Origin of the sequence: Arthrobacter sp. 260, from assembly GCF_013116745.1 — a bacterium.
Taxonomy (GTDB): domain Bacteria; phylum Actinomycetota; class Actinomycetes; order Actinomycetales; family Micrococcaceae; genus Arthrobacter_D.
In genome coordinates, this window is sequence record NZ_JABFOE010000022.1 from 1 (window position 1) to 46059 (window position 46059).

The 46059-nt window shown below is 64.7% G+C and carries 48 protein-coding genes and 3 tRNA genes; 24 read left to right on the forward strand and 27 right to left on the reverse strand.

Going from position 1 to position 46059, the window contains the following annotated elements; genetic code table 11:
* Positions 1–207: 207 nt before the first annotated feature.
* The 6 genes from HMI57_RS17595 to HMI57_RS17620 all read left to right on the forward strand — a co-directional run bounded on the left by HMI57_RS17595 (position 208) and on the right by HMI57_RS17620 (position 5896).
* Positions 208–1185 carry an ABC transporter ATP-binding protein gene (locus HMI57_RS17595; protein WP_171587296.1) on the forward strand — a complete coding sequence of 326 codons (978 nt, stop codon included), beginning with the start codon at positions 208–210 and terminating at the stop codon, positions 1183–1185.
* Complete coding sequence (locus tag HMI57_RS17600) at positions 1182–2039, forward strand: ABC transporter permease (protein WP_171587297.1); 858 nt, start codon at positions 1182–1184, stop codon at positions 2037–2039. The genes HMI57_RS17595 and HMI57_RS17600 overlap by 4 nt, the downstream gene beginning before the upstream one ends.
* 58 nt (positions 2040–2097) lie before the next feature.
* Positions 2098–3372, forward strand: a complete 1275-nt coding sequence (locus tag HMI57_RS17605; RefSeq protein ID WP_171587298.1) for a sensor histidine kinase — start codon at positions 2098–2100, stop codon at positions 3370–3372.
* Positions 3369–4046, forward strand: coding sequence for a response regulator transcription factor (locus HMI57_RS17610; protein ID WP_171587299.1), 678 nt, complete (start codon positions 3369–3371; stop codon positions 4044–4046). The genes HMI57_RS17605 and HMI57_RS17610 overlap by 4 nt, the downstream gene beginning before the upstream one ends.
* Before the next feature lie 100 nt (positions 4047–4146).
* On the forward strand, positions 4147–5172 hold the full coding sequence (locus tag HMI57_RS17615) for a 6-phosphofructokinase (protein WP_171587300.1): 1026 nt from the start codon (positions 4147–4149) through the stop codon (positions 5170–5172).
* A 10-nt stretch (positions 5173–5182) separates the two neighbouring features.
* On the forward strand, positions 5183–5896 hold the full coding sequence (locus tag HMI57_RS17620) for a GNAT family N-acetyltransferase (protein ID WP_171587301.1): 714 nt from the start codon (positions 5183–5185) through the stop codon (positions 5894–5896).
* A gap of 17 nt (positions 5897–5913) precedes the next feature.
* Here HMI57_RS17620 and HMI57_RS17625 read toward each other — a convergent pair whose 3' ends face one another.
* From HMI57_RS17625 to HMI57_RS17640, 4 genes are all read right to left on the reverse strand, one after another.
* Complete coding sequence (locus tag HMI57_RS17625; protein ID WP_171587302.1) at positions 5914–6354, reverse strand: ankyrin repeat domain-containing protein; 441 nt, start codon at positions 6352–6354, stop codon at positions 5914–5916.
* A 2-nt stretch (positions 6355–6356) separates the two neighbouring features.
* Positions 6357–7454 carry a folate-binding protein YgfZ gene (locus HMI57_RS17630; RefSeq protein WP_171587303.1) on the reverse strand — a complete coding sequence of 366 codons (1098 nt, stop codon included), beginning with the start codon at positions 7452–7454 and terminating at the stop codon, positions 6357–6359.
* A gap of 62 nt (positions 7455–7516) precedes the next feature.
* Positions 7517–8116, reverse strand: a complete 600-nt coding sequence (locus HMI57_RS17635; RefSeq protein ID WP_171587304.1) for an FABP family protein — start codon at positions 8114–8116, stop codon at positions 7517–7519.
* A gap of 189 nt (positions 8117–8305) precedes the next feature.
* Positions 8306–9049, reverse strand: a complete 744-nt coding sequence (locus HMI57_RS17640; protein ID WP_346655269.1) for a hypothetical protein — start codon at positions 9047–9049, stop codon at positions 8306–8308.
* Positions 9050–9230: 181 nt separating this feature from the next.
* Here HMI57_RS17640 and HMI57_RS17645 point away from each other — a divergent pair, with 181 nt between their 5' ends.
* The 7 genes from HMI57_RS17645 (at position 9231) to asd (ending at position 17277) form a co-directional block, all read left to right on the forward strand.
* A complete protein-coding gene (locus HMI57_RS17645; RefSeq protein WP_171587305.1) occupies positions 9231–9932 on the forward strand; it encodes a response regulator transcription factor in 702 nt (233 codons plus the stop codon).
* Between the two features lie 234 nt (positions 9933–10166).
* Entirely contained in the window at positions 10167–11216 is a 1050-nt protein-coding gene (mshD, locus tag HMI57_RS17650) for a mycothiol synthase (RefSeq protein ID WP_171587306.1), read from the forward strand.
* A 74-nt stretch (positions 11217–11290) separates the two neighbouring features.
* Positions 11291–13513 carry an RNA degradosome polyphosphate kinase gene (locus HMI57_RS17655; RefSeq protein WP_171587307.1) on the forward strand — a complete coding sequence of 741 codons (2223 nt, stop codon included), beginning with the start codon at positions 11291–11293 and terminating at the stop codon, positions 13511–13513.
* Positions 13513–14478 carry an NUDIX hydrolase gene (locus HMI57_RS17660; RefSeq protein WP_171587308.1) on the forward strand — a complete coding sequence of 322 codons (966 nt, stop codon included), beginning with the start codon at positions 13513–13515 and terminating at the stop codon, positions 14476–14478. The genes HMI57_RS17655 and HMI57_RS17660 overlap by 1 nt, the downstream gene beginning before the upstream one ends.
* 169 nt (positions 14479–14647) lie before the next feature.
* Positions 14648–15496, forward strand: coding sequence for a thymidylate synthase (locus HMI57_RS17665; protein ID WP_171587309.1), 849 nt, complete (start codon positions 14648–14650; stop codon positions 15494–15496).
* Positions 15493–16056, forward strand: a complete 564-nt coding sequence (locus HMI57_RS17670; protein WP_171587310.1) for a dihydrofolate reductase — start codon at positions 15493–15495, stop codon at positions 16054–16056. The genes HMI57_RS17665 and HMI57_RS17670 overlap by 4 nt, the downstream gene beginning before the upstream one ends.
* Positions 16057–16122: 66 nt before the next feature.
* Positions 16123–17277 carry an aspartate-semialdehyde dehydrogenase gene (asd, locus tag HMI57_RS17675; RefSeq protein WP_171587311.1) on the forward strand — a complete coding sequence of 385 codons (1155 nt, stop codon included), beginning with the start codon at positions 16123–16125 and terminating at the stop codon, positions 17275–17277.
* Positions 17278–17280: 3 nt separating this feature from the next.
* Here asd and HMI57_RS17680 read toward each other — a convergent pair whose 3' ends face one another.
* The 14 genes from HMI57_RS17680 to HMI57_RS17745 form a co-directional block, all read right to left on the reverse strand.
* Positions 17281–18354, reverse strand: a complete 1074-nt coding sequence (locus HMI57_RS17680) for a UDP-N-acetylmuramate dehydrogenase (protein WP_171587312.1) — start codon at positions 18352–18354, stop codon at positions 17281–17283.
* Complete coding sequence (locus HMI57_RS17685) at positions 18351–18788, reverse strand: MaoC family dehydratase (protein WP_171587313.1); 438 nt, start codon at positions 18786–18788, stop codon at positions 18351–18353. The genes HMI57_RS17680 and HMI57_RS17685 overlap by 4 nt, the downstream gene beginning before the upstream one ends.
* Positions 18788–19237, reverse strand: a complete 450-nt coding sequence (locus tag HMI57_RS17690) for a MaoC family dehydratase N-terminal domain-containing protein (RefSeq protein WP_171587314.1) — start codon at positions 19235–19237, stop codon at positions 18788–18790. Before HMI57_RS17690 ends, HMI57_RS17685 begins: the two co-directional genes overlap by 1 nt.
* A 54-nt stretch (positions 19238–19291) precedes the next feature.
* Positions 19292–19531 carry a hypothetical protein gene (locus HMI57_RS17695; protein WP_171587315.1) on the reverse strand — a complete coding sequence of 80 codons (240 nt, stop codon included), beginning with the start codon at positions 19529–19531 and terminating at the stop codon, positions 19292–19294.
* Positions 19532–19583: 52 nt separating this feature from the next.
* Positions 19584–20525: a DUF2797 domain-containing protein gene (locus tag HMI57_RS17700; protein ID WP_171587316.1), complete on the reverse strand. Its 942-nt coding sequence runs from the start codon at positions 20523–20525 to the stop codon at positions 19584–19586.
* Positions 20526–20626: 101 nt separating this feature from the next.
* Complete coding sequence (locus HMI57_RS17705; RefSeq protein WP_171587317.1) at positions 20627–21193, reverse strand: type 1 glutamine amidotransferase domain-containing protein; 567 nt, start codon at positions 21191–21193, stop codon at positions 20627–20629.
* Positions 21194–21338: 145 nt separating this feature from the next.
* A complete protein-coding gene (locus tag HMI57_RS17710) occupies positions 21339–21674 on the reverse strand; it encodes a VOC family protein (RefSeq protein WP_228721205.1) in 336 nt (111 codons plus the stop codon).
* 257 nt (positions 21675–21931) lie between these two features.
* Positions 21932–22005 (reverse strand) — tRNA-Met (locus HMI57_RS17715).
* A 58-nt stretch (positions 22006–22063) separates the two neighbouring features.
* Positions 22064–22135, reverse strand: a tRNA-Thr gene (locus tag HMI57_RS17720).
* A 129-nt stretch (positions 22136–22264) separates the two neighbouring features.
* A complete protein-coding gene (locus HMI57_RS17725; RefSeq protein WP_171587340.1) occupies positions 22265–24190 on the reverse strand; it encodes a DEAD/DEAH box helicase in 1926 nt (641 codons plus the stop codon).
* 402 nt (positions 24191–24592) lie between these two features.
* Positions 24593–25237: an MOSC domain-containing protein gene (locus tag HMI57_RS17730; RefSeq protein WP_171587318.1), complete on the reverse strand. Its 645-nt coding sequence runs from the start codon at positions 25235–25237 to the stop codon at positions 24593–24595.
* A gap of 21 nt (positions 25238–25258) precedes the next feature.
* The gene (locus HMI57_RS17735) at positions 25259–25930 is read right to left on the reverse strand and encodes a response regulator (RefSeq protein WP_171587341.1); all 672 of its coding nucleotides are present in this window, start codon (positions 25928–25930) and stop codon (positions 25259–25261) included.
* Positions 25931–25967: 37 nt separating this feature from the next.
* Positions 25968–27491: a DUF4118 domain-containing protein gene (locus HMI57_RS17740; protein ID WP_171587319.1), complete on the reverse strand. Its 1524-nt coding sequence runs from the start codon at positions 27489–27491 to the stop codon at positions 25968–25970.
* A 41-nt stretch (positions 27492–27532) separates the two neighbouring features.
* Entirely contained in the window at positions 27533–28285 is a 753-nt protein-coding gene (locus HMI57_RS17745) for an SDR family oxidoreductase (RefSeq protein ID WP_171587320.1), read from the reverse strand.
* Positions 28286–28419: 134 nt separating this feature from the next.
* Here HMI57_RS17745 and HMI57_RS17750 point away from each other — a divergent pair, with 134 nt between their 5' ends.
* Together HMI57_RS17750 and HMI57_RS17755 are read left to right on the forward strand one after the other, a co-directional pair.
* Positions 28420–29595 (forward strand): amidohydrolase, encoded by a 1176-nt coding sequence (locus tag HMI57_RS17750; RefSeq protein ID WP_171587321.1) that lies wholly within the window; start codon positions 28420–28422, stop codon positions 29593–29595.
* Between the two features lies 1 nt (position 29596).
* Positions 29597–30046, forward strand: a complete 450-nt coding sequence (locus HMI57_RS17755) for a hypothetical protein (protein WP_171587322.1) — start codon at positions 29597–29599, stop codon at positions 30044–30046.
* A gap of 54 nt (positions 30047–30100) precedes the next feature.
* On the opposite strand, the gene HMI57_RS17760 is transcribed toward HMI57_RS17755, so the two are convergent.
* Positions 30101–31258: a cystathionine gamma-synthase gene (locus HMI57_RS17760; protein WP_171587323.1), complete on the reverse strand. Its 1158-nt coding sequence runs from the start codon at positions 31256–31258 to the stop codon at positions 30101–30103.
* Between the two features lie 20 nt (positions 31259–31278).
* A complete protein-coding gene (locus HMI57_RS17765; RefSeq protein ID WP_171587324.1) occupies positions 31279–32655 on the reverse strand; it encodes a cystathionine beta-synthase in 1377 nt (458 codons plus the stop codon).
* Between the two features lie 97 nt (positions 32656–32752).
* Between HMI57_RS17765 and HMI57_RS17770 the strand changes: the two genes are divergently transcribed.
* The 3 genes from HMI57_RS17770 (at position 32753) to HMI57_RS17780 (ending at position 35339) form a co-directional block, all read left to right on the forward strand.
* Entirely contained in the window at positions 32753–33913 is a 1161-nt protein-coding gene (locus HMI57_RS17770; protein WP_171587325.1) for an SLC13 family permease, read from the forward strand.
* Positions 33914–34057: 144 nt separating this feature from the next.
* Positions 34058–35047: a 3-methyladenine DNA glycosylase gene (locus HMI57_RS17775; protein WP_171587326.1), complete on the forward strand. Its 990-nt coding sequence runs from the start codon at positions 34058–34060 to the stop codon at positions 35045–35047.
* A gap of 10 nt (positions 35048–35057) precedes the next feature.
* Positions 35058–35339 (forward strand): antibiotic biosynthesis monooxygenase, encoded by a 282-nt coding sequence (locus HMI57_RS17780; protein WP_171587327.1) that lies wholly within the window; start codon positions 35058–35060, stop codon positions 35337–35339.
* A gap of 84 nt (positions 35340–35423) precedes the next feature.
* On the opposite strand, the gene trxA is transcribed toward HMI57_RS17780, so the two are convergent.
* From trxA to HMI57_RS17795, 3 genes are all read right to left on the reverse strand, one after another.
* Positions 35424–35858 carry a thioredoxin gene (gene trxA, locus HMI57_RS17785; protein WP_171587328.1) on the reverse strand — a complete coding sequence of 145 codons (435 nt, stop codon included), beginning with the start codon at positions 35856–35858 and terminating at the stop codon, positions 35424–35426.
* A gap of 103 nt (positions 35859–35961) precedes the next feature.
* Positions 35962–36891, reverse strand: coding sequence for an alpha/beta hydrolase (locus tag HMI57_RS17790; protein ID WP_171587329.1), 930 nt, complete (start codon positions 36889–36891; stop codon positions 35962–35964).
* A 34-nt stretch (positions 36892–36925) separates the two neighbouring features.
* Positions 36926–37267, reverse strand: a complete 342-nt coding sequence (locus HMI57_RS17795) for a helix-turn-helix domain-containing protein (RefSeq protein WP_171587330.1) — start codon at positions 37265–37267, stop codon at positions 36926–36928.
* 81 nt (positions 37268–37348) lie between these two features.
* On the opposite strand from HMI57_RS17795, the gene HMI57_RS17800 reads away from it, so the two are divergent.
* A complete protein-coding gene (locus tag HMI57_RS17800; RefSeq protein ID WP_171587331.1) occupies positions 37349–38008 on the forward strand; it encodes an NAD(P)H-dependent oxidoreductase in 660 nt (219 codons plus the stop codon).
* 82 nt (positions 38009–38090) lie between these two features.
* Here the strand turns inward: HMI57_RS17800 and HMI57_RS17805 are convergent, their stop codons facing one another.
* The 4 genes from HMI57_RS17805 to HMI57_RS17820 all read right to left on the reverse strand — a co-directional run bounded on the left by HMI57_RS17805 (position 38091) and on the right by HMI57_RS17820 (position 41794).
* The gene (locus HMI57_RS17805; protein ID WP_171587332.1) at positions 38091–39341 is read right to left on the reverse strand and encodes a hypothetical protein; all 1251 of its coding nucleotides are present in this window, start codon (positions 39339–39341) and stop codon (positions 38091–38093) included.
* 909 nt (positions 39342–40250) lie between these two features.
* On the reverse strand, positions 40251–40964 hold the full coding sequence (locus tag HMI57_RS17810) for a DUF6270 domain-containing protein (RefSeq protein WP_171587333.1): 714 nt from the start codon (positions 40962–40964) through the stop codon (positions 40251–40253).
* 353 nt (positions 40965–41317) lie between these two features.
* Positions 41318–41399: transfer RNA gene (locus tag HMI57_RS17815), tRNA-Tyr, on the reverse strand.
* A gap of 104 nt (positions 41400–41503) precedes the next feature.
* Positions 41504–41794, reverse strand: coding sequence for a hypothetical protein (locus HMI57_RS17820; RefSeq protein ID WP_171587334.1), 291 nt, complete (start codon positions 41792–41794; stop codon positions 41504–41506).
* Positions 41795–41958: 164 nt separating this feature from the next.
* On the opposite strand from HMI57_RS17820, the gene HMI57_RS17825 reads away from it, so the two are divergent.
* The 5 genes from HMI57_RS17825 (at position 41959) to HMI57_RS17845 (ending at position 45555) form a co-directional block, all read left to right on the forward strand.
* Complete coding sequence (locus HMI57_RS17825) at positions 41959–42447, forward strand: YajQ family cyclic di-GMP-binding protein (protein ID WP_019484312.1); 489 nt, start codon at positions 41959–41961, stop codon at positions 42445–42447.
* Between the two features lie 206 nt (positions 42448–42653).
* Complete coding sequence (locus tag HMI57_RS17830; protein ID WP_171587335.1) at positions 42654–43079, forward strand: nuclear transport factor 2 family protein; 426 nt, start codon at positions 42654–42656, stop codon at positions 43077–43079.
* A gap of 4 nt (positions 43080–43083) precedes the next feature.
* Positions 43084–44520 carry a cytosine permease gene (locus tag HMI57_RS17835; protein WP_171587336.1) on the forward strand — a complete coding sequence of 479 codons (1437 nt, stop codon included), beginning with the start codon at positions 43084–43086 and terminating at the stop codon, positions 44518–44520.
* Positions 44507–45175, forward strand: a complete 669-nt coding sequence (locus tag HMI57_RS17840) for a cyclase family protein (RefSeq protein WP_171587337.1) — start codon at positions 44507–44509, stop codon at positions 45173–45175. The genes HMI57_RS17835 and HMI57_RS17840 overlap by 14 nt, the downstream gene beginning before the upstream one ends.
* Before the next feature lie 152 nt (positions 45176–45327).
* The gene (locus HMI57_RS17845) at positions 45328–45555 is read left to right on the forward strand and encodes a hypothetical protein (protein WP_171587338.1); all 228 of its coding nucleotides are present in this window, start codon (positions 45328–45330) and stop codon (positions 45553–45555) included.
* The last annotated feature ends 504 nt before the right edge of the window (positions 45556–46059 follow it).

Below are 46059 nucleotides of genomic sequence, written 5' to 3' on the forward strand. Positions count from 1 at the left end.
TACTCACCGCAATGGTCACATTCCACCGAATCCACAATTAACAGACACAACCTAGCCCACACCGGCAGTTCCACCGCCCGCCTCCGCCGAGTCATTCTTCGGTGGGGGCGGCACTGGTTAAACGGGCAGTGTCCTGCTGAAGGAGGACAAGCCAACTCAGTCTGCCGGACCTTCTCCGGGGCGACCGGCGAGTGGCACGCTGTAGTCATGAGACACCTTGCTGAGACCCACCGCACAGCAGTACCCGGTTCCACCGACGATCCGGCGCAGTCGGACGCCGTCGTCGTCGACTCCCTGACGAAGTCCTACCGGCAGCCGAAGAAGGGCGACCTCCTCGCCGTCGACCACCTGTCCCTGACCATCCGCACCGGTGAAACCTACGCACTGCTGGGTCCCAACGGCGCCGGGAAAAGCACCACCATCGAGATTCTGGAGGGGCACCGGAAACCGAGTTCGGGCACCGTCACCGTCCTGGGACAGAACCCGTACAAGGCGCCAGCCCACTTCCGGTCCCGCATCGGCATCGTGCTGCAGGAGGCCACCGACATGGGCACCCTCAAGGTATCCGAGGCCCTCAAGGACGCTGCAGCCTTCTATCCCAACCCGCGCAGCGTCGAGGAGGTCATGAGTGCCGTGGGGGTGGAGGAGAAGGCAGGATCGCTCATCAAATCGCTATCGGGCGGGCAGCGGCGGCGGGTCGACGTTGCGCTGGGAATGATCGGCAACCCGGAACTCCTCTTCCTGGACGAGCCCACCACGGGCTTCGACCCGGCCGCCCGACGCCGGTTCTGGGACCTGATCCGCGGCCTCGGGAAAGACGGCACCACCATTGTGCTCACCACCCACTATCTGGACGAGGCACAGCACCTGTCGGACCGTCTCGGCATCATCGCATCCGGGAAACTCATTGCCTCCGGCACCGCCGATACCGTCGGCGGGCCCGATCTGAGGATTCCCCGCGTGCGATGGACCGACGACACCGGTCGGCACGAGGAAGCCACAACCTCCCCCGGCGCGCTCGTCCACAGGCTCACCGACGGCGGCACCCATGAGCCGACCGATCTGGAGGTCATCCGGCCGAGCCTCGAGGACGTCTACCTTGAACTCCTGAGTCGGCACGACGCCGGCACGACAGTCAACCCCGCGACCGACACGGTCGCAGCCCATGAAGGAGCCCAAGCATGACCACCCTCGACACCGATCCGCGGACCGGTCCAGCCCAGAACGCCGCCTGGCGCCCGAGCACTCTCGCCCTGGGCGTCCGCAGGGCTGTTACCGAGATCAAGGCGTTCAACCGGGACGGGCTCTCCCTGATCCTCATCCTGTTCTTCCCCATCGTGATGATGGCCCTGTTCGGTACGGTGTTCGGCAGCGACCCGTCGGTCGGACCGCCGGGCGCCCAGGTCACCATGGCCCAGTACTACTTCCCGGGCATGGTGGCCCTCGGCACCATCCTGAGCGGTTTCCAGAACCTCAGCGGCTACGTCGCTGCGGACCGGTTCAATGGCGGCATCAAACGGCTCGCCGGTACGCCACTGCCCATGCTGTCCTACTTCATCGGCAAAATGGGCGTCACCCTGTACCTGATCGTCGGACAGACCACCATCCTGATGGTGGGTAGCTCCCTGTTCCTCGGCGTCGACCTTCCCACCTCCTGGGGCGACTGGCTCACCATCACCTGGCTGTTGCTGGGTGCGACGGCGGCTTGGGCAGTGGTCGGGACCGCGTTCGCCTGCCTCGCGAAATCGACTGAAAGCGCGACGACGCTGGCCGTCCTGCCGGTGCTCATCCTCTCCTTCATCTCAGGCGTCTACTTCCAGTTCACCGGTCTGCCCGAATGGCTGCAGTCGGTCGCCAACGTGACCCCCCTGCGTTGGACCGCCAGCGGCATGCGGAGTGTGTTCCTGCCCGAACAGTTCGAAATGGCCGAGCCAGGTCAAACCTGGGCACTGGGAATGTCGGCAGTGGTCATCGCGATCTGGCTGGTTGCCGGCCTGATCCTGACGCGGTTGACCTTCAAATGGCCACCCCAGAAGTAGGGACGCTGAAGCGGGAAAGCACTCCCCTCGCTGACGGCGGTAGACGTAGGGTGATGGCATGAGTACGAACACCGACCGGGCCACGCGGCTCCTGCCCGAGAACTCGGTGTGGATCCACGGGATGAAATGGTGGCACATCGGGTTCTACACAGCGATAGTTGTGGTGGTCCTGGTGATTCTGAACGGAGAGCCAAACCCCGCCACCAAGACGTTGACCCTCAGCGTCCTGGCGGTGCTGGCCATCGCCTATCCCTTCCTCACCCGCCAGCGCTATCTGGGTACGTGGCGCCCCGTGGCCTACGTGGTGCTGCTGATCCTGGTGGTCGGTTTCCTCGCCTTCCTGCCGGGCTCGGGAGCTGTCCTCCTTTTCGTGGCATTCCCCCAGATCTGGATGTTCTCCTCCACAGCACGCTCAGGACTGATCGGTACCGCGGCGATCTGTGTCGCAGTAGCCATCGGGCAGCTTTCCCGATTCAGTGGAGCCACCGAAGACCTAGTGGGCATCGGGCTGCAGGCTGTGCTGTCCTTCCTGGCCTCGACCATGCTGGGGCTGTGGATCTACAAGATCATCGACCAGAGCGAGGACCGTGCCCAGCTACTCGCCGACCTCGACGCCGCCAGGGCGGAACTCCAGCTGGCCGACCAGCGGCAGGGAGCCATGGCGGAGCGCGAACGGATGTCCCGGGAGATCCACGACACTCTTGCGCAGGGCTTCACCTCCGTGGTCATGCTGTCGGAAGCCGCACTGGCACAGCTGCGGACGGCTGGACCGGGCAATGCCGCTCAGCAGGACCTGACCACCCGGCTGGAAACGATCAACGCCACCGCCCGGGACAATCTGCAGGAAGCCCGCGCCCTGATCGCTTCAACCGGCCCCTCACAGCTGCAGGGCGGTGACCTGCTGGGCGCCCTGGAACGGCTCGCCGCCGCGGCCACCCAGGCGGGCAGCGATACCTCCTGCGCCCTGCCCGAGCGGCTGCCCAGCCTCACCTCCAACCAGCAGATCGCCTTGCTCCGCTCCGCCCAGGAAGGGCTCACCAACATCCGCAAACACGCCGACGCCTCCCGGACATATCTCACGCTGGACCACACCGGGACCGAACTCCACCTGAGAGTCTCCGATGACGGGGTGGGCTTCGACCCCGGACTGGACACCTCCGGCTATGGGCTGCAGTCCATCAGCGCGCGACTCGGCGAGATCGGCGGAGCGCTCACCATTCGCTCTGTGGTGGGCACCGGAACCACGCTTGAGATGGTCGTGCCAGTGACAGGGCAGATCAAGCCCACGCCAGTCGATACCCGTGAGGCAGAAGCTCGGGTGGAGGCCCGATGACCGGACTCTCCGCGGGGAACGGTCCCTGGAACGCGGATACGGTGCGGCTGTTGGTCGTCGACGACCACCCGGTGGTACGCGCCGGGCTGATCAACCTGCTTTCCACTGATCCACGGATTGTGGTGGCCGCCGAGGCGGCCAACGGTGAGGAGGCGGTGGCAGCCGCGGCCGCCACAGCGCCCGACGTCGTGCTGATGGACCTGCGGATGCCCCTGGTGGATGGGGCCAACGCCACCGCACGGATCCTGGCGACGCAGCCCGGGACGAAGGTCCTGGTGCTGACCACCTACGACGGCGATTCCGACATTGTGCGGGCGGTCGAGGCCGGGGCGGTGGGCTACCTGCTCAAGGACACTCCCGGAGACACGATCATCAGTGCCGTGTTCGCGGCGGCCCGCGGCGAGACAGTGCTGGCGCCACCCATCGCAGCGAAACTGGTCTCACGCATCAGGGCACCCGAAGCGCCGGCCCTGTCGCCCCGGGAACGCGAGGTGCTGCAATGCGTAGCCGAGGGCCTGAGTAACCCGGATATCGCCGCCAAGCTCTACATCGCCGAGACCACTGTGAAGACCCACCTGCTGCGGATCTTCGCGAAGCTCGACGTCGACGATCGGACCCGGGCGGTGGTGGTGGCCATGGAGCGGGGGGACCTGTCTGGCCCCAGCCGTCACTGAGGATAGGAGATCCCCGCGCAAAGTGTGTTTAGAATCATAGCTGGGCTCAATGGGGCGCTCTGACCTACCTACTCCCCACAATGCAAGGACTCAGCTCCACATGAAAATCGGAATCCTCACCAGCGGCGGCGACTGCCCTGGGCTCAACGCCGTGATCCGTGGAGCGGTCCTCAACGGCATCAAAACCCACGATTTGGAGTTCGTTGGCTTCCGGGACGGGTGGCGCGGCGTCGTCGAGGGCGACATCATCGACCTCCCCCGAAGTGCCGTCCGTGGTATTTCCAAGCAGGGCGGCACCATCCTTGGGACCTCCCGCACCAACCCTTTCGAGGGCAACGGCGGGCCCGATGCCATCAAGGCGACCCTGAACCGGCTGGGCATTGACGCGATGATCGTCATCGGTGGCGAGGGAACGCTAGCCGCCGCGAAACGGCTCACCGATGCCGGACTGAATATCGTCGGCGTGCCCAAGACCGTCGATAACGACCTCGACGCCACCGACTACACCTTCGGTTTCGACACCGCCGTGCAGATCGCCACCGAGGCCATCGACAGGCTCCGCACGACAGGCGAATCGCACAGCCGGTGCATGGTCGCCGAGGTGATGGGCCGCCATGTGGGCTGGATCGCACTCCACGCCGGGATGGCCTCGGGCGCCCACGCCATCCTCATTCCCGAGCAGCAGACCAGCCTGGAACAGATCTCCGAGTGGGTTACCGAAGCCAACGCCCGCGGGCGCGCCCCGCTGGTGGTGGTCGCCGAGGGTTTCGTTCCGGCCCATCTGGACCAGGCGCATTCCGAACGCGGCCTCGACACGTTCGGCCGCCCCCGCTTGGGCGGTATCGCGGACCAGTTGGCCCCGGAGATCGAGTCCAGCACCGGCATCGAAACCCGTGCCACGGTATTGGGCCATATCCAGCGCGGCGGTGTGCCCTCCGCCTTTGACCGGGTGCTCGCGACGCGGCTGGGTATGGCGGCCGTCGACTCGGTGGTGGATGAAGCGTGGGGCACCATGGTGTCCCTTAAGGGCACCGAGATTGCCCGGGTCGGCTTCGAAGCCGCCCTCGGCAACCTCAAGGTGGTCCCCCAGCACCGCTACGACGAGGCAGCCATCCTCTTCGGCTAACGTTGCCTAGATGGAACTTGATCCCGGCACAGTCTCAATCATTCAGCTCGGGTGGTCCCGGCTTCTACGGCTCGACGACACTGCATTCGCTGGTGCCGCCGGGGAACGGATTTACCACCGCGACGACGACGCCGAAGTGCTCACCTTTGTGCGGCTGTTCGGTGAGGAAGCCCTGGTGGGTCCCGGCTGGGCACTTGACGCCGCGGACGGGTTCGATGGCGACGACCTCGCCCGGCACTCCACCCTCCTGAAGCTCACCCGGGAACGCGGTGGTCGTGGACTCGGCGAGGCCTCCCTGTACTTTTGTGACAGTCTGCCCGCCCTCGATCCCCGCGACGACGTCGCAGTCAGCGACGAGCTGGGGTTCGCCGTCGCACTGGAACGGCTGTGCCCGCCTGACGACACATTGGAGGTGGGGCTCAGTGCCCTGGAACACCGTTCCATCCTGGTCAACGACGCCCAGGATCCCCCGGTACCCCTCGCGGGGGCCGGGTACGACATCTGGAGTGGCATCCTCGCCCACATGGGCGTCCTGACGGCGCCCGACCGCCGCGGCCAGGGACACGCCGCGTACGTTGCGAAGGTGGCGATCGAGGAGGCGATGGCGGCGGGACTGATTCCCCAGTGGCGTGCACGAACCGACAACACAGCATCCATCAGGACGGCCCTCAGCGCCGGCTTCGTTGAAAGCGGAAGCCAGACCAGCGTTCTGCTCCCGAAATAGCCGCCGGCCGGTGGAGGCTAGGCTGCGCCGAACAGCTCGAGCATGTCCTGGCGCTTGAACATCTGGGCTGTTTGCCGCGCGGTGGGTCGGCCCTGATCCGGATCTGCTCCGGCCCTGATCAGCACCTCGGCCACCTCCGCGTAGCCCTTGAACGCGACCCCAGCCAGCGGTGTCTGGCCCTTGTCATTGACCGCGTTGACGTCGACACCGCGTGCCGCGAGGTCAGCGACGATGCCTGCGTGCCCATGGTAGGCGGCGAGCATCAGCAGGCTGTCGCCGCCGCTGTTGGTCAGCGTGGCTGGGACTCCCGCGTCGAGGTAGCGGGTCAGGGTGGTGCCGTCTCCGGTTCGCGCGGCGTCGAACAGCTGGTGCGCGAGCGCAACCGCCTGCTCCGCGCCCGCCTGCCCGGCGTCGTTCCCGGGAGTGGTTCCCGTGTTGTCGTTGGTGGTGTCAGTCATGGTTACCTGCGTCCTTTCAGGAAGCCGGTGGCGCGTCCCACCACCTGGCCAGCATCGGGCGCCACAATGATCTCCTGGGCTGCGGCGTACGTCTCGTCGCCGTCCTGCACCACCAGCTCACCCAGTGGGTCGACGGAGCGTTTGATGATGGCCAGCGCCACTGCGCCCATTTCGTAGTGCTGCGCAACGGACGTCACGGTACCGACGGTCCGACCCCCGGCGACGACGGCACTTCCCACTGCGGGCAGGGTGTGCTGGCTTCCGTCGAGCTGCAGGAAGACGAGGCGGCGTGGTGGATGGCCCAGGTTATGGACCCGTGCCACGGTTTCCTGGCCTTTATAGCAGCCCTTGGACAGGTGGACTGCGGTACGGATGAGGTCCAGTTCGTGCGGAATGGTCTTTTCGTCCGTCTCAGCGCCGGAACGCGGGCGCCAGGCGGCGACCCGCAGCGCTTCGGAGGCCATTGCGCCAGCGAGGCTGAGCCCGTGCTCCGCCAGGCCAGCGACGATGGTGGTGAGATCGGCCTGCGGGACCAGATACTCGAACCAGGGGCGCTCCAGCCCGGGGTGGTCGTCCTCGGTCACCACCGAGTAGGCGTAGCCGCCCTCGGTGACCCGCGGCCATGGATCAACCCACACAGTGCGGTCGGCGAGGGACTCGATGGGCTTGACCGATCCGAGGGCCGCCCACGCATCGGAGACATCGGCGATCTCCACGCGGAGCATGAACTTCATCCGGTCCAGCCAGGCTGCCAGGCCCTCGGCTTCAGACCCCTCAACGATCAGCCAGGTGGTGGTTCCGTCGTCGACCACCCGGGCGTTGTATTCGATCCTGCCCTGCACGGTCAGCAGCAGGGTTTCCGAGCTGCTGCCGGGCTGCAGGCCGAGAAGCAGCTGGGAGGAAAGGGTGTTCAGCCAGCTCAACCGGTCGGGCCCAGTGACGGTAACCACGCCCCGGTGGGACAGGTCGACGACGGCGGTTCCGCGCGCGAGGGCGCGCTGTTCCTTGAAGGGGTCGCCGTAGTGCGAGGCGGTACCCAGATCGGGTGCACCCGAGGCGACGGCGCCGGGCAGGGACAGCAGCGGGCTGAGATAGGTCATGGTGGTGTCAACGCTTCCTGAGGTTGGGCGTATTCCTTGACCCTGTAAACAAACCTGGTGAGTCAGGATACTTTCTTGAGAATCGCTGACGCGTGGGCCTGAAGCGACCGGCCGTCGGCGGCGACGTCCCAGCGCCAGTAGAGGTCGCCGTCCACCAGGCCGTACAGCCTCGTGGCAGCGGTGTACTCCTTCGAGTTCTGACCGCGCATCACCAGGTCGGTGCTGAGCTGTATCTGCGGCCCCTTGATGACCCCGTAGTACAGTTCGGCGATCCCCCCGGGATGCACGATCGTGGCGGTGATATCGAACCCGTCCTCGGCGTTGCGGAGTTGTTCCACCTCGTCGGCACTTTTCAGCGCCGGCACGATGTCCGCCGGTTCAAGACCTGGGCCGCCGTCGGCATCGTTGAGTTTGCGGTCCAGCGCCCAGAACCCGGTCTCCACCGAGAGGGGACGCAACCGGGTGCCCTGCTCGTCGGTGAGCCAGCTCTCTGCCGTGTACTGCAGGTAGGGCAGCCCGTTCTGGCTGAAGGTGACTTTCTGAACGAAGTGTTCAGACTCAGCCGACCCCTCGCCGAGACGGCCGGAACCCTCCCAGGCACCGATCAGCCAGGACAGGGGTACCAACTCGGGCGTGAGGTCGGTGGGTATTTCGAAAGACATGCTGAGGGGCGGCCTTACCGCTGGCCCTTGTACAGGCGGGTAATCACCAGCGCCGCTACTCCGGCCATCGCCAGTGAAGCGAGCACGAGCAGTCCAATGAAGAAGATTTCAAGCGCAAGAATCGACATGCATCCATCCTAACGCGACGTCCCAGTGGCTGAAGAACCCCGCCACGGCGAACCCGGCTTGCTAACTGGTGAACAGTTTGCCCAGAAAGTAGGTGAGCGAGCCGATCACGAGAATGGGAGCGGCCCCGACGGATAGGGCGGCGGGGACGTTCAGGGGTGCGTCCCGAGTCAGGTACAGCCTCCGTGCGGCAACCACCACCGCGCCACTGGCAGCGCCGATAAAGCCTGCCGCCAGCCCCGGAACGTCGGTCAGGATGATGGCGCCCAGGGGTCCGGCAGTGGCCGCGAGCGCGATTCCCAGCGGTGCGACGAACCGGTCGGGCCAGGGCAGCAGGGACACCCCCAGAGCGATCAGGACGCTGATTCCGGTGACCAGCATCATCGAGGTGTTTCCTGCGTTGATGGCCAGCCGTTCCGCCGCCACCCAGCCGGATGCGAGACAGGCCAGCAGCACACCCACCCCCGCCCCGAGGGTCGACTCCAGCCGATGACTCTGGCCGGTGCCCCGGAACAGCTGGATGAGGAACACCGCGCCCAGACCGAGGGCGGTGGCGACCGGCATCCACCTCATGAAATCTGTGTCGGTCGCAGTGAGCGCTGCACCTGTCGCGGCCAGGCCGCTGAGGGCGATCACCGTGGTTTGGCTCTTTTTCGCTGGGACACCGAGCAGATGGGGCCAGCCGATAGCGGCCACCAGGATCAGGACTGCTGTGACGGCACCGACGGCGGCCACGGAGAGGTAGGAAGCGGCCACTACTGAGCTGACGGCTGCTGCCGCCGCGACGGCCACAATCCTTACTCTCACCCCAGCAATACTGCCCTACCGCTTCGGCATGTGAAAACTTGGTCTCCCGGGTGCGACGCATCACACCCGGTATACTGGATCAAACCTGCAAGGGCTCCGGACGGGATCATATGGCCTCTGACCTGCCCCGGGAGCCTGACCCAGCCGCCCGATGATGCGCGTCCAAATTTATGGAGGACACATGCCGCACATCCTGATGTTGACCAACAGCCCCGGTTCGTCGGTGGGTGTCCTTCCCGCGCTCGAATTGCTGAACCACAAGGTCCATATCCTGCCCGCCGAGCCGACGGCGCTGCTCGAGACGGAACCCTGCGACGTGGTGATGGTGGATGCGCGCAAGGACATGGTCGGCGCCCGGTCTCTCACCCAGCTGCTCAAGGCCACCGGCCTGAGCGCCCCCCTCATGCTCGTTCTCACTGAGGGCGGCATGGCTGCAGTGGCTGCCAACTGGCTGGCGGACGACGTCGTCCTCGACTCGGCGGGCCCCGCAGAGGTTGAGGCGCGGCTGCGTTTGGTCATCGCGAGGTCCAGTGCCGCTGAAACGGAAACCAGCAACGAGATCCGCGCGTCGGGCGTGGTGATCGACGAGACTAGCTATACGGCACGTGTCGGCGGGGAACCGCTGAACCTCACCTACAAGGAATTCGAGCTGCTGAAGTACCTGGCACAGCACCCGGGCAGGGTGTTCACCCGGGACCAGCTGCTGCACGAGGTCTGGGGCTATGACTACTACGGCGGAACCCGGACCGTGGATGTGCATGTCCGTCGCCTGCGGGCAAAGCTGGGCGCCGACCATGAACAGCTGATCGGGACAGTCCGCAATGTGGGCTACCGGTTCACGCTGAACCGGGCCACTGAGGACCGCCCGGCGGTTGACGCGTAACCCTGCCGGCTGACCATTCGGCGGTTAACCGGAAAAGTCCCTCCACCACTGTTGTGGCGTCGGGACTTCTCGGGTGTTACTCGTGGAGGACATACGGGTCGAACGTATCGCGGGCACCCCACTGGTGCATCCCCCCTGAACGATCCCTCACACTACCCCACCCACTGGAGAGTGCCAAAACGGCCCGTCGGAATCTTCTCCCGTTCGACCTGTCCGGAGGGTTAGGCTGGCACCATGACCACAGCCCACGTTCCCACCTGGCCCATCCTCCGTATCAAGGGTGCCCCCGAGCCCCGGCTCCTGCAGGACATCCTCGGGCTGGCGGCAGCGGCCGCCGAGGCCGACGGGAACCCACCCCTGTCTGAGCAGACCCTGGTCAATCTCCGGACTGCTGACGCTCACCCCGACTCGCTGCTGGTCTTCGCTACCTACGCCGTCGACGCCGATTCCGCAGCCGTGTCCTCCGGCGACCCGGCCGGCGCGTCAGTCGACGCCGAGGAACTCGCGGGGGTGGCGGTGGTCAGTCTGCCGCGCGACGAAGCTGCGGGCCAATCCGATCCCGGGGTCCTCGAACTGGTGGTCCGACCCACCTACCGCAGCCAGGGCGTCGGGACCGCACTGGCCGACGCCGTCACTGCCCACAACCTTCCAACGCTCCGAGCCTGGTCCCACGGCAACCACGCGGCAGCCGTCAGCCTGGCCGCGAAGAACGGCTTCGAACCGGTACGGGAACTGTGGCGGATGCGTCAGACCCGCGCCGCGCTGGAGGCCTCGGTCCTGGCTCCGGCGGCCGACCAGGTCACCCTGCCCGACGGCGTCGTGCTGCGTGCCTTCCAGCCGGGCGTCGACGAACAGGCCTGGCTCGCCGCCAACCGGGCAGCGTTCGTGGACCACGCCGAGCAGGGAGCCACCACGCTGGAGGACCTGCAGGCCAGGATGGCCGAGGACTGGTTCGACCCCGCAGGGTTCCTGCTCGCCGTCCGGGAGTCCGACGGCCAGCTGCTCGGGTTCCACTGGACCAAGGTGCATCCCCGGTCAGGGAGCCACCCCGCGATGGGCGAGGTCTATGTGGTCGGAGTAACCCCTGAGGCCCAGGGCATGGGGCTGGGGAAGGCGCTGACCATCGCCGGTATCGAACACCTCCATGCGCAGGGACTTCAGGCAATCATGCTGTACGTCGATGCCGACAACACGGCCGCAGTGGCGCTCTACCGCAAGCTGGGCTTCACCCGGTGGGACGTTGACGTCATGTACGCGCCGCGGGTTGCCGGGGCAAGCTTGTAAGGTGGATCGTGATGCCGTGACACCCGCTCTTTCCGGGGTGAATAACGGCAACCCACCCGCCGTCAGGAGACACCATGGAATCCGAAATCGCAGCACGCGTTCCGGCACGGTACGGTTCATCCGAGGTGGCACCAGCGCGTGCCACCCAGGACCGCATCGATATCCCGGAATTTGCACCCAGCCTGCTTCCCTCGGGCGCCATCACCCCTGACCGGTTCTTGGACCGCGAATCGAGCTGGCTCGACTTCAATGCCCGCGTGCTGGAACTGGCCGAGGACCCCGACCTGTACCTGCTGGAACGGGTCAGCTTCCTGTCCATTTTCGCATCCAACCTGGACGAGTTCTTCATGGTGCGGGTCGCCGGGCTGAAGCGTCGCATCGCGACCGGTCTCGCCGTCCCGTCCGCTGCAGGGCTGAGCCCCATTGAGCAGCTTGAACAGATCATGGCCGACGGCTACAAGCTGCAGCAGCGCCATGCAGCGGTCTTCGCCGAGAACATTCGGCCCGCGCTCGCCGAAGAGAACATTCACCTGACCACCTGGGATGAACTCGACGACACCGCCCGCGCCGAACTGACGACCCTGTTCGCGGAGAAGGTTTTCCCCATCCTGACCCCGCTGGCGGTTGATCCCGCGCACCCCTTCCCCTACATCTCGGGGCTGTCCCTGAACCTCGCCGTCGTCGTCCGTAATCCGGTCAGTGAGAAGGAGCTCTTCGCCCGCGTCAAGGTCCCCGACCAGCTCCCCCGCCTGATCTCCGTGGATGGGCCCCGCGCGGGAAACGTCACGGGCCGGACTGCCCGGTTCATCCCGCTGGAAGAGGTCATCGCGGTGCACCTGGACCAGCTGTTCCCGGGAATGGAAGTACTTGAGCACCACACCTTCCGGGTGACCCGAAACGAGGACCTGGAGGTGGAGGAGGACGACGCCGAGAACCTCCTGCAGGCTCTGGAGAAGGAGCTGCTGCGGCGACGGTTTGGCCCGCCGGTCCGCCTGGAAGTCACCACCGACATCAACCCCAGCATCCGCGCCCTGCTGTCCCGTGAACTCGGAGTGGAGGAGGACGAGGTCTACGGGCTGCCCGCTCCCCTCGACCTGCGGGGCCTCAGCGTAATCGGCAGCATCGACCGTGGCGAACTCCGCTACCCGAAGCACGTCCCGCACACCAACCGGGACCTGAAGGAAAGCGAAACGTCGAAGGCCGCCAACGTTTTCGCTGCCATGCGGCGCCGCGACATCCTGCTGCACCACCCGTACGACTCGTTCTCCACCTCGGTCCAGGCATTCCTTGAGCAGGCGGCCGCGGACCCGAAGGTACAGGCAATCAAGCAGACGCTGTACCGGACGTCCGGTGATTCACCGATCGTTGATGCACTGATCGACGCCGCCGAGTCCGGCAAGCAGGTTCTGGCGCTCGTGGAGATCAAGGCCCGCTTCGACGAGCAGGCCAACATCTCCTGGGCACGCAAGCTGGAGCAGGCCGGAGTTCACGTGGTTTACGGCATCGTGGGACTGAAGACCCACTGCAAGCTGTCCCTCGTGGTCCGGCAGGAAATCGATGGCCTCCGCAGGTACTGCCATATCGGCACCGGGAACTACCACCCGCGCACGGCCCGCTACTACGAGGATTTCGGGTTGCTGACCGCCAACGAGCAGGTTGGCCAGGACCTGTCCCGGCTGTTCAATCAGCTGTCCGGGTACGCACCGAAGTCCACGTTCAAGCGCCTGCTGGTTGCCCCGCGGTCGGTGCGGTCCGGTCTGATCGACCGGATTGAACGGGAGATCGCCAACCAGAAAGCTGGCCTGGCGGCCCGAGTGGTGGTGAAGGTCAACTCGATCGTCGACGAAGCCGTCATCGATGCCCTCTACCGGGCATCCCAGGCCGGTGTGAAGGTGGACGTGATCGTCAGGGGAATCTGCTCGGTCAGACCCGGCGTGCCTGGACTCAGTGAGAACATCACCGTCCGGTCGGTATTGGGCCGCTTCCTCGAACACTCACGAGTCTTTGCCTTCGCCAATGGCGGGGACCCCGCGGTTTTCATCGGCTCGGCCGACATGATGCACCGTAACCTTGACCGCCGGGTGGAAACCCTGGTCCAGTTGAGCGCACCGGAGGACATTGGCTACCTCATGTCACTGCTCGACCGCTACATGGACGAGGGCACCGCTAGCTGGCACCTGGATCGCGAGGGCCGGTGGACCCGGCATCACAAGGATGCCGAGGGCGCTCCCCTGAGCGACGTCCAGAGCTACCTACTGGCGTCCCGCGCGCGCAACCGGTCAGCGGTTCGCCACTGATGGCGTCGACCGACGAGGTGGTGACCATCGCACCCCAGGACACGGAACCCGCGGTTGTTGCCGCGGGTGCCATCTGCTGGCGGAAGGAGCAGGGCCAGCTTGAGGTCCTCCTGATCCATCGCCCCCGGTACACTGACTGGTCCTGGCCCAAGGGGAAGCTCGATCCGGGCGAAACCACGCCTGAGTGCGCCGTCAGGGAGGTCGAGGAGGAGGTGGGCCTCAAGGTTTCACTGGGTATCCCCCTCGCCTCCACCCTCTACCCTGTCGGATCGGGCATGAAGCTGGTGCACTACTGGGCGGCGCGCACCGAGCGCATGGTGGTGCGGCCGGATGGAAAGGAAGTGGACAAGTTTCTCTGGGTCACCCCGGCCCGCGCGTCCGAGCTGCTGACCAACCCCACCGACCGCGAACCCCTCGAATCACTGATAGCGGCGTACAAGGCCGAGCAGCTGGCCACCTGGCCCCTGATCGTCGTCCGCCACGCCAAGGCGAAGCCACGATCCTCCTGGACCCGGGCCGAGGGTGAACGCCCCCTGGCCGCAACCGGCCGCCGGCAGGCGGTGGCGGTGAGCCGTCTGCTCGAAGCCTGGCATCCGTCCTGGGTGGTGAGCAGCCCGTGGGAGCGGTGCATCCAGACCGTCGCGCCGTATCTGAAGTCAAAGGACATCAAGCTCAAGCTCGCGGATTCGATCACTGAGCGTAACGCAGGCCGCAAACCGGACAAGGCCACCTCCACCGTCGAAAAGCTTTTCGACAAGCGCCGCCCGGTGGCGCTTTGTACCCACCGCCCAGTCCTCCCGCTGGTCTTCGGCGTGCTCAGGCGTCACATGTCAAAGGATCTGGCTGCGGCCCTCCCGACCGATGACCCCTTCCTGGCCCCCGGCGAGGTGCTCATCAGTCATGTCAGCACCAAGGTCCCCGGACGAATCGTCGCCGTTGAACAGTTCAGGGCCTACGACGACTAGCCCCGCGGGACGTCAGCTCCACGCCACACCCCACCGCCGAAGGGTTAGATCGGGCGACTCACCGCCCGGCGAAGCCACCCAATGTCACTTCTCGGCGGATGAGCGCCTCCTGGACCTTGTCCGCGCCCATCAGGCATCCCCTCGGTAGGAATGGCGGCGCGCCGACCAGATGGCCGAAAAGCCGTCAACCACTAGAGTGGTAGGCGTGAGTTCAGAACCCATCCCCACACCGTACGAGGATCTGCTGCGCGATGTGATGGCCAACGGCGCGGTCAAAACCGACCGCACCGGCACCGGAACGCGCAGCGTATTCGGACGCCAGCTTCGCTTTGACCTCGCCGAATCTTTCCCCCTGGTCACCACGAAACGCGTGCACTTCAAATCGGTGGCCCTGGAGCTGCTCTGGTTCCTCCGCGGTGACTCCAACGTGTCCTGGCTGCAGGAGCGTGGGGTGAAGATCTGGAACGAGTGGGCCGGCGACGACGGCGAGCTTGGTCCGGTCTACGGCGTCCAGTGGCGCTCCTGGCCCACACCGGACGGCGGGCACATCGACCAGATCGCCCAGGTGGTGCAGGACCTCAAGGACAACCCCGATTCGCGGCGCCACCTGGTCTCGGCCTGGAACGTCTCGGAACTGCACAACATGGCGCTGCCACCGTGCCACGCGTTCTTCCAGTTCTACGTGGCGGACGGCAAACTCTCCTGCCAGCTGTACCAGCGCTCGGCCGACACCTTCCTCGGCGTCCCGTTCAATATCGCTTCCTACGCGCTGCTGACCCTGATGGTCGCCCAGCAGGTGGGCCTGAAGCCGGGGGAACTTATCTGGACCGGCGGGGACGTGCACATCTACGACAATCATGTCGAGCAGGTGAACGAACAACTGACCCGGGAGCCCTACCCGAGCCCGCAATTGCTGATCAACCGTAAACCCGAGAGCATTTTCGACTACACGCTGGAGGACTTTGACGTGGTGAACTACCAACACCATCCCACTATCAAGGCACCGATCGCCGTATGAGCTCCCCGAACCGCGGCATCATCGACGCCATCGGCCGGGAGCCATTCATCGGCATGATCTGGGCCCAGACCGAGAACGGGGTGATCGGGAAGGATGGCGGCATGCCCTGGCGCCTCCCCGAGGACATGGAACACTTCAAGCGGACCACCCTGGGTCACCCGGTGATCATGGGCCGGCATACCTGGCAGTCGTTCCCGGCCAAGTACCGACCGTTGCCGGACCGGACCAACATTGTGGTGAGCAAGCACGGACTCGAGGCAGGCGAGCTGACGGGCGCCGTCGTCGTCGACTCCCTGGACGACGCCTTCGAGGAAGCCCGGCGCAGTCCGGGTGCGGAACAGATCTGGGTCATCGGCGGCGGGCAAATCTATGAGGCAGCGCTGCCGGTTGCCCAGGCCGCGGTAGTCACAGTCATCGAATCGACCACCAAGGGTGACACCTTCGCCCCCACGCTCGGCCCGGACTGGCAGCTCGACGGGGTGACCCCGCAGCAGGGGTGGCTCTCCGGCGCCAACGGCACGCGCTACCGGATCAGCCTCTGGACCAAGGGCCGCGACTAGCAGCCCCGACATCAGCACTTCGTAACCCAATCGGAGCTCGCGGACCGGCTCGCCTAGACTTGCAGCATGACTACAGCAGTAAACAGTTCATCGTCCCTGCCCAGCGTCGGTTTTGTGGGCTGGCGCGGCATGGTGGGATCGGTCCTGATGCAGCGCATGCAGGACGAGGGCGATTTCGGCCTGATCAACCCCGTGTTCTTCTCCACCTCCAACGCGGGAGGCGCCGCACCCTCGTTCGCTGAGGGGGCCCCCGCCCTGCAGGACGCGTACGACGTCGACGCGCTGGCGAAGCTCTCCACCATCGTCACCGCGCAGGGCGGCGACTACACCTCCGCGATCTACCCGAAGCTGCGCGACAGCGGCTGGGATGGCCTGTGGATCGACGCAGCGTCGACCCTGCGGATGGAGTCCAGCTCGATCATCGTGCTCGATCCGGTCAACCGTGACGTCATCGACGCGGGACTCTCCCGCGGGGTACGGGATTTCATTGGCGGTAACTGCACCGTCTCCTGCATGCTGATGGGCCTCGGCGGGCTGTTCCGCAATGGCCTGGTCGAGTGGGGAACCTCGATGACCTACCAGGCGGCCTCCGGGGGCGGTGCCCGCCACATGCGCGAGTTGCTGAACCAGTTCGGTGCCATCCACGGCTCGGTGGCCGCGAACCTTGAGGACCCCGCATCAGCCATCCTGGCCATCGACCAGGCGGTCCTTGCCCAGCAACGCAACCCGGAGATGGATGCCTCGCAGTTCGGGGTACCGCTGGCCGGTTCGGTGCTGCCCTGGATTGACGCCGATCTGGGCAACGGCATGTCCCGCGAGGAGTGGAAGGCCGGAGCTGAAACCAACAAGATCCTTGGCACCGATGTGGCCGAGGGTGCACTGATCCCGTTTGACGGCCTCTGCGTCAGGGTGGGCGCCATGCGCTCCCACTCCCAGGCGCTGACCCTGAAACTTACCGAGGATATCCCGCTCGCCGAGATTGAGCAGTTGATCGACCAGGACAACGAGTGGGCCACTGTCATCCCCAACACCAAAGAGGCGACACTGTCCCACCTCACCCCCGTCGCGGCGACCGGGTCACTGATGGTGCCCGTGGGCCGACTCCGGAAGATGGAAATGGGGCCGCAGTACCTCAGTGCCTTCACCGTGGGAGATCAGCTGTTGTGGGGAGCCGCTGAGCCCCTGCGCCGGATGCTCCTCATCAGCACCGGCAACCTCTAGAGACTAAAGCGCGCAGCCGATCAGCAACGGCTCGGGGTGGAGGCGGATCCCGAAGCGGTGGTCGACGCCGTCGGCCACCAGGGCTGCGATCGCCAGGAGATCTGCGGCAGAGGCGCTGCCCCGGTTGGTGACGGCGAGGGTGTGCTTGGTGGACAGGGACGCCCTGCCACCAGCTGCAGCGAATCCGTCGTCCCCCGCGAGTCCAAAACCCTTTCCAAAGCCCGCCTGGTCGATCAGCCAGGCCGCTGACAGTTTCACCTGGCCATCCTCAGCGGTGGGATATCGCGGAGCATTCTCGGGCAGCGTCGCTGCAGTCCCCTCATCCACGATGGGGTTGGTGAAGAAGGACCCGGTGCTGAACGTGTCCCGGTCCGCTGGGTCGAGCACCATACCCTTGGCACCGCGCAGCTTCAGGACCGCCCGCCGGACGTCGTTGGCGTAGGCCCGCTCCCCGATATCCACACCGACCTCACGCGCCAGCTCGGCGTACTTGACCGGGGCGCTCATCCGCCCCAGCGCCAACTGGAACTCGACGGTCAACACCACGTAGCGGGGCGATCCGTTCACGGTGGCGCGCTTCAACAGCGAGTCCCGGTACCCGAACTTCAATTCGAAATTAGTAAAGGACTTAACAGTTTGCGTTTCGCGGTCCCAGGTGCGGACAGTGGCGAGAGTCTGGGAGACGTCGGAACCATAGGCGCCCACGTTCTGCACCGGGGTCGCACCGGTGGACCCGGGAATCCCCGAGAGCGCCTCCAGCCCGGACAACGCGTGCAGCACTGTGTACTCCACCAGTTCATCCCAGGGTTGGCCCGCCTCCGCCTTGACCATGACCCCGCCGCAGGTGGCGTTGTCGTCGTTCACGGTGAAGCCGGTGGAGGCCAGCCGCACCACGGTGCCGGCAAAGCCGTCGTCCGCGATGATCAGGTTGGATCCACCGGCGATGATCAGCAGCGGGTCGCCGGCGGTGTCGGCTGACCGGATAGCGTCGATGATTTCCGACTCGGAGCGGGCCTCCACGTAGGTGCGGGCGGGACCGCCCACCCCTGCCGTGGTCAGCGGAGCAAGCAGTGTCACCAGATGTGCACCACTGCCTGGGCCTTGACCAGCACCTTCAGCCCGGTCGACAGCACAGTGAGGTCCACGCGGACTGTCGAATTGTCCAGATCGATGGCGCCGATCTTTCCGGCCACCTCGATCACCGCGCCGGGGGTGCCCTCAGCGGTGGTGTCCTCGACGATCACCGGCTTGGTGAACCGGGTCTGGTAGTCGACGACGGCGGTGGGGTCTCCCACCCAGTCGGTGACCAGTTGGACGGCAGCGCCCATGGTGAACATGCCGTGGGCGATCACACCCGGCAGACCAACGCCCTGCGCGAAGTCGGCGTTCCAGTGGATCGGGTTGAAGTCACCCGAGGCCCCCGCGTACTTGACCAGGTCCTGCCGGGTCACCTCGACGGTGGCGGAACCGATCTCCTGGCCGACACTGAGATCGGCGATAGCGATACCCATTACTGTTCCTCCCCGCGCACCAGCAGCGACGACGTGGTGGTGGCGGTCTTCTCGCCGTCGGTAGTCGAGATTTCCGCGCGGGTGGTGATCATCGCGCCGCCTCCCATGGCCCTGACGGTATCGACGTGGAGCTCGGCGACCAGTTCATCGCCGGCCACGATGGCACGGTGGTGGATGAACCGCTGGTCGGCGTGCACGACCCGTGAAAAATCGATGCCCGCCTCCGGGTCGGAAATCAGCTGCGCATCGGCAAGCTGGGCAACAATGATCGCGAAGGTCGGCGGTGCCACCAGATCGCGGTGGCCCAGGTCCCGTGCGGCGTCGACGTCGTAGTGCGACGGGTGGGTAGCCTTCACCGCCCGCGCAAACTCGCGGATCTTTTCGCGGCCCACCGTATAGACGGCGCCTGCTGGATAGCTGCGGCCCTGCAGCTCTGGATTAATGGTCATGGGGCTCCTGCCGGATGCGATCGACGTTCGTATCCCAGCCTAGTGCAGTGCCGGTTACTTCTTTGGAGCGCGGGCCTGATGCCTGCGCTTGGCGTCCCGCGCCCTGACCACGAGGCCTGCGAGGTGCGTGATGAGTCCCGCAGCCAACACGGGGATACCGGTGAAGACCGTCGCATTGCTGCCGGTGACGGCGCCGAGTACGGCAATCAGGATTCCCGCGCCGGTCAGTACCAGGGCGGCGATCACCAGTCGACGGTACAGATCGGATCCGGTGTCCCAGGGGGTGTTCAGCATGTGGTTAAGCCTACCGGGCGCCGCAGCGCACCGGGACGGCGGGCCGAGGAACCTAGAACAGCGCGGCCTGCACGTCCGGGATCTCCGACTGGTAGTCGCCCAGTTCGATCCGTTGTCCCTTCAACCGGGCCAGGTCGACGAGGAACTGCACCTCCGACCCCTGGATCTGGACCAGCGCTGCTGCGCCGATCATGGCCTGGACCTGGAATCCGTGCTCACCAGCAGCGAGGCTGTGCGGGTAGAGCTGCGGTCCGTTGCTCGCGAGCACCTCGGACCACGACGACGGCGGCTCCCACTGTTCGTCGACCACCCGAAACCCTGATATCTCCATCCCGTCGCGGAGCAGTGCCCTGACACTTTCAGCGGACTCGGCATTGATCCTGTCGAGGGTTGCCCCATCGAGGGGCAAAGCCAACGCAGCGGTCTTCGCAGCCGATCGCACGGCCTGCGCCAACCCGACGGCGCGTGTCACCGCGTCCTCAAGGACGCGGACAATCTGCCCGTCGTCGGCGGCTGCCACATAGCGCGCGACGACGGCGCCCTGTTCAGCGAGACGATGCCATTTGCGGAGGTTCGCGGCCGTTCCGACCTTGGAAGCGCCGTCCGCGAACGTTGCGACATACAGCCAGTGGTTCTGGGCAAGGTAGCTGAGCAGGCCTTCCGGGGCCACGCCTGACCGGTGCACGTCATGCATGAACCGCAGGTCGTCGCGGGAGAAGCAGGGCCCGCACTGGTAGCCCCGGGCGGCGGTGTCCTGCCGCGGGCAGGGCGTGTGCTCCCGCGCATCGGGTCCGTACACCCGGTGGAACCCCAGGCAGTACCGTTCACCGAACCGGCTGATGACCCGGAACCCCAGGTCGACCCCGCCCGGGCTGGTCGCAGTAGCCGGAGCCAGGCCCAGTTCCTGCGAAGCCCCGTCCGGGGTGGCAAGCGCAAGTACCGGCCCTTCCCGATGCCAGCTCACCCCCTTGCAGAGGAAACGTTCGGATGCCATGCCTCCACTGTAGACATGAGGGGTGCCGGCCGTGCCCGGACATGCTGAAGGACCGGCGGGTTCCCACCGGTCCTTCAGTCGAAAGCTGCGTAAGGGTAGACCTAGGCGGTCTGGCCCTCGTGCTCGCCCTCAGCGATCTCTTCGAGCATCTTGTCGTTGAAGGCGGGGAGGTCATCCGGGGTGCGGCTGGTGACGAAGCCCTGGTCGGTGACCACTTCGTCGTCGATCCAGTTGGCGCCCGCGTTGCGGAGGTCGGTCTGCAGCGTGTGGTACGAGGTCAGGTCGCGGCCGCTGACCACTCCAGCATCAACGAGGAGCCACGGTGCGTGGCAGATCGCTGCGACCGGCTTGTGCTGGGCGAAGAACGCACGGGCGAACTCCTGGGCGTCCTTGTCGACGCGGAGGTGGTCCGCGTTGACGACGCCGCCAGGCAGAACGAGTGCGTGGAAGTCATCAGCCGAGGCGTCGGCAACTGACAGGTCAATGGTGAAGGTGTCACCCTTGTCCGTGCCGTTGAAGCCCTGCAGCGTGCCGCTGCCGGGTGCAACAAGGACGGGTTCGCCACCAGCCTGCTTGACGGCATCCCAGGGGCTGGTGAGCTCAATCTGCTCCACGCCGTCGGTGAGCAGGAATGCGACTTTTTTACCGGAAAGGTTATGGGGGGACATGGTTCCTCCTATGTTCAGAACGTCGATGTCGTACTCATTAACCCTATGAAGACTGGGGATAATAAGCAACCTGTCTAACTGTTCCTGGCCCCGGGTCACCGTCATCCGGCGGCCCGGAGGGCAGGCCAAGGGGCAACGGGTGTCGCTACTGCGTCCGCGAGGCCAGCCTCTCCAGGTAGTGCGGGTTGTGCATGACGCCGAGGACGTTACCGAACGGATCGACCACCGACGCTGTCGCGAAGCCGGCCTCACGCTCGGTCACTGGCTCATACTCGGTGGCTCCCATTGCGAGCAGCTTCTCCACGGTGCCCCGCAGGTCATCGACGTGCCAGAACATCACCGCGCCCCCGGGTGGGTTCGCAGCTCCGCCTGGGGCGTAGCGGCGGTCAATGAGGCCCAGCTCAGCCTCATCGTCGCCGACCCTGAATTCCAGGTAGGCCGGCGGTGCGGGGGGGTGGGGGGAAGGCGTAGTACGGCTCAATGCCCAGCAGTGCGGTGTACCAGTCCCTGGCCGCCGCCAGGTCGTCGGAGTAGAAGCTGATGGTGGCGAATCCTCGAAACATCCGGTGCTCCCTCGGGTTGGGCGGGTTCCCGCCGTGAACAGCACCATGATGCTTGCCTGCACACTTGTTGGCTACCACCCCGGGCCCGGCGAGCACCGCACCATGCCCCAGGATGTCGTCCGGGACAGCAAAAAACCCCCAGAATCACCAGGATTCCGGGGGTTTTTAGTTTCTGTAGCGGTGCCGGGACTCGATCCCGGGACCTCACGATTATGAGTCGTGCGCTCTAACCAGCTGAGCTACACCGCCACAAATGAGTGTGCCCGCAGCCGGGCCATCTGGCCTGCTTACGGGACTCCCATTTGAGAGCCCCCCACCGGAATCGATCCGGTGACCTCGTTCTTACCAAGAACGCGCTCTACCACTGAGCTAGGGGGGCAACAGCAAAAAACTTTACCAGCTTCTGCCATCAAGGCGAAATCAGGATCCGGCCGCTGTGGCCGGGTGCTGATTCCACCGTCGGATCCCTGTGTTATCAGGGATCCGACGGGGTCATTCAGTTATAAAATTACCACTTTTCGCGGCGTCCACCGGCACCCGCACCGGCGCCCTTACCGTGACGTTCCTTACGGTCCCCGCCGACGCTGTGTCCGCCGGAGCGGAAGCCGCCGTCGGTGCCACGGTCCTTGTTGAAGCCGCCACCCTCGCCTTCACGCTTCTTGAACGGCTTCTTGAAGCCGTCGCGGTCGCCTGAGGGCTTGCGGCCCTTGTCCAGTTCGAGGTGGATCAGCTCACCGCCGATGCGCGTCTTGGACAGGGCACGCCACTGGTCCTTCGACAGATCAGCGGGCAGTTCCACGAGGGTGTGATCGGCGCGGATATCGATGCCGCCGATCTGCGCGGAGGACAGGCCTCCCTCGTTGGCGATAGCGCCAACGATTGAGCCCGGCATGACCCGCTGGCGACGTCCCACCGCGATGCGGTAGGTGGCGTTGCCCTCGGTGAGGCTGCGTGTCGGTCCGCGTGAGCCGAAGCCATCCTTGCGTCCCGCAGCGCGTTCCTTCTGCCCTGCCGGTGCTACCGGGATGTCCTTGACGAGGATCGGGTTGCCGCCCTGTGCCATGACGGCGAGGGCTGCGGCGATCTCGTTGGCGGGCACATTGTGCTCGGTCTCGTAGCTGGTGATCAGGTCACGGAAGATTGAGACATCCTCGGTGGCCAGGGTCTCGGTGATCCGCTCGGCGAACTTGTTCATCCGCAACGCGTTGACCGCGTCGGAGGATGGCAGGTGCATCTGCTCGACGGGCTGGCGGGTGGCCTTCTCGATCGAACGCAGCAGGTACTTCTCCCGCGGCGTGATGAAAAGGATCGCGTCGCCCGAACGGCCCGCGCGGCCGGTACGGCCGATACGGTGGACGTAGGACTCGGTGTCGTGAGGAATGTCGTAGTTGACCACGAGCGAGATGCGCTCGACGTCGAGCCCGCGGGCCGCAACGTCGGTGGCCACAAGAATGTCGAACTTGCCGTCGCGGAGACCTTCAATGGTCCGCTCACGCTGCTGCTGAGGAATGTCACCGTTGATTGCTGCGGCCTGGAAGCCCCGTGAACGCAACTTGTCCGCCAGGTCTTCGGTCGCCATCTTGGTGCGCACGAACGCGATGATCCCGTCGAAGTCTTCGACCTCGAGGATGCGCGTCAGGGCGTCCAGCTTGTGCGGGCCCATGACCTGCAGGAAGCGCTGGCGCGTGTTGGTGCCGGTCGAGGTTTTGCCCTTGACAGTGATTTCGGCAGGGTTGTTGAGGTACTTCGACGCAATGCGGCGAATGGCGCTAGGCATCGTTGCCGAGAACAGCGCCACCTGCTTGTCGTCAGGTGTACCGGAAAGAATCTGCTCGACGTCGTCGGCAAAGCCCATCCGGAGCATTTCGTCAGCCTCGTCCAGTACCAGGTACTGGAGGTTGGACAGGTCGAGTGAACCCTTGGAGATGTGGTCGATCACGCGACCCGGGGTGCCCACAACCACCTGTGCGCCGCGGCGCAGGCCAGCGAGCTGGGGACCGTAGGGTGCTCCACCGTAAACGGGCAGCACAGTGAAGTTGTCGATGTGCTTGGCGTAGGAGGCGAATGCCTCGGCCACCTGCAGCGCCAGTTCGCGGGTTGGTGCGAGCACCAGGATCTGCGTGAACTTGCTGGGGCCGTTGAGGTCGGCAAGCTCGGCCATCCGGGACAGCGCGGGGATAGCGAATGCTGCTGTCTTACCGGTACCTGTCTGCGCCAGGCCGACGACGTCGCGCCCTTCCAGCAGCACCGGAATGGTGGCGGACTGGATGGGTGATGGCTTTTCGTAGCCGACATCGCTCAGGGCCGCGAGAACGCGGCCATCAAGGCCAAAGTCGGTGAACTTGATTTCGTCTGCCTCGGGAGCTTCGACGTTCTGAGGAGCGTCGACGGCGTCAGGAGCAATGACGTTTTCGGGAGTGGTGTTTTCAGGCATGGAGGGATTGACCTTCAGGTAGATGCCGGACAGCTGGAACATAAGGGAAATTCCAGCCCATGAACATAGAAATCCGGCACTGTTTCAATCCCGCGGCAGGACTTCGCGTCATAACTGGTGGCCGCTATCTCAGCGGTCTGTATGACGTTTTCTTCTAGCCGGCGCTCCCTGATGAATCTGCCCGCATGCTTACTCTGCGAGCCCCAACACAACCTATCCAGCCCAGCAAAATGGGCGGAATTTTAAGGGAATACCGGTGTGGGGGATGTTTCAAGTGTACTGCATGGCATTACTGGCCGGCACCCATCGGGACGCCGACAGGGCGTGAGCCTGCGCACATACCCGTGTGACGCGACGGGCCGGGGTCTACCCCGAGGTCTGTTTCTACCCCGAGGTCGGTGGCTATGCCCGGCGCAGGATCGCCGCGACCACCTTGTGAATCTCCGGGCTGAGCGTCACACCCTGTTTCTCTGCGGCGAGGAGCCGGCGGGCCGCCTCGGCGTCGAGTCCGGCAAACACATCGTGACCCGTGATGCCGTGTTCCGGGCGGTCCACCACTGTGACCGTGTCTCCCGCCTGGATCTGACCCTTGCTGATCACCCGAAGGTAGGTGCCAACCCGGTTCTCCTCGGCGAACCGCTTCACCCAGCGTGGCTCCTTGAGGAAGCGAGCGAAGTTGCCGCAGGGGGTGCGCGGCGCTGTCACTTCGAGGAGGACGTCCTCCCCCACCTGCCAGCGTTCGCCGATGACTGCGCGGCTGGCGTCGATGCCGTCCACCCTGAGGTTCTCCCCGAATTTGCCGGGGCTCATGTCCCGCCTGAGTTCGGCGTCCCAGTAGTCGGCGTCCTGCTGGGAATAGGCGTACAGGGCCTTGGACTCGCCGCCGTGGTGTTTCCGGCTGGCCTGGATGTCACCGGTGAGCCCCAGCTTGTGAACGTTGACCGGCCCGTCGACGGCGCGCTTGTCGATGGCGGTGACCCCGGTTGAGTCCTGCGTGGGCAGCAGGGCGTGGACACGGCATACGGCGAGCAGGCAACCTGTTGTCATAGCGTCCATCCTAGGGATTCTCTACGGTTCAAAGCGGTACCCCATGCCGCTTTCGGTGATGAAATACCGGGGTTGGGTGGGGTCCGGTTCGAGTTTCTTCCGCAGCTGGTTCAGGTAGACCCGCAGGTACTGCAGCTCCTTGGCGTAGGCGGGACCCCAGACCTCCAGCAGCAACTGTCCCTGCGTGATCAGCCGGCCCGGGTGGGCGACCAGCTGGTCGATGATCTTCCACTCGGTGGGTGTCAGCCGTACTTCGGTGGTGCCGCGGAACGCTTGCCGCGCACCGGTGTCGAGGGTGAAATCAGCGGTCCGCACCACTGGGGCGGCGGGTGCCACGGCCCGACGGCTGGCTGCACGGAGTCTCGCCAGCAGTTCGTCCAGGCCGAAGGGCTTGGTCACATAGTCGTCGGCACCGGCGTCGAGGGCGTCGACGACGTCGTCGGATCCATGGCGCGCTGACAACACGATGATCGGGGTCTGCGTCCACTTCCGCAGCGCGGTGATCACGTCCATGCCGTCCATATCCGGCAGGCCCAGGTCGAGCACGACGATCTCCGGGCGGTGCTCAACTGCCACGGCAAGCGCCGTCGCCCCATCGACAGCGGTGATCGGCCGGTAGCCGTGGGCACGGAGGTTGATCTGCAGGGCGCGGAGGAGCAGCGGCTCGTCGTCGACAATCAGCACCGTGGTCATGGCGACCCGGTCCGGGTGGTCGTGCAAGGGTGACCCGTCATCGCGTCACCATTCCCGAGTTGCCGGGTTCGCCGTCATGAACTCCTGTTGCCAGCGGCAGCCGGATGCGCAGGGTCAGCCCGCCGCCCGGCGTCGCCTCGGCGACGAGCTGTCCGCCCATCACCTCGGTGAAGCCCTTCGCGACGGCGAGGCCCAGGCCCACTCCTGCGCCGGCGGGTGCATCGCTGGCGCGCTGGAACGGCTGGAAGATGGTGTCGGCGTCGTCGGCGGAGACTCCCCTTCCGTGGTCGACCACCCGCAGTTCACCGGCCGGGACCCCGTCGTCGACGTGACCCACAATCCCTTCAACCGACCCGCTGATGACAATGTCCTCCCCGCCGGCGTACTTGTCGGCGTTCTCGACCAGGTTGGCGATGACGCGTTCCAGCATGCCGGGGTCGGCGACGACCGGCGGCAGGTTCCCGGGGATCTCCACCCGGACCCGCTGCGGCGGGAGTCCGACCAGGGCGCCTGGGAGCACATCGGCCCAGTGCACGGCACGGAGGTGCGGTGTCACGGCGTCACCCGTCAACCGGGACATGTCCAGCAGGTTGTTGATCAGGGCGTCCAGCCGGTCAGAGTAGTCCTCGATGGTTTCGAGGAGTTCCTTTTGTTCGTCGACGGGGAGCTGGACCGCCTCGTGGCGCAGGCTGCTGACGGCGAGCTTGATGCCCGCCAGGGGCGTCCGCAGGTCATGCGATACTGCCCGCAGGATTGCCGTCCGCATGACGTTGCCTTCGGTCAGGCGGCGGTTGGCCTGGGAGCTGACCACCAGTTCCTGGCGTTGCCGCATCGCGGTGAGCTGGGAACCGAAGGCGGTGAGCAGGCTCCGCTCCCTCGCGTTCAGGGTCCTGCCGTAAAGGGCCAGGACCAGCCCGTCGGGGAGATCCTCCGTGGCGTCGGCAGCGTACAGGTCGTTGATTGGGGCGCCCGGGGAATCGTCCCCCCGCGACGGGCCGCCCGGGGAGGCATCACCGGCGGCGATATCGCTGGCGATCAGTGCCGGTGGGGATCCGCCCGGAGCGTCCCGGTTGAACAGCCCCACTGCGTTGACCTGGAAGTGGGTGCGGACGTGGGCGAGAAAGCCCTGCAGGGTGTCCTCGGCGGCCAGCACGCCGCGGGCCAGTTCTCCAAGGGTCGCGGCTTCTGCGGTCGCTGCGGCGGCCTCCCGTGAGCGGCGGGCGGCCAGGCCCACCACCAGTGACACTGCGACCGCCACGGCAATGAAAATGACCAGGGTGAGAAGATTCTGCGGGTCGGTGATCTCCAGCGAACCGACCGGGGCGGTCGAGTAGTAGTTCAGGACCAGGGTGCTGAAGACGGCGGCCAGCAGCGCGGGCCACAGACCACCCACCAGCGCGACGGCGATCACGCCCGCCAGCTGCACCAGCACATCGACGGCGAGGAAGTCGCTGCCCACGGTGAACATTCCCCATTCGAGGACGGGCGGGAGCACCAGTGCCAGGACGAACCCGGCACCCACACGGGCGGGGCCCAGGTTGCTCACGAAGGTAGAGGCCATGCCAGCATTCTGTCAGTGTAGGCGGTGGTTGGGGTCAATTATCAGGCGGAGAACCCGCCGTCGGCCTTGATCAGCTGGCCGTTGACCCAGCGACCGTCCTGGGATAGCAGGAACGCCACGACGCCGCCGATGTCCGCTGGTGTGCCGAGCCGACCGGTGGGCTGGTGGGCAATTCCGGCCCGCCGGATCTCGTCGGTCATCCAGCCGGTGTCGACCGGTCCCGGGTTCAGGGCATTGGAGCTGATGCCGCGGTCGCCGAGTTCCCGTGCTGCGGCGATCACTATCCGGTCCAGGGCCCCTTTCGAGGCACCGTAGGGAAGGTTGCCGGCCGTGTGGTCGCTGGTGAGGGCGACGATCGCTCCCCCGCCGTCGTTGCACTGCAGGGCGAACGCGTTGATGAGTTGCCAGGAAGCCCGGACGTTGACAGCGAAATGCCTGTCGAAGCTTTTCAGGGAGGTGGTGAGGAGCCCGGAGTCGACGCTTTCGGTGTGGGAGAGCACGAGGCTGCTGAGGGTGCCCAGTTCGGTCCGGGCGGCAGCGACGAGTTCCCCGGGCGTCTTGGGATCCTCGAGGTCCCCGGGCAGCGCGACGACCCGTGACCCGATGGCCTCCAGCTCCCGGATCAGCTCCTGCACCTCGGACGCCGGATTGGTGGTCCCGTTGACCCGCTGGTCGTAGGGGTGCCAATAGCCCAGGGCCAGATCCCAGCCGTCGGCGGCGAGGCGCCGGGCAATCCCCGCACCCAGCCCCACCGTTCGTCCAACCCCGGTAATGAGTGCGGATTTGCGTGCCATTGCCTGTTGTCCTTTCCTTGCCCGATCGGATTTCAGTCTAGGTGGCGCCTGGTCGTGCCCCGGAAGCTGACCCCTCGCAGGGCGAAGACGGTAGGTTGGAGATCACAACATTCCCTGTCGAAAGGTCACCACACATGACTGTCACAGCCATCATCAACGCCCACGTTGTCCCCATCGAGGGCACGCCCTTCGACGGGTCGGTGCTCCTGGAGGACGGCAAGATCGCGGCGCTCGGCGCCGACATCACCATCCCCGAGGGCGCCGAGATCCACGACGCCGCGGGCCAGTGGCTGTTGCCAGGTCTCATCGACGCCCACGTGCACCTCGGCACCCATGAGGAAGGCGAAGGGTGGGCCGGCGATGACACCAACGAGATGACTGACCCCGTCACCGCTGGCGTCCGTGCTATCGACGCCGTGAACCCGTACGACCCCGGGTTCGACGACGCCCTGGCCGGCGGTATCACTGCCGTGAACGTCAACCCGGGGTCGGGCAACCCCATCGGCGGTCTCGCCGTTGCCATCCACACCCACGGCCGCTACATCGAAGAGATGGTGCTCCGCTCCCCCAGCGGCCTGAAGTCAGCCCTCGGCGAGAACCCCAAGCGGGTCTACGGCGACAAAAAGCAGACCCCTTCCACCCGGTTGGGTACCGCAATGATCATCCGCAAGGCATTCATGGATGCGCAGAACTACATGGGCAAGGCCGACGAGTTCGCCCGCGATCCAAAGCTTGAGGCTCTCGCCATGGTGCTGCGGCGGGAAATCCCGTGGCGCCAGCACGCCCACCGCGCCGACGATATCGCCACCGCGATCCGGCTCGCCGACGAGTTCGGGTACGAACTCGTCCTGGACCACGGGACCGAGGCCCACCTGCTGGCCGATGTGATCGCCGAACGGGGTATCCCGGTGCTGATCGGCCCGCTGTTCACCACCAAGTCCAAGGTGGAGCTCCGGGGACGCTCCATCGCCAACCCGGGCAAGCTGGCGGCGGCCGGCGTCGAGATCTCCATCATCACCGACCACCCGGTCATCCCGATCAACTTCCTGATCCACCAGGCGACCTTCGCCATCAAGGAGGGCCTCGACCGCGAGACGGCGCTGCGTTCGATCACGATCAACCCGGCAAAGGTGCTGGGGCTGGCCGACCGGATGGGTTCGCTTGAGGTGGGCAAAGACGCCGACGTCGTGCTCTGGAGCGGAGACCCGCTGGACGTCATGCAGCGGGCCCTGACCGTGTGGATCGGCGGACGGGCCGTGTACACGTACGACGACGAGACGCGGGCCGGCGTCGTCGTCCCCCGCGGCTAGCATGACCCGTCCCCCGCGGGTGACCCGGCCGCCACTGCCGTGGACGCTGAAGCTGGCCGTGCTGGTGTGGCTGGTGGTGGCGGTCCTGTTTCTGGTGGCGGCCGGCTCGTTCCTTGGGTCCGCCCAGCTGCAGGAGCAGGACCGTGCGGGCCTGGTGGGGCTCGGCGTCGTGCTCGGGGTGCTGGCAATGCTGCAGTTCGTCCTGGTGTTCCGGCTGCGGCGGGGCAAGCGCAGTGCGCGGGAGTTGCTCACCACCATCGGGATCATCGTCGGGCTTCCGGTGCTGCTGCGCGGTACCCCGGGGCTCTCGATAGTGGCAGTGGTAATGCTGCTGGCGATCGTGCCCCTGTGGCTGCCGCCCAGCGCAGAATGGTTCGCGAAGGTGGACCCGAAGCCGGAGAACAAGTACCGGCGGCTCATTCGCAGGACGCTGAGCCCCTTCAAGAAATAGCCGCATACACGAAAGCGCCCGCAGTCGTCGACTGCGGGCGCTTTTCTGTGTGTTCTAGAGGGCCGTGAACGCCTGTTCCAGGTCGGCGATCAGATCCTGCACATCCTCGATGCCGACGGAGAGCCTGATCAGGTTCTCCGGAACCGCGAGGTCAGTGCCAGCCACCGAGGCGTGGGTCATGGCGGACGGGTAGTTCATCAGCGACTCGATGCCGCCGAGCGATTCGGCCAGGGTGAACACGTGGGTGGACTCGGCCACCTTCCGGGCAGCAGCCTCTCCGCCGAGGAACGACACGGAAATCATGCCGCCGAAATCCTTCATCTGGGCTGCGGCGAGATCGTGTCCGGGGTGCCCTGCCAGGCCCGGGTAGAAGACCTGCTCCACCTCGGGACGGCCCTGCAGCCACTCGGCGATCGCCCGGGCGTTGGAGCTGTGACGGTCCATCCTGACGCCCAGGGTCTTGAGCCCACGAGTGGTCAGCCAGGCTTCCATCGGGGCCGAGACGGCGCCGACGGCGAACTGGATAAAGCCCACCTTCTCGGCGATCTCCTCGTTGCTGGTGATCACTGCACCGCCGCTGGCGTCCGAGTGCCCGCCAATGTACTTGGTGGTGGAATGGACGACGACGTCGGCCCCGAACGAGAGCGGCTGCTGCAGGTACGGCGTCGCGAAGGTGTTGTCGACCACGAGGATGGCGCCGGCGTCGTGCGCGATGGTGGCGATGGCTGCGATGTCCGAGATCTTCATCATCGGGTTCGACGGCGTCTCGACCCACACCATGGCGGTGTTGTCGCCGACGGCGGCCTTGACGGCGTCGAGGTCCGACATGTCCACTGCGGCGTTACTGATGCCCCACGGTGAGAGCACCCGGTCGATCAGGCGGTAGGTGCCGCCGTAGACGTCATTGCCCATGACGATCCGGTCGCCGGGCGCCAGCAGCGCACGGATCAGGGAATCCTCGGCAGCGAGACCTGACGAGAAGCTGAACCCGTGGGTTGCCCCTTCGAGCGCGGCGAGCTGGGTCTGCAGCGAGTCACGGGTCGGGTTGGTGCCGCGGCCGTACTCGTAGCCGTTGCGCAGCTGGCCAATCCCGTCCTGGGCGAACGTGGTGGTCTGGTACAGCGGGGGGATGACGGAGCCCGTGGTGGGATCCGGCGTCTGGCCGGCGTGGATGGCCCGGGTGTTGAAGCCCTGGTTCTCGTTGTGCGTCATGGTGCTCCTTAGAGGGGAAGTCAGATACTCATATACGTCAGCAAGTCATGGCGCGTCAGAATTCCCACAGGTGACCCAACGAACGTCACCATCAGCGTGTCGCTGTCCACCAGACGCTCCCGTGCGGTGGCCACCGACTCCAGTGAACCGATCAGAGCCAGCTTGTCGTTCATGTGCAGGGAGATCTTGTCGGTGAGCTTAGCTTCGCCGTGGAAGAGCTTGTCGGTGAGCAGACGTTCGTCGACCGAGCCCAGCACCTCACCCATCTTGACCGGGGGTTCCTGTGACAGGACCGGGATGTTGGAGACACCGTACTCGTTCATGATGTGGATGACGTCGCGCACCGTTTCGGTGGGGTGGGTGTGCACCAGGTCCGGCATGTTGCCGTTCTTGGAGCGCAGGATCTCGCCGACCGTCGCCTCGTCGCCGCTTTCCATGAAGCCGTACGACTTCATCCAGTCGTCGCTGAAGATCTTGCCGAGGTAGCCGCGGCCGCCGTCGGGGAGGAGGACGACGACGACGTCGTCGGCCGTCAGGTCCTTGGCCACCCGCAGCGCGGCCACCACAGCCATGCCGCACGAACCGCCAACCAGGAGGCCTTCCTCACGGGCGAGGCGGCGGGTCATGGCGAAGCTTTCGGCGTCGGTGACCGCGAGGATGTCGTCGGCGACGGTCTTGTCGTAGGCGTCGGGCCACATGTCCTCGCCTACACCCTCGACGAAGTAGGGGCGTCCGGTGCCACCGGAGTAGATGGAGCCCTCTGGGTCGGCGCCGATCACGCGCACCGGGCCGCTGGGGCGGTCTGCTGATACGTCCTTGAGGTAGCGGCCGGTGCCGCTGATGGTGCCGCCGGTGCCGACGCCGGTGACGAAGTGGGTGATCTTGCCCTCGGTGTCATTCCAGATTTCGGGACCGGTGGTCTCGTAGTGGCTGCGTGGACCGTTGGGGTTGGAGAACTGGTCCGGCTTGAACGCGCCGGGGATCTCGCGGGTGAGGCGGTCGGAGACGCCGTAGTAGGACTGTGGGCTGTCCGGCGCCACGGCGGTCGGAGTGACCACCACCTCGGCGCCGTAGGCGGCCAGGACGTTGCGCTTGTCCTCGCCCACCTTGTCCGGGACCACAAAAACACACCGGTAGCCACGCTGCTGGGCAACGAGCGCCAGCCCGACGCCGGTGTTTCCCGAGGTCGGTTCGACGATGGTGCCGCCGGGCTTGAGCTTGCCCTCGGCTTCGGCAGCGTCGATGATCTTGACGGCAATACGGTCCTTGACCGAGCCGCCGGGGTTCAGGTATTCCACCTTCGCCAGGACGGTTGCGGCAATTCCCTCGGTCACGCTGTTCAGTTTGACCAGCGGTGTGTTGCCGATCAGGTCCACTACGGAGTTCGCATACTTCATACCTATAAAGTTACCGCGAAGTACTCTTGTTCCCGGACGGCGCTGACCCGCCGGACACCCCAATCGGCCTCGGCCACCGGTGAGAAAGGCTACCCGTATGCGCCGTTACCTGCTGCCCGCCCTGCTGCCGGGCGCAGCTGTGCTGGTGGTGGTGTCCGGAATCCTTCCCCTCGCCGGTCTGGCCGAACTGTGGGAACGGGTCTGGCACATATTGCTGTTTGTGACGGCCATGACGGTGGTCACCGAGTTGTTGTTCGCTGCCGGAGTCTTTGAACGTCTCACCACGTTCATCTCCCGGTGGGGCCGTGGCAGCGTGCGGCTGCTGTGGCTGCTGGTGGTCGGGCTGGCGGTCCTGAGTACAGTGTTCCTGTCCCTGGACACCACCGCCGTGCTGATCACCCCGCTGGTGGTGCTGCTCGCCCGGCATGCAGGGCTGCCGCCGCTGCCGTTCGCGTTGACGGTGGTGTGGCTGGCGAACACCGCATCCCTGCTGTTGCCGGTATCCAATCTGACCAATCTCCTGGCGCAGCAGGAGATCGGGTACACGCCCTGGGAGTTTGTGCAGCTGCTGTGGGCTCCGGCTGCCGTGGGGATCCTGGTGCCGTGCCTGCTGTTGGCTCTACTGTTCCGCGGCCCGCTCCGTGCCCGCTACCTCCGGCAGCCCGGCACGCCAGCTGAGGACCGCTTCCTGCTGGGGGCTGGCTCCCTGGTGTTGGTGCTGCTGCTTCCGGCGTTGGTCAGTGGCCTGCCGGTGGTGATTCCGGCGGCCGTCGCGGGACTGTTGTTGATCGGCGTGTTCGCGGCCCGGAGCCCGGCGACGCTCAGCTTCCGGCTGGTCCCGTGGCAGCCGCTGCTGCTGGCCATGAGCCTGTTTGTGCTGGTGGAGGCTGGACATGCCCAGGGCCTCAGCGACGCACTCCAACCCGTTGCCGGAACCGGCGAGTCCCTGCCGGACCTTCTGCAGCTGGCGGCCGCCGGCACCTTCGGGGCGAACGCGGTGAACAACCTGCCCGCCTACCTCGCCCTTGAACCGGCTGCCGACTCCCCCGTCCGGTTGGCTGCCCTGCTCATCGGGGTGAACCTCGGCCCCCTCATCTCCCCGTGGGCGTCCCTGGCGACGCTGCTCTGGGCCGACCGGTTGCGGGGCCTGGGCGTGCCCGTCTCCTGGCCCGGCTTCGCCGTCGCCGGTCTGGTGGTGGTGGCGCTGACGGTGCCGCTGGCCGTCGTCGCGCTGTGGCTTGCATCAGGGATGCCCTAGGCGGTTCCGTTTGAACCCGAACACCGAATTCGAGAGCAACCTGGACATCCGATAGCGCCAGCTCCCGCTCTGATGTCCAGCTTGCTCCGCGCTGTCCAGGTTGCTCACCAGATTGATGTCAGTCAGGCGTGACACCATTGTCGTATGACCGTTTCTGTCCGCAAGGATGCCGTGGCTGGGCCTGGTGCCGGGCCCGGCCACTCGCTGGTGTGGGAGCCCGAAGCCCCGTACAACCTCGTGCGTACAGTGGGGACGCTGCAGTGCGGTGCTCATGATCCGGCGTTCATCCACCACCTGGGTGGCATCTGGTTGGCTTTTCGGAATGACGACGGCGCCGCCACGCTCCGGCTGGAACAGCGCGGAGCGTTGAACAGTGCCCGTGTTCACGCGACCGCCTGGGGCCCTGGGGCGTCCGCCGCGATCGAGTCAGTGCCTGCCCTGCTCGGCGCCGACGACGACTGGGGTCCCTTCGACAGCCCCGGGTTCCAGGAATCCCTGCCCGAGCTCGCCCGGAAAGGCAGGTATCTCAACCCCGGGTTACGGCTGCCGTCCACGGGCCGGATGCTGGACGCCGTCGCGCGCGTCATCCTGGAGCAGAAGGTGACGGGTATCGAGGCGAAGCGGGCGTGGCGCTGGCTGCTGGTGCGGCACGGCGACGAGGCGTTCCGGCCCCCGGGGGCACCCGCTGGCCTACGGTTGCCGCCTACCGCTGCCCAGTGGCGGCGGGTCCCGTCCTGGGACTGGCACCGGGCGGGCGTAGATGCCCACCGGTCGGAGACCATTCTGAAGGCCGCGTCACTGGCCTCGGGACTGGAGCGCCTGGCGGCCGTCCCGTCAGCCCGCCAGGTCACCGCCGCGCTGTGTTCGGTGCCGGGCATTGGCCAGTGGACGGCCGCTGAAGTCCTGCAGCGCACGCACGGGTGCCCCGATTCGATCTCGGTGGGTGACTATCATCTGGCGGCCTTCGTGGGGGCGGCTCTGACGGGTCGCCGGACCGACGACGCCGGGATGCTTGAGCTGTTGGCTCCCTGGAACGGAAATCGGCAGCGGGTGGTGCGAATGCTGTATTCGAGTGGGTTCCGCAAACCCACCTATGGCCCGCGGCTTGCACCCGAGGATCACCGCCACCGGTAGGCTGACTGTCATGAGTGAACCACTTGACGTAACTGCGGTATTTCTTCCCAACCCAGGCGAGGTTTTCCGGGTGAAACTGGCCCTGGACATCGCCATCGAGCAGGTGGTCAACGAGCCGGGGTGCATCCGCTACGAGATCACCGACGTGGCAGAGGACCGGATCATCCTGACGGAACGCTGGGAGTCCGAGGAACTGCTGGAAAAGCATTCACGCGGCTCAGCGGTGCAGGATCTCAACGAGTCGCTCAGCGGCCTGTTGTCCGAGCCGGTGCAGATCACCAAGAGCAACTAACCAGATACTGACGCACGCGAAACCCCCGACCCTCGGACGAGGATCGGGGGTTTCGTTTGGTCTAGCTGGTGCCTGAGGCGAAGACTAGTTGGTCTTCTGCTCGTCCTGCACCGGGGCGTCCGCTGCCGGAGCTTCGGCTGGCGTGCCCGCCTGAGCGGCTGCCTGCTGCTGCGCTACTTGCTCGTGGACCTCTTTCATGTCGAGGCCCTTGACTGCATCAACCAGCTCGCCGAACTGGGTGGCGTTCATCGCGCCGGGCTGGGAAAACACCAGCACCTTTTCGCGGAAAGCCATCAGGGTGGGGATTGAGGTGATCCCGGCTGCTGCGGCGAGGGACTGCTCGGCCTCGGTGTCCACCTTCGCGAAGGTGATGTCGTCGTGCTTCTGCGAAACGGCGTCGTACACGGGAGCAAACTGCTTGCACGGGCCACACCATTCAGCCCAGAAGTCGACGAACACAATGTCGTTCGTTTCGATGGTCTCGGGGAAAGTTGCCTCGGTTACTTCAATAGTTGCCATGTCTTTAACGCTAACGAGTTTGACCGCAGATGTCTCCCCGTGTTCGCTCTCAATGAAGATGGGCCGGCGATTGTCCCATCGTTCCTGGGGGCCAAAGCGGTCCCTAACGGGGGAACAGGGCGCTCTGGAGGGCCGCCGCCTGGGCACGCCAGAAGGTTCTGGAGACAGGTTTATTGGAGAACAGGGCGTCGAAACCGTGGAAGGCCCCGTCGACAATTTCCAGCTCGCAGGGCACCCCCGCCGCCCGAAGCTTAGCGGCGTAAGCGATGTCTTCGTCATGGAAAAGGTCAAGGGTTCCGACGCCGATCCAGGCGGGCGGCAGCCCGGTCAGGTCCTCCCTCCGTGCCGGAGCTGCGTAGGGCGACACTCCTGGGCTACCCGGTACCTGGGTCAGGTAGGAGGTCCAGCCGAAGCGGTTGCTCCGTGGCGTCCAGACCCGCATGTTGCCGGGCTCCAGGTCCTCCCTCGTGACGGTGCGGTCGTCGATCATGGGGTAGACCAGGAGCTGAAAGGCTGGCCGGATCTCTCCGCGGTCGTGAGCCAGGAGGACAAGCCCGGCTGCGAGACCGCCGCCAGCACTCTGCCCGCCAATAGCGATACGACCCGGGTCAATCCCGCGATCCTCGGCATGGGCAACGAGCCAGGCCAGGGCCGCATAGGCGTCCTCGAGGGCTGCGGGTGCCTTGTGCTCCGGCGACAGGCGGTACTCGACCGAAGCGACGGTGATTCCTAGGGTGCGGGCGAAGGCGAAGTTGGTGGCGTCGTCCTGACTGTTGCTACCGATCACCATTCCACCACCATGCAGCCAGAGGATCGCCGGAGCGTTTCCCCGCAGCGTCTTTGGGCGGATCACTCTCAGTCCCACGTCGGGCGCTCCAGCCGGGCCGGGAACCAGGAGGTCGTCGATGAGTAGATCCTCAGGAGCTTCGGACGGCTCCCGTCGGGCCCGCTTGGCGAGCCCCGCGAGTCGCGGTCCGACTGAGACGCGGGGAATCCATCGTCCAAGGGCGAGGTCCTGATGAAATGCACTCATGCTCTGGAGCCTTTCGAGGGATGACGACGGGCGGTCAGGGCTTATGGGCTACCACAAGGTTCGCCGAGGCCCACTGACCGAGCTGGTGCAGGATGGGCAGCAGACGCTCCCCTCCGGGTGTCAGCGCGTAGCTGACGGCGACGGGCGGACCGGGATCCACGGTCCGGGTGAGCAGCGAGACGTCGGTGAGTTCGGTCAGGCGGTCCGCAAGCATGGCGTCACTGATCCCGTTCACTGTGCGGCGCAGAACGGCGAAAGACAGCGGCCCAGCGCTGAGCGCATCGATGATCATGCCGTTCCAACGCTTGCCCAGAACGGAGAAGGCAAGACCAACCGCGGCGTCACAGACATGCAGGTCGCTCGCTTCAGTTGCCATACCGCCATCATATCGTGCTAACTTTCAATGAGTCACTCTGAAAATAAGAGTGACTCTAGAAAATTGCTTAGAGGAGCTCTCATGACTTTGTTCCGCCTGGATGCCAGCATCATGCCCGCTACTTCCGCCAGCCGCGCACTCGGCGACCTGGTAGAGGAGCAGTGGGCTTCAGCCCACCCCGAGTCAACGGTCGTCCGCCGGGTACTGGCCAACGACCCTGTCCCGGCAACTGCCTGGCAGGAGGCAGTGACTGCCGGTTTCATGCCCGGCGGCGATCTGTCCGAGGCGCAGCGTGAAGGGACCACCCTCGCTGCGGCGCTTGCCGACGAGCTGATTGAGGCCGACGCGCTGCTGTTCACGGTCCCCCTCTACAACTTCGGGGTCTCACAGCACTTCAAAACCTGGTTCGACGTCGCCTACACCGACCCGCGGATCGGCGTCGCCGGTTCGGCCCTGCAGGGCAAGCCCGCCGTGCTCGTGACCACGCAGGGTGGCAACTACGATCCAGGCACGCCCAAAGAAGGCTGGGACCACTCGACCGCATGGCTGCGCCGGGTGCTTGCAGACGTATGGGGGCTGGACCTTCGTGTAGTGCAGCGTCAGTTCACCCTGGTTGGGGTCAACCCTGCACTCGATGCCTTCGCCGACCAGGCCGCTGCCATGAAGTCCGACGCCGAGGATGCCGCCCGGACCGCGGGCCGCGAAATCTCCGGGCTGCGGGATCCACAGCCGGTCGCCTAATCGATTACCTCGGTCCGCCCGGGCAGCGCCGGAAAGTAGTTCGCCGGGATATCCATCGATATGCCGGCGAACTACCTCTGACTTATCCCTCGTAGTACCACAGCAGCGAGTTGTACAAGTAGTAGACGGACCGGATTGGTCCACGGCTTTTCAAACCTGGTCGCATCAAGCGGTTTAGCACCACCCAATCGAAATGTGGCTCAAGTTCTTTCCTGCCGATTCCGTCGATCAGCTGTTTGCACTGGCTTTGCACGAGGTCCAGTCCCGCTACCTGCGCAGCGGACGCCCGGATTGAGTTGGCGAAGTCAACCTGTTCCGTCGTCGGTAGCGGTAGTCCGCTTCCCGAGGAGCCTGTAACCATGTTGGTTCGGCCGTCCCAGGGGAGTGTGCCAGCGGAGGGGAGACTTTTTTCATCCTGCGCTCCTCGAAGTGCAAGGAAGCGGTCGCTGAAGCGGGGGAAATCAAACTCCCAGTTGCGCAGCCCCGGGGACATTGATTCCATCAGGTCGAATCCGGCCACATTTGTTGCTCGGTCCTGCAGAGGCAGGGATAAGCCCCAATGGGCGCCCAGAGGCGTGTACAGGGGATCGAACCTAGGCACAGTGCGGCTAACCGTTGACGAGATTAACCCCACGTAGTAGCGATTCCGGACCGTAAGGAAGAGCCCGTCCATTAGCGCGTCATCGTTGAACCCGCTAGCGGCCAATTGTTCGTATTTCGCGCTGATCCGCGAGCTGATGTCCCGGTGAAGTCCTGGGCTCGACAGGCGTTGTCCGGCGTCACCGAAGGCCAAGTTCCCCCAGATTTGTCGGAGTAGCTCTGGCCCGAACTTGATTTTTGTTGGGTCGATCCGTGAACCATAATGCGAGCGGAGCAGACCACCGTATCCCCCGCTCAGAATTACCGATCCACCCTCCGGTTCCTTCATTCCCAGGCTGGGACCTGTAGGCATCAATCCGGAAACCATTTGGGTGGTAGCCAGGGTTCGCTCGCGATGATTCATTGGTTCGAGTTCCACATCGAATCCAGGATGCCTCGTGGGCGTCAGTCCGTATTGCCTCACCAGTCCATCCGAGACAACCCGGTCGGTTGAATTGTCGGGACCGCTGCAAAAGAAGCTGAAGCGGTCTGCCACTCCTGCGTGGAGGATGGCGGAAAGCATGAGCCGGGTGTCAGCTCCACCAGTGAGGTGAGCAATCCGATACTCTGCCGGTGCCTCCGCGGCCGCGACCACATTGTCAAGAATCTCTGTTCGGGTCTGCGCAAGAAGTTCCTCATACGTGGCCTGCCCGACGTCGGGCCGCTCGTAAGCCATAAACTCTTGGGCGTCCATCGAAAGCCTCAGTAGGCGCCCTTGCGGCACTACATCCACTCCCTCGTAACTGGTGGGATAGTACCCACCATGGCCCACGACCAGGGTCGATAGCAGATACGGCATTGATTTCTGCAGTGTTGTCCCCAACCGCGCGACCACCTCAAGAAGGCTATTGAGATCGTTGGACACCACGGTCGTTGACCCGTCGCGCCATATGAAGACGAAAGCACTGCCGAGGGGATCCGGGGTCACATATAAGGATCGAGTGGATGGCTCCCACAGCACGGCGCAAACCGCGCCCCGCAGGGCCGCTCCGATAGCCGATGGGGTTGCGGAAGGATGCTCGGACAACCATGCATCCAGATCCCTGGGCTCCCTCAAGAATCTGGTACCGATAGCTCCGGCTCCGGAGAGTGCGACGACACCAACGCCAGGGCCGCGCTCCCGGATAGGCAGAATTGATTCTCCAACTATCGAAAGACTCTTTCCAAGCTTCATGGCACCGGGAATTTTGGAAGAATCAATCCCCTGCACGACAGTCCAAGATTTCATACCCGTTACTCCCGGTGAATTGGGCCACGCGAACATCCGGGCCGTCTCTAATGATTAGACAGAATCCAAGGGAGGCGTGGCCGACCGACCACCCCGAAAAGATGTGCTGCATCTTTGAGGCTATGACACCCTCAGCGGCTGGACAAAACGCAGTGCTGCAATGGTTATGAATAATGCGGCCCCGCCTAACCAGCTAAGAGCAGGAAAGTAGCCCACCTGGATATTGGCGAAGATCCGGGCGGACTGCTTTCCCGTTTTATCGGCGGTGTGGAAGATACTGGATTCGAGCCAGAAAAGGCGAAACCCGCTGAATTTAAAGGCATTTCAACGCTTGGCTTCGCCCTCTTCCGGCTGATTCGCTGCTGGGTATCTTTTTCAGAGGACGGCTTCTACTTGATTTCGGATCCACTGATACGCGGGTGGGGCATAGTGATAGGCGGCAGGACCCCATTTATGCGACGCGGTGGACAAAGCCAGCTCCCCCGGCATGTCGACGACGTTCACTTCCAGCTCTCGCAGGTGATCGGCGAAGGTTTGGAATGTCGTATTGGCTACCGAAGGTGAGACTCGCTCGTCCGGAACCAACCTACCTTCATCTGTCATATGCGCCCACGGTGTATTGATAACAAGGACCTGGAAGGGCATGGCTTGGATGCGGGCAAAAAGGTTCGTCGCCGCACGCATCCACACCTGAGTATGGCGATCCGTTCCGAAATCGAACCTCACCGGCTTATCCGGGAGCAGGTCCAGACGCTTGGTTCGCATTAGCTCTTTTGATCGTGTCACAAACGATTTATCAGCGAGCCGCGCCACCCCTAAACGTTCGTCCGTTAGATCGACAAGCAATAGGTCGGTACGGGCGGCATTCCGGCGAAGTGTCGGCAGAAGGTTCGACTGGAGATCCCCGGACATGGACCGGTTCTGGAAGTTAGACTCCAGATTGATCCCATCCGGGAGTGTTGTTGGTCGGGCCATTGCACTGATCATTGACTGGCGGGGAACATATCCGGTGAGGCTGTATTCGTCGCTGAATGTGTTGTAAGCGTCGCGGGATACGCAGCTTCCGTAGATCAGTATGTTTTTCCCCATCCCGAGAGCCTATCTGAGGTTGGTTATTGCAGGGCGCATTCCGGAAACCGCCAACAAACTCGATGCCTAGTAGGTGCTGCAGTTGAGGGTGCACCTTGAGCGTCAGATTTAGACATCTTGGCGACCATGTCGAGGGCAGGGGCGTGCCAGCAGCCAGATCATTGAAGACACTTACACCCACTGGTTGGCGATACTGCACCGTCAGCAGCCGGGTGCGCAGCAGGGATCAGGGTACCGCGAACAGGTGAGGCACCGCCGGTGTGCTCACAAGCGCGTTCCCTGGGCAAAAAAGTAGCCCGCCCGGATCTTGGCGAAGATCCTGGCGGGCTACTCTCCCGGTATACCGGCGTTTGTGGCAGATACTGGATTCGAACCAGTGAAGGCGTTGCCAGCTGATTTACAGTCAGCCCCCTTTGGCCGCTCGGGTAATCTGCCAAACGTCCTCATATATGAGGTTTGCCCACGGTAACCGCGGGCAAGACAACTTTACAGAAAATCGGGGCAAGAATCGAATCGCCTCCGCAGCGACCCCTTTACGCCTAGAGTCCGGCGTTCACGCGGCGTTCAATCTGGGCATAGAAGGCATCCGCTTGGCTCGTCGTCACCAAGCCAAGGGCGACAGCGTTATCCATTTCGGATCGCACCCCTGCCAGCCGCTCGGCGCTGGCTGACGCCTCGTAGGTGGCCTCGACCGACGACGACGCCCCGGCCGCCACCGTCGGCATTGCCGACAGGCCGGTGATCGACACCGCCGAAGATGCAGCGAGGAATGTTCCGGCCACCGCATGCCGGACTCGAACCTGGTACCGGACACGCGGTTTGCTCGTCATGGCTCTCTCCTGATGGTTGATCGCTGGAGTCAAGACTTTCACCGGGTTTTGTGAGTGGACATCGGACTTCCTGTGGATCGGCTGTGAGTCTTGGCCACAAGCCGATCCGGGGAGAACCGATTAGGCTGGGAGCAGTTCCTTCTCACTACCCCTTAGGAGACATTGTGGCGAGCGAATCCACTTTCGATGTTGTTAGCAAAGTAGACAAACAGGAGGTTGCCAACGCGCTGCACCAGGCGCAGAAGGAGATCGTCCAGCGCTACGATTTCAAGGGCATCGGCGCTGAGGTGGACTTCAGCGGCGAGATGATCCTGATGAAAGCCAACTCGGAGGAGCGCGTCCTGGCGGTCCTCGATGTGCTGCAGTCCAAGATGATCAAGCGCGGCATCTCCCTGAAGTCCCTCGATACCGGCGAGCCCTATGCCTCAGGCAAGGAGTTTCGCCTGGAAACGACCATCAAAGAGGGCATCGCCCAGGACGTGGCGAAGAAGATCAACAAGCTGATCCGTGACGAGGCACCCAAGGGCGTCAAGTCCACCATCCAGGGTGACGAGCTGCGTGTCAGCTCAAAGTCGCGCGACGACTTGCAGGCCACCATGGCACTGTTGAAGAACTTCGACGAAGCCGATCTGCAGTTCGTCAACATGCGCTAAGCCATACTCCACGGTGGCGTTCCCCAGGCGGGAACGCCACCTTTTTTGTGTCATTTTGCATCCGCTTTCGCCTCTGCAGCAGTAACTTGGGTAAACCCTTTGACATTGTTAGCTGTGTCACTCAAACTTTGTTGAAAACAAAAGTTGTCTGTGAGGCTACAAGACGAGTTCGCCGTCGTCGATCATTCGAATAAGGACCACACCCTATGACCGATCACACTGGTCTGACCCGGGACGACGTTGAGGCGGCTGCCTCGCGCGTCGTTACGGCATTTTCCCAGACAGACACCGAAGCGTACTTCGCGGCTTTCAGTGAGGACGCTACCTTCATCTTCCACACTGAGGCCAAGCGCCTTCCCCGCCGCAAGGACTACGAAGAGTTGTGGGATTCGTGGCTTGCGGAGGGCTGGCGGGTGACCGACTGCGTGAGCAGCAACCCCGCGATCCAGCTCCTCGGGGATAGCGCCGTGTTCAGCCACGATGTGATGACCACCATCAACACGGGTGAAACGACCCTCGAGCGCGAGACCATCATCTTCCACCGGAACGCCACCGGCACGGTGCATGCTGTTCACGAACACCTCTCACCACTCCCAGCAGTTGCCCCCTCCGACTCCCCCGAAATCAGGTAGCACCATGACGACCTCCGAACGCACCGGCCCCTCGTCCGGGTCAGCCTTCTCCCGGCTATCCGACCACCTTGAGAAGAACTCGGAGGGCTTCGGCCCGATCCGGGGGACCCTCGGCGCCGGGCGGATGGGCATGATCTGGCTGGCCGCCAACCTGGTGGTCACCACGCTACTCACCGGAACACTCTTTGTCCCCGGCGTGAGCTGGCCGCTCGCCGTCGGACTCATCATCCTCGGCACACTGATTGGCGGCGCGGTCCTTGTGCTCGTCGGCAACATGGGCACTCGCACCGGCCTTCCCACCATGTCCCTGACCAAGGGCTCATTCGGGCTCCGCGGTTCGTTCCTTCCGGTCGCCGCCAACGTGGTGATCCTGATGGGCTGGAGCTGGGTACAGGCGATGCTGGCGGGCGTCACAGTGAATTTCCTCGTGGAGCAAGCAACCGGGTTCTCCAACCCCATCCTGTTCTCAGTGCTGTGCCAGCTGCTGGTCGTGTGCCTGGCGATCTTCGGCCACGCCGGCATTGCCCGGGTTGAGCCTTGGCTCGCTCTGGTGATTCTCGCCTTCATGGCCTACATCTTCGTCAACGCGTTCACTGCCTTCGCGCCGTCGGACTTCGCTGCTCTGCCAGCCGACCCCGAAGCTGGCTGGTCAGGGGTGGCAGTGCTCGACGTCGTCATCGCCACCGCCATTTCGTGGACGGTCCTGTCGGCCGAATTCAACCGCCTGGCGAAGTCGCAGGCAGCGGGCATGATCGGCTCAGGCATCGGCTACACCCTGTCCACGGTGCTCGCGATGGTGCTCGGCGCCACCACCGTGGCGTACCTGGTGCTCGACGGCGGCGAGGCTGTGGCGTTTGATCCCACCGCGATTGTTGCTGCCTTTGGAACACCGCTCGCGGTAGTCATCTTCCTGTCGGTGATGGCGACCAACACCATGGTGGTGTACGGAATGGTCTCCTCCGTGGTGAACATGGTTCCGTCCAGCAAGGTCAAGTTCCTCCCGACGGCGCTGGTCCTCGGCGCGATCTCCATCATTGGCTCCACCTGGTTGGCGCTGCTGGATCAATTCACCTCCTTCCTGGTGCTCATCGGATCCCTGTTCATCCCAGTGTTCGCGGTCATGCTGGTGGACTACTACATCGTCCGCAAACGCCACTACAACAAGGACATCCTGCGCGGATCCGGTGGTGATTACTGGTACTTCAAGGGCGTCAATCTGGCAGCAGTGGCTGTGTGGGTAATCGGTGCCACAGCGTCATTGATCCTGACGTATTCAGTGCCGAGCCCTATCGGGGCAACCATCCCCACCTTCATCATCTCCGCCGGCCTGTACCTGTTGTGGGCGATTGCGGCTCGACGGATCGTTTCCGGGACGCCCAACCACTCACACCTCAGCGATAGCGCTCCCGAAACCGACGACCTCCGCCATGCGGGTCGTTGATCTCTCGCATCCCATTGTTTCCGGGATGCAGGTGTTCCCGGGCGATCCCGAGGTGACCATCACCATCGCCGCCCACCTCGCGGCCGATGGGTTCCAGGTTGCAGAAGTCCATGCGGGCACCCACACGGGAACCCACTTGGACGCTCCACTCCACACGGTGGAGGGCGGCGCTTCGGTGGACGAGATCAACCTTGAGCGGCTGGTTGGACCCGCCCGGATCGTCCGGCTTCCCGCCGTCGGTCCGGGTCACACCTTCGGCTGGGACGACGTCGAGGCTCAGCTCGCGGAACTTGGATCAGTTGCGATGGTGTTGTTTCAGACGGGCTGGTCGGAGCATTTCGGCACTGAGCTGTATCTGCGCCATCCAGCGTTCGACGGCGACATCGCCCGCCGTCTCCTGGATCGAGGCGTCTCGGTGGTCGGCGTCGATACCCTCAACCCGGATCCGACCGACCTGTCGGGGGCGGAGGTCGATCTGCCGTTCCACCGGGAGCTGCTGGGTGCCGATGGCGTGATCATCGAGAACCTGACCAACCTGGGCTCGGTCGACTGGGCCGATCCGTGGGTCACGGTGTTGCCGTTGCCCTTCCTCGGGATGGACGGGTCACCCGTCCGTGCTGTCGCCATGCAGGTGGATACTCCAGCCGGGGAGTGACATCCGGCGGGGTCCGGCGGGGTCCGGCCTGGTCCCGCGGGGTCCGGCCTGTCCGGACCCCGCCGGATCTTGCCGCTCAGCAAGGTTCGGCCTGGAACGTGCCGCAGTAGCGAACCCTAGTTAGATGGGAAACGCACCGATAGGCTCGGGGTATGACGGGAACCCAGCTCACCAGAGCCTCATCGCGGGAGGCAATCATTCAAGGTTTCAGTGCCCTGGCGCTCGGTGTACTGGCTGTCGTTTCGTTTCTCTACGCAGACGCCTGGCACCTTGTTCTCGGCGCAGTGGTGCTCGCAGCCGCGACCGCCGTGTGTGCGGCATGTTGTGCACTCGCGCTTCGTCGCGATCGCGTGGCCCCGAGCCCACCCGCTGAGGCGTGAGATCTGGCAGGTCCCGTCTTTTTTGAGCCGCCACATCTCGCCTCTGGGCTGCACTCCAATCTCTGAGCACCCCGGTTTCTGTCGATGCCACGGTGCCAAGTAGTTCCGTGGCCTTATGCCTGCAGGTTCTGCCACGGACTCAGACAGGGCTTCCCTCGGCTCGTGTTGAGGGCTCCTTCGGACGTTGGTGTCGCGGATTTAGGGACTCCAGTGGCCTCGGATTGGTGGTTCCGTCGGGGCTTGAGGCAGGGCTTTCGCCACGGCCTCGGGTTAGTGATGCCGTCGAGCCCCGGGACCGCATGTTTAGGGGCTCCGTTGGCGTCGGGTTAGGGGTTCCTTCGGGGGTTGGGACCAAGCCACAGGCCACTGAATGCCGGCGATCTGAGCACCATCCTGGCCCCGAAAATTAGTGGAAAAAGTTTCTTGAGCATCTCTGATCTGCCCCTTATTTTGATGCTCCTATAGGTGTCAATGGTCGTTGAGCCAGTTTGTGTAGTGCTGGTG

Bases quoted from the DNA above. Each gene is read 5' to 3' on its own strand.
- HMI57_RS17625 (WP_171587302.1), bottom strand. From the start codon at position 6,354: ATGACTGACACCACCAACGACAACACGGGAACCACTCCCGGGAACGAC.
- HMI57_RS17835 (WP_171587336.1), top strand. From the start codon at position 43,084: ATGACGACCTCCGAACGCACCGGCCCCTCGTCCGGGTCAGCCTTCTCC.
- HMI57_RS17630 (WP_171587303.1), bottom strand. From the start codon at position 7,454: ATGACCTATCTCAGCCCGCTGCTGTCCCTGCCCGGCGCCGTCGCCTCG.
- HMI57_RS17615 (WP_171587300.1), top strand. From the start codon at position 4,147: ATGAAAATCGGAATCCTCACCAGCGGCGGCGACTGCCCTGGGCTCAAC.
- HMI57_RS17750 (WP_171587321.1), top strand. From the start codon at position 28,420: ATGACTGTCACAGCCATCATCAACGCCCACGTTGTCCCCATCGAGGGC.
- HMI57_RS17755 (WP_171587322.1), top strand. From the start codon at position 29,597: ATGACCCGTCCCCCGCGGGTGACCCGGCCGCCACTGCCGTGGACGCTG.
- HMI57_RS17805 (WP_171587332.1), bottom strand. From the start codon at position 39,341: ATGGACGCCCAAGAGTTTATGGCTTACGAGCGGCCCGACGTCGGGCAG.
- HMI57_RS17760 (WP_171587323.1), bottom strand. From the start codon at position 31,258: ATGACGCACAACGAGAACCAGGGCTTCAACACCCGGGCCATCCACGCC.
- HMI57_RS17800 (WP_171587331.1), top strand. From the start codon at position 37,349: ATGACTTTGTTCCGCCTGGATGCCAGCATCATGCCCGCTACTTCCGCC.
- HMI57_RS17790 (WP_171587329.1), bottom strand. From the start codon at position 36,891: ATGAGTGCATTTCATCAGGACCTCGCCCTTGGACGATGGATTCCCCGC.
- HMI57_RS17635 (WP_171587304.1), bottom strand. From the start codon at position 8,116: ATGTCTTTCGAAATACCCACCGACCTCACGCCCGAGTTGGTACCCCTG.
- HMI57_RS17700 (WP_171587316.1), bottom strand. From the start codon at position 20,525: ATGGCATCCGAACGTTTCCTCTGCAAGGGGGTGAGCTGGCATCGGGAA.
- HMI57_RS17690 (WP_171587314.1), bottom strand. From the start codon at position 19,237: ATGACCATTAATCCAGAGCTGCAGGGCCGCAGCTATCCAGCAGGCGCC.
- trxA (WP_171587328.1), bottom strand. From the start codon at position 35,858: ATGGCAACTATTGAAGTAACCGAGGCAACTTTCCCCGAGACCATCGAA.
- HMI57_RS17745 (WP_171587320.1), bottom strand. From the start codon at position 28,285: ATGGCACGCAAATCCGCACTCATTACCGGGGTTGGACGAACGGTGGGG.
- HMI57_RS17610 (WP_171587299.1), top strand. From the start codon at position 3,369: ATGACCGGACTCTCCGCGGGGAACGGTCCCTGGAACGCGGATACGGTG.
- HMI57_RS17605 (WP_171587298.1), top strand. From the start codon at position 2,098: ATGAGTACGAACACCGACCGGGCCACGCGGCTCCTGCCCGAGAACTCG.
- HMI57_RS17795 (WP_171587330.1), bottom strand. From the start codon at position 37,267: ATGGCAACTGAAGCGAGCGACCTGCATGTCTGTGACGCCGCGGTTGGT.
- HMI57_RS17780 (WP_171587327.1), top strand. From the start codon at position 35,058: ATGAGTGAACCACTTGACGTAACTGCGGTATTTCTTCCCAACCCAGGC.
- HMI57_RS17735 (WP_171587341.1), bottom strand. From the start codon at position 25,930: ATGACCACGGTGCTGATTGTCGACGACGAGCCGCTGCTCCTCCGCGCC.
- mshD (WP_171587306.1), top strand. From the start codon at position 10,167: ATGACCACAGCCCACGTTCCCACCTGGCCCATCCTCCGTATCAAGGGT.
- HMI57_RS17645 (WP_171587305.1), top strand. From the start codon at position 9,231: ATGCCGCACATCCTGATGTTGACCAACAGCCCCGGTTCGTCGGTGGGT.
- HMI57_RS17810 (WP_171587333.1), bottom strand. From the start codon at position 40,964: ATGGGGAAAAACATACTGATCTACGGAAGCTGCGTATCCCGCGACGCT.
- HMI57_RS17685 (WP_171587313.1), bottom strand. From the start codon at position 18,788: ATGGGTATCGCTATCGCCGATCTCAGTGTCGGCCAGGAGATCGGTTCC.
- HMI57_RS17840 (WP_171587337.1), top strand. From the start codon at position 44,507: ATGCGGGTCGTTGATCTCTCGCATCCCATTGTTTCCGGGATGCAGGTG.
- HMI57_RS17730 (WP_171587318.1), bottom strand. From the start codon at position 25,237: ATGACAACAGGTTGCCTGCTCGCCGTATGCCGTGTCCACGCCCTGCTG.
- HMI57_RS17705 (WP_171587317.1), bottom strand. From the start codon at position 21,193: ATGTCCCCCCATAACCTTTCCGGTAAAAAAGTCGCATTCCTGCTCACC.
- HMI57_RS17845 (WP_171587338.1), top strand. From the start codon at position 45,328: ATGACGGGAACCCAGCTCACCAGAGCCTCATCGCGGGAGGCAATCATT.
- HMI57_RS17830 (WP_171587335.1), top strand. From the start codon at position 42,654: ATGACCGATCACACTGGTCTGACCCGGGACGACGTTGAGGCGGCTGCC.
- HMI57_RS17820 (WP_171587334.1), bottom strand. From the start codon at position 41,794: ATGACGAGCAAACCGCGTGTCCGGTACCAGGTTCGAGTCCGGCATGCG.
- HMI57_RS17665 (WP_171587309.1), top strand. From the start codon at position 14,648: ATGGCCGAAAAGCCGTCAACCACTAGAGTGGTAGGCGTGAGTTCAGAA.
- HMI57_RS17770 (WP_171587325.1), top strand. From the start codon at position 32,753: ATGCGCCGTTACCTGCTGCCCGCCCTGCTGCCGGGCGCAGCTGTGCTG.
- HMI57_RS17660 (WP_171587308.1), top strand. From the start codon at position 13,513: ATGGCGTCGACCGACGAGGTGGTGACCATCGCACCCCAGGACACGGAA.
- HMI57_RS17775 (WP_171587326.1), top strand. From the start codon at position 34,058: ATGACCGTTTCTGTCCGCAAGGATGCCGTGGCTGGGCCTGGTGCCGGG.
- HMI57_RS17725 (WP_171587340.1), bottom strand. From the start codon at position 24,190: ATGCCTGAAAACACCACTCCCGAAAACGTCATTGCTCCTGACGCCGTC.
- HMI57_RS17670 (WP_171587310.1), top strand. From the start codon at position 15,493: ATGAGCTCCCCGAACCGCGGCATCATCGACGCCATCGGCCGGGAGCCA.
- HMI57_RS17620 (WP_171587301.1), top strand. From the start codon at position 5,183: ATGGAACTTGATCCCGGCACAGTCTCAATCATTCAGCTCGGGTGGTCC.
- asd (WP_171587311.1), top strand. From the start codon at position 16,123: ATGACTACAGCAGTAAACAGTTCATCGTCCCTGCCCAGCGTCGGTTTT.
- HMI57_RS17740 (WP_171587319.1), bottom strand. From the start codon at position 27,491: ATGGCCTCTACCTTCGTGAGCAACCTGGGCCCCGCCCGTGTGGGTGCC.
- HMI57_RS17600 (WP_171587297.1), top strand. From the start codon at position 1,182: ATGACCACCCTCGACACCGATCCGCGGACCGGTCCAGCCCAGAACGCC.
- HMI57_RS17655 (WP_171587307.1), top strand. From the start codon at position 11,291: ATGGAATCCGAAATCGCAGCACGCGTTCCGGCACGGTACGGTTCATCC.
- HMI57_RS17595 (WP_171587296.1), top strand. From the start codon at position 208: ATGAGACACCTTGCTGAGACCCACCGCACAGCAGTACCCGGTTCCACC.
- HMI57_RS17765 (WP_171587324.1), bottom strand. From the start codon at position 32,655: ATGAAGTATGCGAACTCCGTAGTGGACCTGATCGGCAACACACCGCTG.
- HMI57_RS17695 (WP_171587315.1), bottom strand. From the start codon at position 19,531: ATGCTGAACACCCCCTGGGACACCGGATCCGATCTGTACCGTCGACTG.